Source organism: Rahnella sp. ATs2 (assembly GCF_051851855.1).
GTDB lineage: Bacteria > Pseudomonadota > Gammaproteobacteria > Enterobacterales > Enterobacteriaceae > Rahnella > Rahnella variigena.
Genome location: NZ_JBLYPL010000015.1, coordinates 1 through 56,489, shown reverse-complemented (window position 1 = coordinate 56,489; position 56,489 = coordinate 1). Strand labels below are relative to the sequence as shown.

55 protein-coding genes, 1 tRNA gene, 1 other RNA gene and 1 pseudogene (1 of these 58 running past the window's edge) are annotated in these 56,489 nt (G+C 54.4%); 28 read left to right on the top strand and 30 right to left on the bottom strand.

Translation table 11 applies throughout. From position 1 onward, the window contains the following. Both ACJY2G_RS16770 and ACJY2G_RS16765 read left to right on the top strand, forming a co-directional pair. Positions 1-278, top strand: partial view of a PLP-dependent aminotransferase family protein gene (locus tag ACJY2G_RS16770; protein ID WP_113876852.1) — the 3' portion only. Its footprint begins 1,222 nt before the window's first position; 278 of the gene's 1,500 nt are visible here — the last part of the coding sequence; its start codon lies off the left edge, out of view; its stop codon occupies positions 276-278. 65 nt (positions 279-343) lie between these two features. Continuing rightward, positions 344-703, top strand: coding sequence for a YibL family ribosome-associated protein (locus tag ACJY2G_RS16765; RefSeq protein ID WP_120163138.1), 360 nt, complete (start codon positions 344-346; stop codon positions 701-703). Positions 704-773: 70 nt separating this feature from the next. On the opposite strand, the gene yiiM is transcribed toward ACJY2G_RS16765, so the two are convergent. The 4 genes from yiiM to fdhD form a co-directional block, all read right to left on the bottom strand. After that, complete coding sequence (gene yiiM, locus ACJY2G_RS16760) at positions 774-1,445, bottom strand: 6-hydroxyaminopurine reductase (RefSeq protein WP_113876856.1); 672 nt, start codon at positions 1,443-1,445, stop codon at positions 774-776. Positions 1,446-1,554: 109 nt separating this feature from the next. Continuing rightward, entirely contained in the window at positions 1,555-3,501 is a 1,947-nt protein-coding gene (locus tag ACJY2G_RS16755) for a methyl-accepting chemotaxis protein (RefSeq protein ID WP_439291955.1), read from the bottom strand. Positions 3,502-3,791: 290 nt separating this feature from the next. After that, on the bottom strand, positions 3,792-4,412 hold the full coding sequence (gene sodA, locus ACJY2G_RS16750; protein ID WP_113876859.1) for a superoxide dismutase [Mn]: 621 nt from the start codon (positions 4,410-4,412) through the stop codon (positions 3,792-3,794). A gap of 208 nt (positions 4,413-4,620) precedes the next feature. After that, a complete protein-coding gene (fdhD, locus tag ACJY2G_RS16745; protein WP_120163141.1) occupies positions 4,621-5,463 on the bottom strand; it encodes a formate dehydrogenase accessory sulfurtransferase FdhD in 843 nt (280 codons plus the stop codon). A gap of 144 nt (positions 5,464-5,607) precedes the next feature. Here fdhD and fdnG point away from each other — a divergent pair, with 144 nt between their 5' ends. The 6 genes from fdnG (at position 5,608) to exaC (ending at position 13,499) form a co-directional block, all read left to right on the top strand. Continuing rightward, positions 5,608-8,655: a formate dehydrogenase-N subunit alpha gene (gene fdnG, locus ACJY2G_RS16740; protein ID WP_430320627.1), complete on the top strand. Its 3,048-nt coding sequence runs from the start codon at positions 5,608-5,610 to the stop codon at positions 8,653-8,655. Between the two features lie 12 nt (positions 8,656-8,667). Then, positions 8,668-9,579: a formate dehydrogenase subunit beta gene (gene fdxH, locus ACJY2G_RS16735; RefSeq protein WP_120163143.1), complete on the top strand. Its 912-nt coding sequence runs from the start codon at positions 8,668-8,670 to the stop codon at positions 9,577-9,579. Then, a complete protein-coding gene (gene fdoI / locus ACJY2G_RS16730) occupies positions 9,576-10,229 on the top strand; it encodes a formate dehydrogenase cytochrome b556 subunit (RefSeq protein ID WP_159281827.1) in 654 nt (217 codons plus the stop codon). The genes fdxH and fdoI overlap by 4 nt, the downstream gene beginning before the upstream one ends. Then, entirely contained in the window at positions 10,226-11,131 is a 906-nt protein-coding gene (gene fdhE / locus ACJY2G_RS16725) for a formate dehydrogenase accessory protein FdhE (RefSeq protein WP_430320626.1), read from the top strand. The genes fdoI and fdhE overlap by 4 nt, the downstream gene beginning before the upstream one ends. Positions 11,132-11,216: 85 nt before the next feature. Beyond that, positions 11,217-11,858, top strand: a complete 642-nt coding sequence (locus tag ACJY2G_RS16720) for a glutathione S-transferase (RefSeq protein WP_112291566.1) — start codon at positions 11,217-11,219, stop codon at positions 11,856-11,858. A 102-nt stretch (positions 11,859-11,960) separates the two neighbouring features. Then, positions 11,961-13,499, top strand: coding sequence for an acetaldehyde dehydrogenase ExaC (exaC, locus tag ACJY2G_RS16715; RefSeq protein WP_112291565.1), 1,539 nt, complete (start codon positions 11,961-11,963; stop codon positions 13,497-13,499). Between the two features lie 170 nt (positions 13,500-13,669). Here the strand turns inward: exaC and ACJY2G_RS16710 are convergent, their stop codons facing one another. Next, a complete protein-coding gene (locus ACJY2G_RS16710) occupies positions 13,670-14,908 on the bottom strand; it encodes an MFS transporter (protein WP_113876873.1) in 1,239 nt (412 codons plus the stop codon). 237 nt (positions 14,909-15,145) lie between these two features. Between ACJY2G_RS16710 and ACJY2G_RS16705 the strand changes: the two genes are divergently transcribed. Both ACJY2G_RS16705 and ACJY2G_RS16700 read left to right on the top strand, forming a co-directional pair. Then, on the top strand, positions 15,146-16,141 hold the full coding sequence (locus tag ACJY2G_RS16705) for an acyltransferase (protein ID WP_430320625.1): 996 nt from the start codon (positions 15,146-15,148) through the stop codon (positions 16,139-16,141). Between the two features lie 165 nt (positions 16,142-16,306). Continuing rightward, complete coding sequence (locus ACJY2G_RS16700) at positions 16,307-16,849, top strand: hypothetical protein (protein WP_430320624.1); 543 nt, start codon at positions 16,307-16,309, stop codon at positions 16,847-16,849. Between the two features lie 187 nt (positions 16,850-17,036). Here the strand turns inward: ACJY2G_RS16700 and ACJY2G_RS16695 are convergent, their stop codons facing one another. The 5 genes and pseudogenes from ACJY2G_RS16695 to ACJY2G_RS16675 all read right to left on the bottom strand — a co-directional run bounded on the left by ACJY2G_RS16695 (position 17,037) and on the right by ACJY2G_RS16675 (position 21,736). Then, positions 17,037-17,963: a GlxA family transcriptional regulator gene (locus tag ACJY2G_RS16695; RefSeq protein ID WP_439291954.1), complete on the bottom strand. Its 927-nt coding sequence runs from the start codon at positions 17,961-17,963 to the stop codon at positions 17,037-17,039. Between the two features lie 48 nt (positions 17,964-18,011). After that, positions 18,012-18,554: pseudogene (locus ACJY2G_RS16690) on the bottom strand (isochorismatase family protein); the annotation flags it as partial. A gap of 141 nt (positions 18,555-18,695) precedes the next feature. Then, positions 18,696-19,292 carry a DJ-1/PfpI family protein gene (locus ACJY2G_RS16685; RefSeq protein ID WP_112291557.1) on the bottom strand — a complete coding sequence of 199 codons (597 nt, stop codon included), beginning with the start codon at positions 19,290-19,292 and terminating at the stop codon, positions 18,696-18,698. Between the two features lie 87 nt (positions 19,293-19,379). Beyond that, positions 19,380-20,411, bottom strand: a complete 1,032-nt coding sequence (gene idnD, locus ACJY2G_RS16680) for an L-idonate 5-dehydrogenase (RefSeq protein WP_430320622.1) — start codon at positions 20,409-20,411, stop codon at positions 19,380-19,382. A gap of 122 nt (positions 20,412-20,533) precedes the next feature. Beyond that, on the bottom strand, positions 20,534-21,736 hold the full coding sequence (locus ACJY2G_RS16675) for a benzoate/H(+) symporter BenE family transporter (RefSeq protein WP_430320621.1): 1,203 nt from the start codon (positions 21,734-21,736) through the stop codon (positions 20,534-20,536). A gap of 137 nt (positions 21,737-21,873) precedes the next feature. Here ACJY2G_RS16675 and ACJY2G_RS16670 point away from each other — a divergent pair, with 137 nt between their 5' ends. Continuing rightward, a complete protein-coding gene (locus ACJY2G_RS16670) occupies positions 21,874-22,440 on the top strand; it encodes a helix-turn-helix domain-containing protein (protein WP_112291554.1) in 567 nt (188 codons plus the stop codon). Between the two features lie 29 nt (positions 22,441-22,469). Further along, positions 22,470-22,922, top strand: a complete 453-nt coding sequence (locus ACJY2G_RS16665; protein ID WP_113876879.1) for a GNAT family N-acetyltransferase — start codon at positions 22,470-22,472, stop codon at positions 22,920-22,922. Here the strand turns inward: ACJY2G_RS16665 and ACJY2G_RS16660 are convergent. Continuing rightward, positions 22,906-23,391, bottom strand: coding sequence for a GNAT family N-acetyltransferase (locus tag ACJY2G_RS16660; RefSeq protein WP_430320620.1), 486 nt, complete (start codon positions 23,389-23,391; stop codon positions 22,906-22,908). The genes ACJY2G_RS16665 and ACJY2G_RS16660 overlap by 17 nt on opposite strands. A gap of 11 nt (positions 23,392-23,402) precedes the next feature. Next, positions 23,403-23,942 carry a hypothetical protein gene (locus ACJY2G_RS16655; RefSeq protein ID WP_112291548.1) on the bottom strand — a complete coding sequence of 180 codons (540 nt, stop codon included), beginning with the start codon at positions 23,940-23,942 and terminating at the stop codon, positions 23,403-23,405. 255 nt (positions 23,943-24,197) lie between these two features. Between ACJY2G_RS16655 and ACJY2G_RS16650 the strand changes: the two genes are divergently transcribed. Beyond that, entirely contained in the window at positions 24,198-26,192 is a 1,995-nt protein-coding gene (locus ACJY2G_RS16650; protein ID WP_425272799.1) for a methyl-accepting chemotaxis protein, read from the top strand. 214 nt (positions 26,193-26,406) lie between these two features. Further along, the gene (gene yfcF, locus ACJY2G_RS16645; RefSeq protein WP_439291953.1) at positions 26,407-27,039 is read left to right on the top strand and encodes a glutathione transferase; all 633 of its coding nucleotides are present in this window, start codon (positions 26,407-26,409) and stop codon (positions 27,037-27,039) included. A 40-nt stretch (positions 27,040-27,079) separates the two neighbouring features. Here the strand turns inward: yfcF and ACJY2G_RS16640 are convergent, their stop codons facing one another. The 3 genes from ACJY2G_RS16640 to bhsA all read right to left on the bottom strand — a co-directional run bounded on the left by ACJY2G_RS16640 (position 27,080) and on the right by bhsA (position 28,593). Beyond that, positions 27,080-27,526 carry a GNAT family N-acetyltransferase gene (locus ACJY2G_RS16640; protein ID WP_120163158.1) on the bottom strand — a complete coding sequence of 149 codons (447 nt, stop codon included), beginning with the start codon at positions 27,524-27,526 and terminating at the stop codon, positions 27,080-27,082. A 17-nt stretch (positions 27,527-27,543) separates the two neighbouring features. After that, positions 27,544-28,179, bottom strand: a complete 636-nt coding sequence (locus tag ACJY2G_RS16635; RefSeq protein WP_112291540.1) for a LysE family translocator — start codon at positions 28,177-28,179, stop codon at positions 27,544-27,546. A gap of 156 nt (positions 28,180-28,335) precedes the next feature. Next, entirely contained in the window at positions 28,336-28,593 is a 258-nt protein-coding gene (gene bhsA / locus ACJY2G_RS16630) for a multiple stress resistance protein BhsA (protein WP_112291538.1), read from the bottom strand. A gap of 406 nt (positions 28,594-28,999) precedes the next feature. On the opposite strand from bhsA, the gene ACJY2G_RS16625 reads away from it, so the two are divergent. Beyond that, the gene (locus ACJY2G_RS16625) at positions 29,000-29,248 is read left to right on the top strand and encodes a GlsB/YeaQ/YmgE family stress response membrane protein (protein WP_013573417.1); all 249 of its coding nucleotides are present in this window, start codon (positions 29,000-29,002) and stop codon (positions 29,246-29,248) included. A 59-nt stretch (positions 29,249-29,307) separates the two neighbouring features. Here ACJY2G_RS16625 and ACJY2G_RS16620 read toward each other — a convergent pair whose 3' ends face one another. From ACJY2G_RS16620 to atzF, 13 genes are all read right to left on the bottom strand, one after another. Continuing rightward, complete coding sequence (locus ACJY2G_RS16620) at positions 29,308-29,646, bottom strand: type II toxin-antitoxin system RelE/ParE family toxin (protein WP_120163160.1); 339 nt, start codon at positions 29,644-29,646, stop codon at positions 29,308-29,310. A 1-nt stretch (position 29,647) separates the two neighbouring features. Next, complete coding sequence (locus ACJY2G_RS16615; RefSeq protein ID WP_120163161.1) at positions 29,648-29,908, bottom strand: type II toxin-antitoxin system Phd/YefM family antitoxin; 261 nt, start codon at positions 29,906-29,908, stop codon at positions 29,648-29,650. An 88-nt stretch (positions 29,909-29,996) separates the two neighbouring features. Beyond that, entirely contained in the window at positions 29,997-30,380 is a 384-nt protein-coding gene (locus tag ACJY2G_RS16610) for a hypothetical protein (protein ID WP_430320619.1), read from the bottom strand. Next, positions 30,380-30,796 (bottom strand): DUF2442 domain-containing protein, encoded by a 417-nt coding sequence (locus tag ACJY2G_RS16605; protein ID WP_112291532.1) that lies wholly within the window; start codon positions 30,794-30,796, stop codon positions 30,380-30,382. The genes ACJY2G_RS16610 and ACJY2G_RS16605 overlap by 1 nt, the downstream gene beginning before the upstream one ends. Beyond that, complete coding sequence (locus ACJY2G_RS16600; RefSeq protein ID WP_157961031.1) at positions 30,774-31,034, bottom strand: DUF4160 domain-containing protein; 261 nt, start codon at positions 31,032-31,034, stop codon at positions 30,774-30,776. Before ACJY2G_RS16600 ends, ACJY2G_RS16605 begins: the two co-directional genes overlap by 23 nt. A gap of 78 nt (positions 31,035-31,112) precedes the next feature. Next, complete coding sequence (gene urtE / locus ACJY2G_RS16595) at positions 31,113-31,811, bottom strand: urea ABC transporter ATP-binding subunit UrtE (RefSeq protein ID WP_430320618.1); 699 nt, start codon at positions 31,809-31,811, stop codon at positions 31,113-31,115. An 11-nt stretch (positions 31,812-31,822) separates the two neighbouring features. Then, on the bottom strand, positions 31,823-32,620 hold the full coding sequence (urtD, locus tag ACJY2G_RS16590) for an urea ABC transporter ATP-binding protein UrtD (RefSeq protein WP_425272798.1): 798 nt from the start codon (positions 32,618-32,620) through the stop codon (positions 31,823-31,825). 8 nt (positions 32,621-32,628) lie between these two features. Next, the gene (urtC, locus tag ACJY2G_RS16585) at positions 32,629-33,702 is read right to left on the bottom strand and encodes an urea ABC transporter permease subunit UrtC (protein ID WP_439291952.1); all 1,074 of its coding nucleotides are present in this window, start codon (positions 33,700-33,702) and stop codon (positions 32,629-32,631) included. Next, the gene (urtB, locus tag ACJY2G_RS16580) at positions 33,702-35,270 is read right to left on the bottom strand and encodes an urea ABC transporter permease subunit UrtB (RefSeq protein ID WP_439291951.1); all 1,569 of its coding nucleotides are present in this window, start codon (positions 35,268-35,270) and stop codon (positions 33,702-33,704) included. Before urtB ends, urtC begins: the two co-directional genes overlap by 1 nt. A 180-nt stretch (positions 35,271-35,450) precedes the next feature. After that, the gene (gene urtA, locus ACJY2G_RS16575) at positions 35,451-36,719 is read right to left on the bottom strand and encodes an urea ABC transporter substrate-binding protein (RefSeq protein ID WP_439291950.1); all 1,269 of its coding nucleotides are present in this window, start codon (positions 36,717-36,719) and stop codon (positions 35,451-35,453) included. Positions 36,720-36,804: 85 nt separating this feature from the next. After that, positions 36,805-37,527: a GntR family transcriptional regulator gene (locus ACJY2G_RS16570; RefSeq protein WP_120163167.1), complete on the bottom strand. Its 723-nt coding sequence runs from the start codon at positions 37,525-37,527 to the stop codon at positions 36,805-36,807. Between the two features lie 26 nt (positions 37,528-37,553). Continuing rightward, positions 37,554-41,186, bottom strand: coding sequence for an urea carboxylase (uca, locus tag ACJY2G_RS16565; protein WP_439291949.1), 3,633 nt, complete (start codon positions 41,184-41,186; stop codon positions 37,554-37,556). Between the two features lie 10 nt (positions 41,187-41,196). Further along, positions 41,197-43,044 carry an allophanate hydrolase gene (atzF, locus tag ACJY2G_RS16560; protein WP_439291948.1) on the bottom strand — a complete coding sequence of 616 codons (1,848 nt, stop codon included), beginning with the start codon at positions 43,042-43,044 and terminating at the stop codon, positions 41,197-41,199. Between the two features lie 270 nt (positions 43,045-43,314). On the opposite strand from atzF, the gene relB reads away from it, so the two are divergent. The 8 genes from relB to ACJY2G_RS16520 all read left to right on the top strand — a co-directional run bounded on the left by relB (position 43,315) and on the right by ACJY2G_RS16520 (position 48,868). Beyond that, the gene (relB, locus tag ACJY2G_RS16555) at positions 43,315-43,776 is read left to right on the top strand and encodes a type II toxin-antitoxin system RelB family antitoxin (RefSeq protein ID WP_113876950.1); all 462 of its coding nucleotides are present in this window, start codon (positions 43,315-43,317) and stop codon (positions 43,774-43,776) included. Between the two features lie 3 nt (positions 43,777-43,779). After that, positions 43,780-44,073: a type II toxin-antitoxin system RelE/ParE family toxin gene (locus ACJY2G_RS16550; protein WP_113876892.1), complete on the top strand. Its 294-nt coding sequence runs from the start codon at positions 43,780-43,782 to the stop codon at positions 44,071-44,073. Further along, positions 44,073-45,518, top strand: coding sequence for an alpha/beta hydrolase (locus ACJY2G_RS16545; RefSeq protein WP_439291946.1), 1,446 nt, complete (start codon positions 44,073-44,075; stop codon positions 45,516-45,518). The genes ACJY2G_RS16550 and ACJY2G_RS16545 overlap by 1 nt, the downstream gene beginning before the upstream one ends. A 67-nt stretch (positions 45,519-45,585) precedes the next feature. Further along, positions 45,586-46,050: a MarR family winged helix-turn-helix transcriptional regulator gene (locus tag ACJY2G_RS16540; protein ID WP_369920440.1), complete on the top strand. Its 465-nt coding sequence runs from the start codon at positions 45,586-45,588 to the stop codon at positions 46,048-46,050. 132 nt (positions 46,051-46,182) lie between these two features. Next, a complete protein-coding gene (locus ACJY2G_RS16535; RefSeq protein WP_112291684.1) occupies positions 46,183-46,605 on the top strand; it encodes an organic hydroperoxide resistance protein in 423 nt (140 codons plus the stop codon). Between the two features lie 242 nt (positions 46,606-46,847). Beyond that, positions 46,848-48,527, top strand: coding sequence for a kdo(2)-lipid A phosphoethanolamine 7''-transferase (gene eptB / locus ACJY2G_RS16530; RefSeq protein ID WP_439291944.1), 1,680 nt, complete (start codon positions 46,848-46,850; stop codon positions 48,525-48,527). A gap of 100 nt (positions 48,528-48,627) precedes the next feature. Continuing rightward, positions 48,628-48,704: transfer RNA gene (locus tag ACJY2G_RS16525), tRNA-Pro, on the top strand. 34 nt (positions 48,705-48,738) lie between these two features. After that, a non-coding RNA gene (locus ACJY2G_RS16520) (RtT sRNA) lies at positions 48,739-48,868 on the top strand. 62 nt (positions 48,869-48,930) lie between these two features. On the opposite strand, the gene ACJY2G_RS16515 is transcribed toward ACJY2G_RS16520, so the two are convergent. Both ACJY2G_RS16515 and ACJY2G_RS16510 read right to left on the bottom strand, forming a co-directional pair. Beyond that, the gene (locus ACJY2G_RS16515) at positions 48,931-49,410 is read right to left on the bottom strand and encodes a type II toxin-antitoxin system YhaV family toxin (protein ID WP_439291943.1); all 480 of its coding nucleotides are present in this window, start codon (positions 49,408-49,410) and stop codon (positions 48,931-48,933) included. Between the two features lie 6 nt (positions 49,411-49,416). Further along, positions 49,417-49,761 (bottom strand): type II toxin-antitoxin system PrlF family antitoxin, encoded by a 345-nt coding sequence (locus ACJY2G_RS16510; RefSeq protein WP_439291941.1) that lies wholly within the window; start codon positions 49,759-49,761, stop codon positions 49,417-49,419. Between the two features lie 899 nt (positions 49,762-50,660). Between ACJY2G_RS16510 and dppA the strand changes: the two genes are divergently transcribed. The 5 genes from dppA (at position 50,661) to dppF (ending at position 56,452) form a co-directional block, all read left to right on the top strand. Then, complete coding sequence (dppA, locus tag ACJY2G_RS16505; protein WP_112291692.1) at positions 50,661-52,268, top strand: dipeptide ABC transporter periplasmic-binding protein DppA; 1,608 nt, start codon at positions 50,661-50,663, stop codon at positions 52,266-52,268. A gap of 200 nt (positions 52,269-52,468) precedes the next feature. Beyond that, positions 52,469-53,488: a dipeptide ABC transporter permease DppB gene (dppB, locus tag ACJY2G_RS16500; protein ID WP_013573445.1), complete on the top strand. Its 1,020-nt coding sequence runs from the start codon at positions 52,469-52,471 to the stop codon at positions 53,486-53,488. Between the two features lie 10 nt (positions 53,489-53,498). Next, on the top strand, positions 53,499-54,413 hold the full coding sequence (dppC, locus tag ACJY2G_RS16495; protein WP_013573446.1) for a dipeptide ABC transporter permease DppC: 915 nt from the start codon (positions 53,499-53,501) through the stop codon (positions 54,411-54,413). A gap of 25 nt (positions 54,414-54,438) precedes the next feature. Next, entirely contained in the window at positions 54,439-55,449 is a 1,011-nt protein-coding gene (gene dppD / locus ACJY2G_RS16490) for a dipeptide ABC transporter ATP-binding protein (protein WP_439291957.1), read from the top strand. Beyond that, positions 55,439-56,452 carry a dipeptide ABC transporter ATP-binding subunit DppF gene (gene dppF, locus ACJY2G_RS16485; protein WP_439291940.1) on the top strand — a complete coding sequence of 338 codons (1,014 nt, stop codon included), beginning with the start codon at positions 55,439-55,441 and terminating at the stop codon, positions 56,450-56,452. The genes dppD and dppF overlap by 11 nt, the downstream gene beginning before the upstream one ends. Positions 56,453-56,489: the final 37 nt, after the last annotated feature.

Sequence of the window (56,489 nt, the reverse complement as noted above, 5' to 3'; positions counted from 1 at the left end):
CGGGTGGCTTTGTTATTTGGGTCGATTTCCCTCCGGGCGTTGATTGCGTCACGCTGTTTCGCCAGTTGCTGAAAGATAAAATCTGCATGACGCCGGGACAACTGTATTCGCCGAGCGGTCGCTACAGTAACGGCCTGCGGTTGTCGTGCTGTTATGTTTTTGATACCCGTTATATTTCGGCGATGATCCGCATTGGCGAGCGTGCCTGTGAGATGTGTGGTTTACCGCCCGGGCTGGCAGAAACGCAGGAGCAAGCTGAAGAATCGCGCACTTCCTGATACACTGACGGTTATTATTCCCAATTTACAATCGTGCCCGCTGCGGCATGAACGGATCTGAAATCATGAAAGAAGTCGAAAAAGCCGAGATCAAGCGTCTCAGCGACATGCTGGATGCACTGAATCACAAAGATGCGACCGTTATTCAGGCAGGTAATGCTGAACTGATCGACAAGCACGAAGAAGAGAAAGAAAAGCTGGCTGCCGAGATCGCGCGTCTGAAAGAAGTGCGTGTGAAAAAACTCAGCACCGAAGCACAGAAACTGGAAAAGCTGTTCAGCCGTGAAATCACCAAGAAAGAACAGGCTGATATGGGCACGCTGAAGAAAACTGTACGCGGTATCGTGGTGGTTCACCCGATGACTGCACTGGGCCGTGAAATGGGCCTGAAAGCGGTGACCGGTTTCGCGAAAAAAGAATTCTAATGTAACTTTTCCTCCCCCTTCGCAGGGGGAGGAGCAAAGAAAAACCCCGCCAGCTACACCCGATGTGTTTTTACTTCCCAAACAATCTCCGCCCAAAATCCTCAATCTTGCGATTCACCAGACGCATTTGCATGGTTTTACTCCAGCTTGCTGAAATCCCTGCCGCAGACATCAGACGCCGGTACTGTTCTTCATCGAACGGCATATGAAACGCGATAGAAATTGCTTCGGCGACGGAGACTTCACTGTTGCGCGTCAGCAGTTCCAGCGGACGATCGCCACTGGTTTTTCCTGTGCCCACGACGCGATATAACCAACCGCAGCGGCCGCTTTGCTGCAACAGTGGCGACAGATTCTGGCAGTCGAGAAAATGGTTCAGCTTGTAGCAGGGTGCGCGAGGCTGCGTGACCTGAATCAGCGTGTCGCCCCAGCGGAAAATATCGCCGATAAACACGTTATCTTCGGTCATGCCGAGCGTCGAAAGGTTTTCGCCAAAAGCGGGCGGATGGAAACGATCTTCTTCTTCGGGAAACTGCTGGCGCAGCCAGGCGTAATGCTCGCGGGGGAAATGGCACAGCGCGCGGTCAGCACCACCGTGATATGACTTTTCGGCCTGCTGATCGCCTTCCAGCCCGAAAGGCGTTAAGGCGATGCCGCCATCGACCTGACGTTTGGCAATCGCACTGGGTGAGAAATCGGGATATTGCTCGATGGTACCGATGTACACGTCGGGATAATGCATAAGCTCTCCGCTGCTGAAATGTCACTCACACCAGCATAACCTGCATTGGGCAGCGGGAATAGAAGGAATACCTGCGCGCAATCAGGGAACTGCGCGCAGTAAAGAGGGGTCAGAACGTTTCCCAGTTTTCCTGGCTGGTTTTGCCTTGTACCGGCGGCGCGAGAGTCGGGCGACGAAGCGGGGCGGACGCCGGTGCGTTCAGCATATTGCCGTTCCCGGCGAGACGGAATACCGAAACCGCCTGCGTCAGCGTTGCGGCCTGATCTTCAAGAGAATCAGCGGCAGCAGACGACTGCTCAACCAGCGCGGCGTTCTGCTGAGTGGTGCTGTCCATCTCCACAATCGCCTGTGATATCTGCGCGATACCCCGGCTTTGCTCGTCAGACGCGGAGGCAATTTCACCCATAATATCGCGAACATGCGAGACGGATTTCACGATGTCCTGCATCGTGCGCCCGGTATTTTCCACCAGTCTGGCACCGGTACTGACGCGTTCAACCGACTCGGCAATCAGCCCTTCAATCTCTTTTGCCGCCTGCGCGCTGCGTTGCGCCAGTGTGCGGACTTCAGAGGCCACCACGGAGAATCCGCGTCCCTGTTCACCGGCACGCGCAGCTTCAACCGCGGCGTTCAGTGCCAGAATGTTGGTCTGGAAAGCGATGCCGTTAATGACCGAGGTAATTTCGGCAATGCGTTTTGAGCTGCCGGAAATCTGCTGCATGGTATCCACCACTTCGCCAACTTGCTTGCCGCCAAGCGTTGCCGTGCCTGAGGCTTCACTGGCCAGTTTGCTGGCGTGATGGGCGTTATCGGCATTCTGTTTCACCGTCGCGCTCAACTCTTCCATGCTGGCAGCGGTTTCTTCAACGGCCGCCGCCTGCTGCTCGGTGCGTGAGGAGAGATCGGTATTCCCCGCAGCGATTTCAGCTGCGGCGTGGGACACCTGCGAAACGCCGGAGCGGATTTCATAAATCATGGTGCTGAGATTCTGGCTCATCGCGGCGACTGCGTTCATCAGCATCCCCAGCTCGTCACGACGTGTTGTCGGATGTGCGGCGGTCAGATCACCCTGCGCAATAGCTTCGGCAGTTTTCAGGGTATCGCGCAGCGGCTGGGCAATCTGGCGGGTAATGCGCCACGCAATGATGATGCCGGCCAGCATCACAATCAGTGTAATCACCATCATGATCATCTGCGCATGGCTGATATCCAGATGCGTATTTTCCAGTTCATTTTTGAAGATTTTCGCCACCAGAGCATTCATTTCTGTGGCTTTTACCGACAACAGCTGGGAGTTTTTCTGCTCTTCTTCATAGGCGGGCATATACGCCACAACGTGGCTTTTATACGTCGCCAGCGCGCTCATCAGCGGGGCGAGAGTGGCCTGCTGATTCGGTAACAGCAGCGCATTCAGCTTTTTGGCATTCGCTTGTGTGTCATCAATCGACTGCAACAGCTTGGCTTCGGATTCTTTGTTAATGCTCAGCAACAGGCCGCGCACGTTATAACGCACGCTGATCAGTTTCTGAATCACCTCAGCCAGAGAAAGACGGATGGAAGGATCGGCATCTTCCACGCGCAACTGATCCTGTAAACGCGTCACCACGGCTTCAGTTTCGGAAAGGTTCCAGCTCGCGCGAACGGCATCCTTCTTATCGACAGCCAGCTTAAAGGCGTTTTGAGCCTGCTGATATTCGTGGATTTTAACCGGCACCTGATTGAGTTCTGCCAGACTCGCTGCATCCCACTCCAGTTTGTCTTTCGACTGGGCAATCAGCTGCGAAAGTGCGCTGATTTTGTCCTGGTTTTGTTTGAGATAAGCGGGATCGTAATTGAGCTGATACAGCGTGCGGCTGAGACGGGCTTCGTTTAACAGCGCATTCATCTGGTTGCTGAAATCGACTTTTTCAGCGCGCTGGCTGATGTCGTTAAATTTGATCATCCCTGCCACGGTGATGGCCGCGGCGATCAGAAGTACCAGCCCGAAGCCCAGACCCAGTTTGGTGCCGACCTTGAGATTATTCATCCACTGCGAAAGACCTGTTCCGTTGCTCATGTTCATTCTCCGTCGAACATCCCTTTAAAATTAATAAGTGATTTTGTGACGCCTTTGTGAACAACCTATCGGTGGACTTAAGAGAAACTTTATAGGGAACGGCGCGTATTTTTGATTAATGCGAGCGGGATCGGATAAGGGCAGAGGGGAAATGAATAATTGGCAATAAAACAGTGATCAGGCTTAGGTCTTTACTCAATAAAGAGTACATGAAAATGGACATAAAAAAGGCGGGTCAGTGACCCGCCATTGGCGAAAACATCGTGCCCGTTATGGGCGGTAAAGCGAAATTACTTCGCTTCAGCCAGACGTTTTGCTGCTTCGTCCCAGTTTACAACATCCCAGAAGGCTTTGATGTAATCAGGGCGTTTGTTCTGATATTTCAGGTAGTAAGCGTGTTCCCAAACGTCCAGACCCAGCAGCGGGTAACCGGATGCGCCTGAAACAGCTTCGCCCATCAGCGGGCTGTCCTGGTTAGCGGTAGAAACAACGGCCAGTTTGCCGTCTTTCAGAACCAGCCATGCCCAGCCTGAACCGAAACGAGTGGTTGCTGCTTTCTCGAAAGTTTCTTTGAAAGCGTCAACGCTGCCGAAATCGCGTTCGATAGCAGATTTCAGTTCGCCCTGCAGGGTGGTGCCGGTTTTCAGGCCTTTCCAGAACAGGCTGTGGTTAGCGTGGCCACCTGCGTTGTTACGCAGTGCAACTTTCTTGTCCGCAGGCACTTTGTCCAGGTTTGCGATCAGCTCTTCAACAGGAAGTTTTGCCAGCTCTGGCAGGCTTTCCAGTGCAGCGTTCGCGTTGTTCACGTAAGCCTGGTGGTGTTTAGAGTGATGGATTTCCATCGTTTCTTTGTCGAAATGCGGTTCGAGTGCGTCGTATGCGTAAGGCAGTGATGGCAGTGAATAACTCATGTTCATCGTCTCCATAGTGTAGGGCGGCACCGTCATTGTGAGCACCGCGTAATCAGTCGGATCATTATAGTTAATTAAATGATATTGAAAATGATTATCTATGCTCCACCCTTTGTACGGGTACTCGTAAGCGCCTGTTATACGGGGCTTAGAACCAGATAACCGCAAACAATCCTAAATTGTCTAAAGGCACGTGAAGCTTAGAGGGTCAGCGTAACCGCTGCGGATGCGTATACACCGTTGCCCGTCCCGGTTTGCTGAAACCGACCAGCGTCAGGTTACATTTTTCGGCGACGTCTACCGCGAGCGTGGTGGCGGCGGAGACGGCAAACAAAATTTCGACACCGCACATCGCGGCTTTCTGCACCATTTCATAGCTGGCGCGGCTCGACACCAGCGCGGCACCGGATTGCCATTCACTTTGTTTTTCACGCAGGCCAAGCATTTTATCCAGCGCCACGTGACGTCCCACGTCCTCGCAGCCACCCAGTAAGTCGCCCTGCGAGGTTATCCACGCGGCGGCATGCGTACAGCCGGTCAGCTGACCGATTTCCTGCACGGATTTCAGCTGATTCAGCGCGTTATCCAGATTTGCCAGCTCAAACGTTTGGGTAAACGGCAACGGCGCGAGCGGGCGGAATAAATCGCCTAACTGTTCGATGCCGCACACGCCGCAGCCGGTTCGGCCTGCCATGGCGCGACGGCGCTCTTTCAGCCCGGCAAAACGGCGGCTCGATAATTCGATGTTAACTTCAATACCGTTACAGTTTGGTGTTACGTCCAGCCCGTAAATATCCGCAGCCGATTCGATAATTCCTTCCGACAGCGAAAACCCCAGCGCAAAGGCTTCGAGATCTTTCGGCGACGCCATCATCACCACATGTGAAATCCCGTTATAGACCAGCGCAACGGGCACTTCTTCTGCAATCCAGTCGTCTTCCAGTTCGCCAGGATGTGTGCGCTGCATCACCGGTTTTTGACTGGCTCCGATGATCTGAGTCACTTTTTTATCATCTTTTTCGCTCAGTTCTTTTACTTGATGGACATCCATTGGCAATAACCTTATAAACATTCCGGCTACATAAGCCGTACAAACTGTCAGGACTTTAGGTCTTAATTTTACCGCTTCCGCATCTGCAACGGAAAGCGGCAATTTGAAAGCAATGTGTTAACAAATGATGGGAAGGAGTCTTTCATGCAAGTCAGCAGAAGACAATTATTCAAAATATGTGCGGGCGGTATGGCCGGCACTACCGCAGCATTATTGGGGTTTGCCCCGACAATCGCGCTGGCGGAAACCCGCCAATATAAACTGCTTCGCTCGCGTGAAACCCGCAACAACTGCACGTACTGCTCAGTCGGTTGCGGCATGTTGATTTACAGCCAGGGCGACGGCGCGAAAAACGTCACTGAAAATATCTTCCACGTAGAGGGTGACGCCGATCATCCGGTCAGTCGAGGCTCGTTGTGCCCGAAAGGCGCAGGGGTACTGGATTACATCCACAGCGAAGGCCGTCTGAGATATCCGGAATATCGCGCGCCCGGCTCCGATAAATGGCAGCGTATAAGCTGGGATGAGGCGATTTCCCGTATCGCCCGCCTGATGAAAGATGACCGCGACGCCAACTTTGTCGAGAAAAATGAAAACAACGTCACGGTTAACCGCTGGCTGACCACCGGCATGTTATGTTCGTCCGCGGCCAGTAACGAAACCGGTCTGCTGGATCAGAAATTCACCCGCGCGCTGGGCATGGTCGCCATCGACTGTCAGGCACGTCTGTGTCACGGTCCGACCGTCGCGGCATTAGCGCCAAGCTTTGGTCGCGGTGCGATGACCAACAACTGGGTCGATATCAAAAACGCCAACGTCATTTTGATTATGGGCGGAAACGCGGCAGAAGCGCATCCGGTCGGATTCAAATGGGTGATTGAGGCGAAAACCAAAAATAACGCCAAAGTTATCGTCGTCGATCCGCGTTTCAACCGCAGCGCCGCCGTGGCCGATATCTATGCGCCAATCCGCGCCGGTTCGGACACCGCTTTCCTGCTCGGCATGATCAACTACCTGATTACGCATAATAAAATTCAGACCGAATATGTCAGGGAGTACACCAACGCCAGCCTGCTGGTGCGCGAAGATTATGCCTTCAACGATGGCCTGTTCAGCGGCTTCGACGCGACGAAAAAATCCTACAACAAAGAAAGCTGGCACTATCAGCTGGATGAAAACGGTCTGGCGAAACAGGACAAAACCTTGCAGGATCCGCGCTGTGTCTGGAATCTGCTGAAAGAGCATGTTTCCCGGTACACGCCGGAACTGGTGGAGCGTCTGTGCGGCACCTCGAAAGAAGATTTCCTGCTGATCAGCTCTATTCTGGCGGAAACCTGCGCGCGCGATAAAACCTCGACCATTCTTTACGCACTGGGCTGGACGCACCACACCGGCGGCGCGCAAATCATCCGTTGTGCGGCGATGATCCAGCTATTGCTGGGCAATATCGGCATGCCTGGCGGCGGCGTGAATGCGCTGCGCGGTCACTCCAATATTCAGGGTTACACCGATCTCGGTTTGCTCTCGCTGAATCTGCCGGGCTATATGCCTTTGCCTTCGGAAAAACAGACGAATTTCAGCGATTATCTGCAACAGATCACGCCGACACCGCTGGTGGACGGGCAGGTCAATTTCTGGAAAAACACGCCGAATTTCTTCGTCAGTATGATGAAAAGTTTCTGGGGCGATCATGCTACGGCGGAAAACGACTGGGGCTTCGACTGGCTGCCGAAATGGGACAAAAGCTACGATGTGATGCAGCAAGCCGAGCTGATGACTGAAGGCAAACTGAACGGTTATATCGTGCAGGGCTTCAACCCGCTGGCGGCATTCCCGGACAAAAACAAATCCTCGCGCGCGCTCTCAAAACTGAAATACATGGTGGTGATCGACCCGCTGGTGACCGAGTCCTCGAACTTCTGGCAAAACCACGGTGCGATGAACGACGTGCAGACCGCCGATATTCAGACCGAAGTGTTCCGCCTGCCGTCTTCCTGTTTTGCGGAGGAAAACGGTTCGATTGTGAACTCCGGCCGCTGGCTGCAATGGCACTTCCAGGCGTCTGAGCCACCGGGTGAAGCGCTGCACGACGGCAAAATTATCGCGCGCCTGTTTATGAAACTGCGCGAGCTGTATCAGAAAGAAGGCGGGGCCAATCCGCTGCCGGTGATGAATATGGCGTGGGATTATCAGGATCCCCTCGACCCGCTGCCGGAAGAAATCGCCCGCGAAGCTAACGGCAAAGCGCTGGCAGATATCCATGACGATCAGGGCAATCTGCTGGCGAAAAAAGGTCAGCAGATTTCGACCTTTGCTCATCTGAAAAACGACGGCAGCACCGCCAGTTTCTGCTGGATTTACGCCGGTAGCTGGACAGAAGCCGGTAACCAGATGGCGCGCCGCGATAACGCCGATCCTTCCGGTCTTGGCTGTACATCCGGCTGGGCGTGGTGCTGGCCGCTGAACCGCCGCATTCTGTATAACCGTGCCTCCGTTGACCCGCAGGGTAAACCGTGGGATCCAAAACGCGAAATCATCCGCTGGGATGGCGCGAAATGGACCGGCTTTGATGTCCCGGATTACAGCGCTGCGGCGCCGGGCACCGGCGTGGGGCCGTTCATCATGCAGCAGGAAGGCGTCGGGCGTTTATTTGCTACCGACAAAATGGCCGACGGTCCGTTCCCTGAGCATTACGAACCGATTGAATCGCCGATTGGCACCAACCCGCTGCATCCGGCGGTGATCTCCAATCCGGTCGCACGTATTTTTGCCAGCGATTTGCCGAATATGGGCACTGCCAAAGACTTCCCGTATGTGGCGACCACTTATTCAATCACCGAATTGTTCCGCCACTGGACCAAACACGCGTTGCTGAATGCCATCGCGCAGCCTGAACAGTTTATCGAGATCGGCGAAGGTCTGGCCGCCTCGAAAGGCATTGCGCAGGGCGATGAGGTGAAAGTCTCCTCGAAGCGCGGATTCATCGTGGCGAAAGCCGTGGTGACCAAACGCATCAGGCCGCTGACCATCGACGGTAAGCACGTCGACACCATTGGCATCCCGTGCCACTGGGGCTTTGAAGGCGCGACGCGTAAGGGCTATTTAGCCAACACGCTGACGCCGTCAGTCGGCGACGCTAACTCGCAAACGCCGGAGTTCAAGGCGTTCCTGGTTAACGTGGAAAAGGTCTAACGGAGGCGAATTATGGCAATGCAATCACAGGACATACTTCGTAAGTCCGCAACCAACGGGTTCACGCCTGCACCGCGTGCCCGTGACCATCAGCAGGAAGTGGCGAAACTCATCGACGTCACCACCTGCATCGGCTGTAAAGGCTGTCAGGTCGCCTGTTCCGAATGGAACGACCTGCGCGATGAAGTGGGTATCAATACCGGCGTGTACGACAACCCGATGGATCTCAGTGCGAAATCCTGGACGGTGATGCGTTTCTCGGAAGTGGAACAAAACGGCAAGCTGGAATGGCTGATCCGCAAAGACGGCTGTATGCACTGCGCCGATCCGGGCTGTCTGAAAGCCTGTCCGGCGGAAGGCGCTATTTTGCAGTACGCCAACGGCATCGTCGATTTTCAGTCAGAACATTGTATCGGCTGCGGTTACTGCATCGCCGGTTGCCCGTTCAACGTTCCGCGTATCAACAAACAGGATAACCGTGCCTACAAATGCACGCTGTGCGTTGACCGCGTGAGTGTAGGCCAGGAACCGGCTTGCGTGAAAACCTGCCCGACCGGCGCAATTCATTTCGGCACCAAAACGGCGATGCAGGATTTGGCCGCAGAACGCGTCAGCGAACTGAAAGGCCGCGGTTTTGAGCACGCCGGTTTGTACGATCCGCAGGGCGTCGGCGGCACACACGTGATGTACGTGCTGCATCACGCTGACAACCCGCAGCTGTATCACGGCCTGCCGAAAGATCCGGCCATCAGCGCAGCAGTCACTTTATGGAAAGGCGTCTGGAAACCGCTGGCTGCAGTCGGCTTCGCGGTAACCTTCGCAGCAGCAGCCTTCCACTTCCTTGGCGTGGGTCCGAACTACGTGAAAGAGGAAGAGCAAGCAGAAGAAGGCGAAAAACATGACGATGAGGAGAAACGTCCATGAAAAAAGAGAAGTTAATCCAGCGCTATAACCTGGTGGAACGCCTCAATCACTGGATTGTTGCCTTTTGTTTTGTGACGCTGGCGCTCAGTGGGATCGGCTTTTTCTTCCCGTCGTTTAACTGGCTGATGAACGTTTACGGCACGCCGCAACTGGCGCGTATCCTGCACCCGTTCTTCGGCGTGGTGATGTTCGTCTCTTTCCTCGGCATGTTCTTCCGTTACTGGAAGCACAACCTGCCGGAAAAAGACGACCTCGTGTGGGCGAAAAATATCGACAAGGTGCTGACCAATCATGAAGTCGGCGACACAGGTCGCTATAACTTCGGTCAGAAATGCGTGTTCTGGGCGGCGATCAGCTGTCTGGTGCTGCTGATGGCAAGCGGCGTGATTATCTGGCGTCCGTGGTTTGCGGATTTCTTCCCGATCCCGCTGATCCGTCTGGCGCTGCTGGTGCATTCGCTGGCCGGTATCGGGCTGATTCTGGTGATCATCATGCACGTCTACGCGGCGACCTGGGCGAAAGGCTCGATCGCAGCGATGACCGGCGGCAAAGTGCCGGTGTCATGGGCGAAGTATCATCATCCGCGCTGGTATCGTCAGGTGCGTGATGAAGAGCTGAAAAAAGAACAAGACCAGAGGAAAGCCGGATGAGCATCCAGATTGTTCCACAGGACGAACTGGCAGACGGTAAAAACGCGGCGGGAAACATCCCGCCTGTGCTGTTCGCCAATCTGAAAACGCTCTATCAGCGCCGCGCCGATCGTCTGCGCGCGCTGGCAGAAAACAGCCCGCTCGACGGGTATCTCAATTTTGCTGCGGCGATATGCGATGCCCAGCAGCGCGTGCTGAAGGAATTTCCACTCAGTATCGATCTGAGCGGAGAATTAGAAAAAGCCGCCGGTAAACCGCCGCTCGATTGCGCTCTGTTTCCTCGTACGCCGCACTGGCTGACGTTGCTGGATGCGCTGATTGCTGTCCTGAAACCGGGCGCTTCTGAGCCGGTGCGTGCGGTGCTGGAATGTCTCGAACAGTCCCCGAACCTTCAGCGTGAAATGATGGCGACAGAACTGCTTTGCCAGGATTTCAAACACGTTCCGGCTGACAAAGCGCCGTTTATCTGGGCGGCGCTGTCCCTTTACTGGGCGCAGATGGCGGCGCAACTTCGCGGCGTCGGACGTGCGGATTACGGTGAAAATCGCCAGTTCTGCCCGGTCTGCGGCAGTATTCCTGTGTCTGCGGTGATCAATGCCGGTGGCCTGCGCTATCTGCATTGCAATCTGTGTGAAAGCGAATGGCATGTGGTACGCGCGAAATGCAGCAACTGCGACGAGATGGAGCATCTGAATCTGTGGTCGATTGATGATGAGCAGGCAACGGTGAAAGCCGAAGCCTGTGATGATTGCGGTGCTTACCTGAAAGTGATTTATCAGGATAAAGACCCGCAGGCTGACGCTGTGGCGGACGACCTTGCCACGCTGCTGCTCGATGACCGTATGGAAGACAAAGGTTTTTCCGGCAGCGGCATCAACCCGTTCCTGTTTCCCGCAGAGTAACCTGTAAATCTGGCAGCCATGACTGGTAAACCCCGGCATGGCTGCTAGCTTTAAAAGAGGTTCCGGCGAAAACGAGGAGGGTGTGATGAAGTTGATCGGCAGCTATACCAGCCCGTATGTGCGCAAGATTTCGGTGATGCTGCTGGAAAAGGGCATCCCGTTTGATTTCATTAACGACACGCCCCATGAACCGGGCTGCAAAATCACCCAGTTCAATCCCCTCGGAAAAGTCCCCGCGCTGGTCGCCGACGATGGCGAAATTTTCTATGATTCCCCGATCATTGTGCAGTTCATCGAGCTGATGAATGTCGCGCCCACGCTGTTGCCGTGGCAGCCGCTGGAAGCATTACGTGTTAAGCAAATCGAAGCGCTGGCCGATGGCGTGACGGACGCGGCCGTGGCGTTAGTGCTGGAAGGGCGTCGCGATGCCGATAAGCGTAACGAGGCCTGGATTTTGCGTCAGCGTGAAAAGCTGCTGCGCGGACTGGATGCGCTGGAAAAACATGCCGCCAGCCGCACGCTGCTCAATTCTGAAAGCCTGAATGTGGCTGATATCGCCGTCGCCTGTTGTCTGGGATATCTCAACTTTCGTCGTATCGCGCCGGGCTGGTGCGTCGAACATCCTGAACTGATAAAACTGGTCGAACGCCTGTTCCAGCGTGAGAGTTTTGCGCGCACGACGCCCCCCGGAAGCGGTAACACCAGCGTTGCAGCAAAAAAGGTGTGAGGCCGCTCGAAGAGTTCTCTTTACATCCCGCCGGTTCGATTTTCACTGCCTAAACTTTATGCAGCGCTCTGCTAAAAACCTGCTGCATAAAGGAGTTCCATCATGGCTTATGATAAAAATCCTCATGCCGTCAAACCGGAAGAATACGGTTTTCCGCTCAAACTCAAAAAACAATACGACAACTTCATTGGCGGCGAATGGGTCGCGCCGGTAAAAAAAGAGTATTACGACAATCTGACGCCGGTGACCGGCGAAGTGCTGTGTAAAGTCGCCAGTTCCAGTACCGATGACGTCGAGCTGGCGCTGGACGCCGCCCATAAAGCCAAAGACGAATGGGGCAAAATGCCGGTGCAGCAGCGCGCAAACCTGTTGCTGAAAGTCGCCGATCGCATGGAACAAAACATCGAACTGCTGGCAAACGCCGAAACCTGGGATAACGGTAAACCTATCCGCGAAACCAGCGGCGCGGATGTGCCCTTAGCCATCGACCACTTCCGCTATTTCGCCTCCTGCGTACGTGCGCAGGAAGGCGGGATCAGCGAAATCGACAGCGAAACCGTCGCCTATCACTTCCACGAACCGCTGGGCGTTGTGGCGCAAATCATCCCTTGGAACTTCCCGCTGCTGATGGCTTGCTGGAAAATGGCCCCGGCGCTGGCGGCAGGTAACTGCATCGTGCTCAAACCGGCCAAACTGACCCCGCTTTCTGTGTTGCTGCTGATGGAACTGGTGCAGGACATTCTGCCTGCGGGCGTCATCAACGTAGTCAACGGTGCGGGTGGCGAAATCGGCGAATATCTGGCGACGTCCAAACGCATCGCCAAAGTGGCCTTTACCGGTTCGACCGAGGTCGGCCAGCAAATCGCCGGCTATGCCGCACAAAACCTGATCCCGGCGACGCTGGAACTGGGCGGTAAATCCCCGAATATCTTCTTCGCGGATGTGATGGATAAAGAAGACGAATTCTTCGACAAGGCGCTGGAAGGTTTTGCGCTGTTTGCTTTCAATCAGGGCGAAGTCTGTACCTGCCCGAGCCGTGCGCTGGTGCAGGAATCCATCTACGAACGCTTTATGGAGCGCGCCATCAAACGCGTTGAAGCGATCAAAACCGGTAATCCGTTAGATATGGAAACGCAGATGGGTGCGCAGGTGTCTGCCGGTCAGATGAAAACCATTCTGGATTACATCGAAATCGGTAAGAAAGAGGGCGCGGAAGTGCTGACCGGTGGCGCGAAGAAAAAACTCGAAGGCTCGCTGAATGAAGGTTATTACCTGCAACCGACGATTTTGCTGGGTAAAAACAACATGCGCGTTTTCCAGGAAGAGATCTTCGGACCGGTGCTGGCTGTAACCACCTTCAAAGACATGGATGAGGCGTTGCAAATCGCCAATGATACGGCGTACGGGCTGGGAGCGGGTGTCTGGAGCCGTGACGGCAACGTGGCGTATCACATGGGGCGTAACATTCAGGCCGGTCGTGTCTGGACCAACTGCTATCACGCCTATCCGGCGCATGCGGCGTTCGGCGGCTACAAACAATCCGGTATCGGGCGCGAAACTCACAAGATGATGCTGGATCACTATCAGCAAACGAAATGTCTGCTCGTTTCTTATTCGAGTAAACCGATGGGGTTATTCTGATTCTGAGTTGCCATTAATACCCCACCCCAGCCCTCCCCTTCGCAGGGGAGGGAGCAGGTCGGCGTTTTTACTCCTCCCCCTTCGCAGGGGAGGGAGCAGGTCGGCGTTTTACTCCTCCCCCTGCGAAGGGGGAGGCGGGGAGGGGGTTTTGCAGGCGACTCAGATCGAAATCACACTACGCTGTTCGGCGGCAACACGACCTGGCGGCTGCGCAGAAACACCACCACCAGCGCCAGCCAGGCGAGGCCGCTTAACAGGTTGAACATGTTAAACATCCCCGCACCGCCTTCGACGTATGCCACTTTTGCCAGCTCGATCCCGACCGTGAAAATCATCATGCTGATGACGCCCATCGCGGCAGAAACCGTGCCTTTGCTCATGTCGCTGGAGAACAGCGTCAGGCGGTACAAACCGGCATTCGCCACACCAATACCGAACGCGTACAGGCTCAGACCGGCGGTCATCCACAGGTAAGCATGCGCGGAAAACATCGTTGCCGCTGCGGCGATCAGCAGACCGACCACCATCGGGCCCGCGCCCAGTTTAATCAGGTATTCGACGGTGCGTTTGCCGGTCAGACGCGCCAGCGTCACGTTACCGATAATCAGCGCGCCGAAAATCGGCACCTGCAACAGGCCGTAATCGTAAGCGGCTAAACCTTCGCCACTGATTAAAATCACCGGCGACTGTGCAATCCACGTCAGCAGCGGCAGGCTGGCAAAACCGATCGCCAGCGCACCACACACGAACTGACGGTTTTTCAGCACATGTTTGTAATCACGAAGCAGGCTGGGCATGGAGAACGGTTCGCCAAGACGCGAGGCTGTTTCCGGCATAGATTTCCACAATCCCCACAGCGCGATGGCGGCGAGCACGGCAAAAATCACAAACATCGACTGCCACGGCGCAACGTGGATCAGCGCCGCACCGGCCAGCGGACCGAGCAGCGGCGCAATCAGGGCGACGTTCGCCATCATGGCAGTGATTTTGATACACACCGATTCTTCAAACGATTCCTGTATCGCGGCATACCCGACGGCGCCGATAAAGCACAGGCTGATGCCTTGCAGGAAACGCATCACCATAAACTGTTCGATGTTTTGCACGAACAGAATCGCCAGGCAGGTGATGATGAAAAAGGTCACGCCGGTCAGCATCACCGGACGACGGCCGCGGCGATCTGACAGTGGCCCGAGCAGCCATTGCAGGAACATGCCGCCAGCGAGATAAGCGGTCATGGATGTCGGCACCCATTCTTCCCCGGCATTAAAATTAGCCACGACGGCCAGCATGCCAGGTTGGATCATATCGTTGCCGATATAGGTCGCGAACTCGAAAAGCACCAGACACAGAGGGAACAAAAGCGCCTGCCGACCCAGAAGGGACGCAGTATTTGGAGAATTATGCATTTTAGTTATTTCACAGACGTAAGGCTAATCGGTTGAAAATTAGCAGAAAAAAAGAGACTGTCCGGGCGGGTTTCGCAAGCGAGGCAGTAATGCTGGCTATTTTGCCGATTATTTGAGCGCAACGCAATCATCTGATTCATCTTCAGCACAATCTGAGATCGGTGCTTTTGCCTTGTTAGCCGCGCAAAAGCTCGCTAGGCTGCAAAGCGAACATCGAAAAGAAGGAAATTGCAGTTAATGAGCCAAAAAATTAGCTGGATAGATAATTTGCGCGCGCTCGCCTGCATGATGGTGGTGATGATCCACGCCAGCACGTCACTGGTGGTCAATTTCGCTGCAGTGCATTCCGCTGAATGGAACGTCGCCAATCTGCTTAATTCCGCCTCGCGTGTTTGTGTGCCGCTGTTCTTTATGATTTCCGGTGCGCTGTTTTTTGGTGAGAAGAGTGCGCAAAAAAGGCATTTCCTGCGCGTCACTTTATGCCTGCTTTTTTACAGCGCCGTCTCGCTGATCTATATCCTCACGATGACAAAAATCGGATTTTGGCCGTCTTTGCGTCTCATTCTGGAAAAGCCGGTGTTTTATCACCTTTGGTTTTTCTATGCGATTATCGTGATCTACCTGCTTTCCCCGCTGATTAACGTTAAGGCCGTGTCCGGAAAATATTTGCTGATCGCCGGAATGTTGCTCGGTGTGCTGGCAAATCCCCAGCTGCCGGTCGTGACGTGGCAGAAAATCCATCTTCTGCCGCTGGATTTGTATATCAGCGGCGACACCTTCTATTACGTATTGTATGCCCTGATGGGGCGCGCCATCAGCCAGCTTAATACCGGAAAAACGCCGGTCACACTGGCGGCCAGTGTCATGTTTATTCTCAGCACACTGGCGATTGCCACGGGCACTTACCGGCAGATGCAGATTAACCAGAATTTCGCCGACACCTTTTACGTCTACAGCGGTCCGCTGGTGTTTATCTCCGCGATGTCGCTGTTTGTGGTTTTCAAAAACGCGCTGGCGCAACGCATCCTGCCTGGATTTGCGCTGATCTCCCGCCATTCGCTGGCCATTTACGGCTTTCATGCGCTGATCATCATTGCCATGCGCAGCCAGCATCTCGATTTCCCGCAATATCCGCTGCTGAATATCGCGTATCTGTTCGCCTGCGGGCTTGGTGGTGGTTTATTACTGGCGATGGGACTGGGGAAAATTGACCGGCGGAATTGGGTGAGTTAAAAACAGAGTTGTCTATTTATATTTTTTATGAATAGTAGTGCATTATATTATTAATTCACTCCTAATATATTTCTATTAAACCGTTGTAGTACGATAAGTATTTTTCATTATCTTTGTCATTTTATTCTGGATACTCTTTCTTTTCATTTATTCAGGCAAAACATTATGACATGCTGGCTGCCATTTGAAATAAACGGTGAAATTTATACGCTGGAGCATCTGCGTGCATCGACAATTATCGCCGTGAGGCCCGCCAGTCATGATTTCCCTGCCCGTCAGTTGCGGATTTTTATTGTTTACACTGATCATTGTTTTACGGCGCATCAGGCCACGTCGGAATTATGGTTTTATCCGCACAGTCCTGGTAATCACCGGCGATATTTCTGCCGGGAGCGTTATACTTATTCATGTCGCTTACCCGACCTTGTTAATAAGTTGATTAACGAAAATGCGATATTGGCAAGAGCGCCCCATAAGCATCAGGAAACTTTTTATTATCTCGAAGAACATTATATGGGTGTAGATTATTGTTTGTTTTTCGAAATAACAAAAAACAACCATCCGGCGAGCGATATACGATTAAAAGTGATGACGGGTTACCCAAGAGAAAAATGGGCTGGTCCGGTTGGCGTAAACGGGCGATTCAGTTTTTGGTATATTTTTGATGCGAGAATGAAAGGACTGAAACTGCCGACAAAGCGCAGATAGCAAAAAAGCGACCCAGGGTCGCTTTTTTGTTTTTTACAGTTTCAGGCGGAGGTCTTTGGATTCTCATCTTATCGCGGCACGGCCAGCGGCCTTTACAGGCAGACACCGACGTACTGTTTAGGCCAGCTATTCAGTCCCACAAACCGTCAGTGAGTAAAATTTTACTCACTTATTGCTCAACTTGCAATCAGCCTTGTACAGACTCCCATCTTTCCTGCGCCCGTCTGAACTGTCTTGCGGACGAGAATCCGGCGGCGAGGGCGGCTTTTTCAATGCCTGCGCCTTGTTGCAGGCGTTGTTGGGCGATGGCGATGCGCAGTTGCTCGTGGTAGTCGCGCACGCTGATCCCCAGATGCTGGCGGAACAAACGGGTGAGGTGACGGCTGCTGATGTGTGCCTTTGCGGCGACGTCCTCAACCTGCCAGGCAGATTCGGGTTCGGCGGCCATCAGGTTTTGCGCGCGGTGTACGGCGGGATGCAGGTGATTGCGATAACGCAGCCATGGAGAAAGTTGCGGGTCATCGCCGCCACGGCGGAAATACACCACCATTTCGCGGGCGACATCCAGCGCGGCCTGCGGCCCCAGATGGGTGGCGATCAGATGCAGCGCCAGATCGATACCGGCGCTGATACCCGCGCTGGTCAGCACTGAGCGGTCTTCGACAAATATCCGGTTATCCTTCACCTGTGCGGCGGGTACCTGCTGGCGTAAACGCCCGATCACGTCGTGATGCGTGGTGCACTGATAGCCGTCAAGCAGCCCGGCTTTCCCGGCCAGCAGGCTGCCGGAACAGATACACACCAGCGTTAAATCCCCCGCCTCAATGGCGCCTTTCTGCTGATGCAGCCAGTCGCAGGCTATTTGCGCGACCGGCGAGGCGAAGTTTTCGGTGGATTCCGCCACGCCCGGCATGATCAAAATACTGCCCGCGGGCAGACTTTCTGGCAGCGGTTGCAAATGGCTGACCGTCAGGCCGGTAGACATCACAACTTCCGCCTGCGGTCCGATGTATTGCAGGTGGAATTGCCCGGCAAGGCGCAGCGCTTCTGCCGGACCGGTCAGATCCAAAGACATCACGCCGGGGAGCGTCACAAAGTAGACATTTCGCTGCATAGTGCTTTATCCGTCCGCAGGGGGAAAACGCTATCTTCACACAGCGCGGTCGAGTTCCGCCAGCGCACCGGTCACGTCGGAAATGGCGGCAAAGCGGTCGGCGAGAACCAGCTCGGTACGCAATTTGATGTCCTGCGCGCTCAGCGTGATGCCGCTGGCGTGGGTCATCGGGAAGGTCAGTGTCGCTTCGGTGACAAAAGTCACTGTGTAGCCCAGATCGGAGGCCACGCGTGCCGTCGTTTCGCAGCACTGTTCGGTACGCATTCCGGCGATGATCAGATGCGTGATGCCGTTTTCGCGCAGCCAGCCGTCGAGGCCGGACTCGGTCAGGGAATTGTGGACGTGCTTATGCACCACATGTTGCGGCTGATGACTCAGAAAAGACATCGGTGCCACCAGGCCGGAATCCAGCGAGAACACGCCGTCGGGATTAACATGAAACACGTCGATGACCGGTACATTACGGGTCTGACAGCCGTCGATCAGGCGGGTTAATGCTGCGCTGAAAGCCGGTAAATCATTCTGCTGCCAGAAATCTTTGTGTTCGAATGAACGCTGGACGTCGATGTTTAGCAGGGCGCTGTGTGTCATTTTCGGACTCCATCTGATGAGTGTGAAGTCAGTGTGCGCCTGAAAGAGAGAAGGGAGAATGCCAAAAACGGACATAATACTGACAGCGGCGGACGATCTTCGTTATCCGCCACTGTCAGCGTTTTAATCACAGCATGTTGATCAAAGCTTCTGGTCGGCGCGCCAGTGGTGATAATCGATATGATCGGCCTGGAAATTGGTGGTTTCAGCGTCGCCGGTCAGGCGGTACGCCAGCTGGAAAGCAAAATCGAACGCCAGCCCTAATCCTTTACCGCTCAGCAGGTTGCCGTCTTCCACAAAGGACTGATTGACGTAAACGCCGTCTTTCACGTCTTTGTATAAATCGCCGGAACACACGTAACGGCGGCCTTTCAGCAGGCCGTTTCCGCCCAGCACGCGGGCGGCAGCGGAGCACAGCGGGCAAATCAGTTTACCGGCCTCATCGTGACGGCGGACAAATTCCACGACCTCTTTGCTGGCTGCCAGCGCCACTGAGCCTTCCGGCCCGCCGGGCATGACGACGGCGTCGAATAAACGGTCGCCCTGCGCAGACAGCAATTCGTTGGCCTGCATCTGAATGCCGTGATAGGTGCGCAGTGTCAGGCTTTTCTGGCACGCCAGCGTGGTGACCTGAATCTCCAGCCGCTCGAGAATATCGAGCACAATCACAGCTTCGCCTTCTTCGAATCCGTCGGCCAGCAGCAGTGCGACCTGCTTTTTCGCGTTGTCCTTTACCATAATGCAAATGTCCTCTGAGGATAAAAATCAGAGGACATCATAAAATGAAACGATGTTTTAATATTGTGAGTGTCGTTGCAGACTGAACTAGAAAACCAGCTGCACTTTCGACGCTTTGGATTTATCCATCGCGTAGTCCAGCGCTTCCACCAGGCTTTCATGCGGGAATTCCGCCGACAGCAACGGCATCGGATCAACGGTTTTATTCGCCAGCCATTCCACTGCCGTGTTGAATTCTTCAGTGAAGCGGAAGCTGCCGACCCAGTTAATTTCTTTGGCAATCAGCATCATCAGCGGGAATTCATTCACTACCGGTCCCATGCCGACCTGCACCAGCGTGCCACGTGCGCGGGTCACTTCCAGACAGCGGCGGATGGATGAAGGATGGCCTGAGGCGTCAAAGGTCACATCGAAGAAACCTTTCTCTGCCTGATATTCGCTGAAATCGCCCTGTACGGCATCCAGCGCTTTGCTTGCGCCCACAGCCAGTGCCAGCGTCCGGCAGCGTTCACTCGGGTCAGTCACCACGATTTGCGCTGCGCCTTTGGCTTTCGCTGCCAGCACGATTAAGCAGCCAATCGGGCCGACGCCGGACACAAACACGGTTTTGCCATGAATATCACCCGCCTGATTCACGGCGTGAATGGCGACAGCCAGCGGTTCGGCGAACACCATCAGGCGGTCGCTGACCTGATTGTCGTAAGGAATGCACTGGGCGCTGTCGACGATTTTGTACTGCGTGAACGCGCCGTTGATGTGCGGGAAATACATCGCGCTGCCGAAGAATTTCATGGTGGTACACTGGTTTTCATCGCCGGACAGGCAATATTTACAGGCCTTGCACGGCTTACTCGGATTGAGCGCCACTTTCTGGCCGGGCTGCAAATCTGGGTTATCCGATTTTTCCACCACACCAACCACTTCGTGACCGAGCACCATTGCCTCGCGCACTTTGAAATCGCCCACCGCGCCGTGTTCGTAGTAATGCAGATCGGAACCGCAGATCCCGCCGCGGGTAATTTTTACCAGCGTGCCCTGGCCGGTATAGTCGATAGTCTGGTCGATGACCGAAACGTCTTTTTTCCCGGTCACGACGCAGGATTGTGTGGCTATAGTCATGGAATTCTCGCTCTTTAAAGGGCCTGATTGCGCCCAGTAAAAAGGGTTTGCCGGTCAGAAAATGTGATCGTCGTCACTTTGCGCCGTGTTACGAAAACCTGTTACCCAGAACTTGAACGGACTCAACCTTTCCCGGCTGATTTATCACGGTTTCGCGCCGGAATACTCAGGATCAGATGCGTAATTACGCCGCCCGCCAGCCCCCAGAATGCCGAACCGACACCCAGCAGCGTGACGCCGGACGCGGTGATCAGAAAGGTGATGATGGCCGCATCGCGCTGCTTTTCGTTTTCCAGTGCGCGGTACAGGCTGCCCGCAATGGTGCCGAGCAACGCCAGCCCGGCGATGGTGTGGATCAGCGCTTCCGGCAGCGCGGTAAAGACCATACCGATGGACCCGCCAAACACGCCCGCGATCAGATAGAAAATGCCTGCCGCCACCGCCGCCATATAACGTTTTTTCGGATCAGGATGAATATCCTCGCCCATACAAATTGCGGCGGTAATGGCGGCGATACAGACGGTAAAACCGCCGAACGGTGCTAAAACCAATGCCGTCAGCGCCGTCCAGGTAATCAATGGAGAAACGGGCAGGTGATAGCCGTGCGCTTTCAGGGTGGCGATCCCCGGTGCGTTTTGTGAAGCCATCGTCACGACAAAGAACGGAATACCGATGCCGATAATCGAGGAAAGCGTGAAATGCGGCATGACAAACTCCGGCGTCGCGAAGGTCAGCGTCTGGCCGTGCAGCGAAATATCCCCCTGCAATCCGGCGACGATCAGCCCGGCAGTCAGCGCGAGCACCACCGCATAGCGCGGCAGGGCACGTTTTGCCAGCAGATACACCAGACACATGCTGCCCGCGAGGGCGAAATTACTTTGCAGCGAGGTAAACGCGTTCAGCCCAAAGCGCAGCAGAATGCCGCCGAGCATGGCGGCAGAAAGTGCCTGCGGAATGTAATGCATCAGCCGGGCAAACAGGCCGGTCACGCCGCACAGCAGGATAAGTCCGGTGGCAAAAATAAATACGCCAATCGCCTCATTCAGCGAGGTGCCGGGCAGGCTGGTGACCAGCAGCGCTGCGCCGGGCGTAGACCAGGCGGTGACGACCGGCGTGCGGTAATACAGCGACAGACCAATACTGGTGACGCCCATTCCCAGGCCGAGCATACTCAGCCAGCCACCGATTTGCGCCACGCTGGCGCCCGCCGCTTCCGCTGCCTGAAAGATAATCGCCGCCGAGCTGGTATAACCGACTAAAACCGCGACAAATCCGGCAATTACCGCCGAAAAAGTTAAATCCTGCAAACTAAAACGCGAGGCCATGGGTGAAAATCCTTCTGGTTAGCGGACGCTGGCGGTATGCTGTTGTGCGTTATAGCGCACATCGGATGCGCTCAAGATATCACTGTGCGTTATAACGCACAATGGCGATGAACGATCATCGTCGCAGAGGAGATACCATGCAGGAAATCACCCGCCATATTGGCCGCCAGCTTAAGGCCGTTCGCAGCGAACGCGGCTGGAGTCTCACTCAGGCGGCAGAAAAAACCGGTGTCAGTAAGGCGATGCTCGGGCAAATTGAGCGTGGCGAATCCAGCCCGACGGTGGCGACATTGTGGAAAATCGCCAGCGGCCTGAATGTATCGTTTTCGGAATTTCTTGAAACGCCGCCTGAGCAGTCAGCCGCGTTGCATCGCCACGGCTTGCTGACCACCTTCAACAGTCAAACCTCAGGAATGCGCGTCGTGCCGTTATTTCCCTACGACACCACGTTGCGCATGGACATGTTTGTTATCGATCTCGAACCGGGCGGGTGCAGTGAATCCACGCCTCATGAAGCTGGCGTAATCGAGCATGTGATTGTGACTGAAGGTGAACTGACGCTGACCGTTGATGGCGTAACGCGCGTATTGAGTGCCGGAGAGGCGCTGCGTTTTGCCGCCGATTGCCCGCATGCTTACCGCAACGAAAGCGGCCATTCCGTGCGTTTCCACGACCTGATACATTATCCGCATTCGCGCCCGTAACGTTTTCATTTCCTGAGGAGAATGACCCCATGAGCCAGCCGCAAGATGTTGTGATCCGTCCGTTAACGCCCGCTGACCGTGAAGGTTGGGAAACCCTGTGGCGTGCATATCTGGATTTTTACCAGTCAGGTCTGGATCCGGCGCAGTTTGATTACACTTTCACGCGTTTATCTCAGCCTGACTACGCCAGCATGTTTGGCTATGTGGCGGAATACGAGGGAAAACTGGTCGGGCTGGTGAATTGTATCAATCACGATCATGGCTGGCACATGCAGCAGGTGGTCTATTTGCAGGATTTATACGTCGATGACAGCGCACGCAAACTGGGGATCGGGCAGAAACTGATTGAAGCGGTTTACGCTTACGCCGACCAGCACGACAAAGCTAACGTCTACTGGACGACGAAAACCAGTAACCATACGGCCCGCAAATTGTATGACCGTATTGGTACGCTGACCGAATTTATTAAATATCAGCGCTAAGCGGTTTACGCATATTCATTTTCGTCGTGACGTAACCCAGGCTGGCGTACAGCGCCTGCGCACCGGGATTGCTGGCAAAGACATTCAGTTCGATTGCCGCACAGCCCTGTTCCTGCAGGCGTTCTTCCATCAATCTGAACGCTGCCGCCGCATGACCCTGACGGCGGAATTGCGGAAACACCGTCAGCTCGTACACGAACGCGCTGCGTACGCCATAACGTTCGACGTTAGAAAACCATAAATAGCCTGCGGTTTCGCCGTTCTCTTCGGTTTTAATCTCGAAAAGATACTGATCCGGCGTATCAATACCTTGCGGCAGTGCGCTTTGCGTAGAACTGCGCGCCCGTTCCAGCGCGGTATCCGCCTGCCACAGACCGGCGGTTACGTTCTCTTCGGCATAATCTATTGCCAGCTGTTCGGCGAAATCCGGGTAAAACGCGGCACTCATCGGCGCTAAAATAGTCATCATTTCCCTCTGATTTATTTGTTATTTTCCGGCTTCTTATAAGGCGTTACGTAGCATTCGCTGATGGTCGTTGAGTGGCTTTCGGCCTGCGTGATGATGTAGCCCTTGTCGGTCAGCGCCACGGAGCTGTAAGGCGTTTCATTATGCTTGTCCGAAATCACATCCTGGAATGACTGAATGATTTTCGCTTTCTCATTGGCTCGCGCCGGATCGTCCAGCCCCTCAACCTGAATCATGGCCTGTTTGAACTGGTTGTTGAAGGCGTTTTTCCCTGCGCGGCTTTCAATAATCGCCTTGATGTTCACCGTGATGTCATTTCCCAGCAAAAACAGCGTATTGCTCTGATAAATAAGCACATTTTTCCGCTTAGACACGACAAAGCCGTTTTCAATGACTTTCATTTTGCTGTTGTTGGCATACGTCACGTCATCGAGGCAAATGGTTTTATCCCCGACCTTAAACTGGCTGAATCGCGCTTTGATTTCTTTCGGCGTGGAAGCCGCCTGCGAACACAGTGGCGCAAGCAACAAAAGAGGTAAGAGCCATGACTTCATAGGAGTTTCCTGGAAAGGTGCTGAATCAGCCGACATAACAGCAGTATAGGGAGACGTGAGCAGGATGCGAACGTTTATCTTTGCCGGCCGGTTTTTTACCGTTTTGGCTAAAGCATCTCCGCCTGTTGCCGATAATTCAGACGATAACGGAATTCCCGCTTCTGCCGGGCCAGCATCAGGGACAGATCATCCGCGTTATTTCATCGTGAGTTTTCACAGTACGTTTTTCTGTTCCGGGGTAATTTTATGAGTCAGATGCAGGCGCTTTCACCGGCGGCCAGAGTTGAGGCTGCAACAAAGAAAAATGCCCCTAAGAAGGCGATGCGTACCCGTACGCTGATGCTGATTGTCGGGCTGATCACTATCAGTCTGGGTTACATCATTACGGTCGGATTGCTCAGCTGGCAGTCGGCTAATCAGCAGCGTGAGATTGCCCGCCGTTATCTGCAACAAACCGCCAGCACCGACGGCTATCTGGCCCGTCAGAAACTCGATACCGCATTACAAGCCGCCCGCGACCTGGGTCAGAGCATGATAAGCCTGCGTGAAGCCGGACATGCTGACCGCAAACTGGCCGATACCCTTTTGCAAAATGCCCTGAAAAGTCACCCGGATTTTCTCTCTATGTCGCTGGCCTGGGAGCCGGATGCTTTTGATGGCAAAGATGAAGACCTCGCCGCCAAGGAAGGGCAGGATCCGGATGGCCGCTACGTCCGTTATGTGGACCGGGATACCAGCGGCAACGTCGTTTTGCATAACCTCACGGATTACGAAACGCCGGGCAGCGGTGATTATTATCTGCTGCCGCGCAAGCTGCAAAAAGAGGTGATCCTCGAGCCTTACAGTTATCCGTATAACGGCGTGGATACCTTGCTGACGTCAATTGCCGTGCCGATTATGGTGGATGGCAAATTCCTCGGTTCTGTCACGGCGGACTTCTCCCTGCAAACCCTGCAGACGCTGGTCAATAGCATCAAACCTTATCAGGGCACCGGCTATGCGATGCTGTTTTCGCAGTCAGGTAATTACATTTCTTCGCCGAAAAAAGACCAGATCACGCATAAGCTGGAAAATGACCCGTCATTGCTGAAAAGCATTCAGACCGGACAGATGACCAGTCGCGAACAGCAGGATCCGGTGCTGGGAGAAAAGGCGTTTTCCGAATTTGTGCCGATTCAGATTGGTAATACGGGCACGCCGTGGATGCTGGGTATCGTGGCGCCTGTAAACGCGGTGATGAAAGAAAGCACCCGTCAGCTTTATTACGCGCTGGCGCTGATGGTACTCAGCATCATCGTGGTCTTCGCGGTGCTGAGCGTTATCTTTACCCGCAAAGTGTTACGCCCTGTGGGCGGCGAACCTTCCGATGCGGCAAAGATTGCACTGACGGTAGCGGATGGTGATCTGACACATCCGATTGTGACGCAGAAAAACGATCAATCGAGCATCTTCTTTGCGCTGCAAACCATGCAATCGCAGTTACGCCATGTGGTGAATGACATCATTTCCACCAGTCATGCCGTCGGCAGCGGCGCGTCGCAGATTGCGGCGGGCAATATCGATCTGGCCTCGCGAACGGAACAACAGGCGGCAGCGCTGGAAGAAACGGCGGCCAGCATGGAACAGCTGACGGCGACCGTAAAACAAAATGCTGATAACGCCCACGTGGCGACAGAACTGACCGCCAATGCCACGAAAATCGCCGGTAAAGGTGACAGCATCATGACGGATGTTGTCGGCATTATGGGGGAAATTGACGACAGTTCGCGGCGTATTTCTGAAATCACGTCAGTGATTAATGGCATTGCGTTCCAGACTAACATTCTGGCGCTCAACGCCGCGGTAGAAGCCGCGCGTGCAGGTGAACAGGGGCGCGGATTTGCGGTAGTGGCCTCGGAAGTGCGCAGTCTGGCGCAGCGCAGCGCCGATGCGGTGAAAGAGATTTCCGCCCTGATTGAGGAATCGACAAGTCGTGTGGATCACGGTGTCGGGCTGGTGAAAAATGCCGGCGAAACGATGAAAGAAATCATGAAAGCCGTTACGGATGTGCGCGATATCATGAGCGACATCGTCTCGGCGTCTGACGAGCAATCACGTGGCATCAGTCAGGTAACACAGGCAGTTCATGAAATGGATGGCGTCACGCAACAGAACTCCGCGCTGGTTCAGGAAGCCTCAGCCGCTTCGGCTTCTCTGGAAGATCAGGCGCGTCGCCTGAATGAAATTGTTCAGGTGTTCCGGCTGAAATAATAGCGACGCAGATGCCATTAATACCCCACCCCAACCCTCCCCTTCGCAGGGGAGGGAGCAGATCGCGTTTTTGCTCCTCCCCCTGCGAAGGGGGAGGCTGGGAGGGGGTTTTACACCGGACAGGAGAACTGAAATATCGGTTTTTTTAACGACATACCCCACTTTCTGCGCTATGTTTTTCTTCCTTTTGCTTTATTTTTTTCAGGAGATTTCCATGAGCCAGTCTTCGCTGATTTTGTATTCCGATGCTAATTTTTTCAGTCCTTACGTAATGTCTGCTTTTGTGGCGCTGACTGAAAAGGGCATTCCGTTTGAACTGGAAACGGTCAGCCTGGATGATGCGGAGAACCTGAAAGAAACGTATTCGGCGCTGTCCTTGACCCGTCGCGTTCCGACGCTGACCAACGGCACGTTTGTGTTATCCGAATCTTCGGCGATTGATGAGTACGTTGAAGAGCTTTTCCCTGCGCCGACGTTTACGGCTATCTATCCGGCCGATCCGGAAAACCGTGCCAAAGCGCGTGAAGTGCAGGCGTGGCTGCGCAGTGACCTGATGCCCATCCGTGAGGAGCGCTCAACGGAAGTGGTGTTTGCCGGGGCAAAATGTCCGCCGCTTTCTGCTAAAGCGCAGCAGGCTGCGGAAAAGTTGTTTGCCGCCGCTGAACGTTTGCTGGGCGACAAAGAACATCTGTTTGGTGAATGGAGTATTGCGGATGTGGATCTGGCGCTGATGCTGAACCGTCTGCGTTTAAATGGCGATGCGATGCCGGAGAAACTGGCGGCGTACGCACAAGCGCAGTGGCAACGTCCTGCGGTTCTGGAATGGCTGGCGCTGTCGGCTAAATAACCGAAAAATTGCGCGGCCCTATCAGCCGCGCTTCCCCGATTCAGCCTAATGTCTTGGTCAGGAAATACCGGGTATGGGTAGACGGCGCATCCTCAGGCGTGCGGGTATCGCGGATATAATCTTCCAGCGCCATCTGCATCTCGTAACCCATTCGCTCATAGAATGGCCGGGCCTGAAAACTAAAGGTATCCACCAGCGAATAGCGACATCCCCGCGTTTTAGCTTCTGCTTCCGCCTCGGCAATCAGTTGCGTTCCGACATCTTTTCCGCGTAACGACTCATCGACCCACAACATTTGGATATACATCCATTTACCGACCGTTTCCGCCACAATCCCGGCCTGTTTGCTGCCGTTCTCGTCTTCCACAAAAATACCTAACTCGCGAAATTTCGACTGAGGAACAAAATTCCGGTTGAAAGTGCGCAGAGCTGTTTTGATCTCCTCAATATCATGTTCTGTCGGAGCATGGGTAAGACGGGTCTTCATGACAGGATTCCTTTTAGTTAGCGTTTAGTCATAGCGAGTCGTACTGCAAAGGCGAGAAAAACGGTGCCGGTTAAGCGATCAAGCGTTCTGACCACTGCGGGGCGGCGCAACCAGCGCGATAACGGGCGCGTGGCGGAAATCATGGTGATGGACCATAGTGTGCCGATCACGGCGTGCATAGCGGCGAGTCCAAAAATATACGGCCCGACCGGATAGCCTGTGGCGACAAACTGCGGCAGGAAAGAAACATAAAACACGCCGACTTTCGGGTTCAGCACATTGCCAAATAATCCCCTTATGAACGGAGAATTGCCGATGCGTAACACTTTCCCGCTGCCCTCCGGCGCGGCCATGTTCATTTCGCTTCGCGGTTTGAGCAGCATCTGCAAACCGAGCCAGGCCAGATAAGCTGCGCCGGTCCACTTAAGCAGTGTAAATGCCATTTCCGACGCCGCAAGAACCGCGCCTAAGCCGAGCGCCACCATTGCGCCCCAGATAAGACAGCCGGTACTGATGCCAAATGCTGACAATAAGGCTTTTTTGCTGCCCTGACTGGCCGCCGTGCGCAGAACCAATGCGGTATCAAGGCCCGGTGTCAGCGTTAAAATTCCGGCAGCAAGTGCATAAGAAAGGAGAGATTCGGTAACGGTCATGGCTTTTCCTGATGAGCGAAAAAACCAGAATAGTGAACAGGATGGGAGCGTTGCAATCGCGAATTTAAATGAAATTCGGCATAAAAATACTGGCAAATAAAAAAGCCTGTGGAAGTCGGGCTTCCACAGGCTTTTCAGAGAGTTTTACGCGGGAGATTATTTATAAATTTCAGCGTCAGCGTGCAGTTTGTTGTTACCGGTCACAGAGATGATGCGGTAAGAAGATGCGCCAGCGTCTTTAGCCTGCTGAGATAATTTCGCTTCCAGACCGCTAAGGGTCGTTGAGTTAGCGGCAGAAATTACGCCGATTTTCTGCATGTCGCCGGATGGCTGGGTAATCTGTTGAGCTGCGAAGCTGCCGAAAGAAATCAGAGAAAGGGTAGCAGCTACAGCAAAAATTTTGACGTTTTTCATGATGTTTAATCCATTCAGGTTTATGAGAGTGAAAGGTGGTTGCCTTTCGATGGATGCATAATAGGCCGGATGGCTGACGATGAAAAACGGATTGATTTGAGTATCTCATTCAAAATATTTGGTCTACTTTTTACGCAGTTTTACGTGCGAATGCGGGTAGCTGACGAAACCACATTCGTGCTGACACAGCCTGAAATTGCCTTAGATTTCTCTGCGTTTCTCTCCCTTCCTGCTGATTTTGGGCGGTTTTGTAGAATCGGTGCTAGACTTTGATTGCAGTTCAAGAAGAGGGGCGTTCGTGTAAAACACATGTTCTGCTCGCAGAGCGCGAAACGTTCTGCTTTTGTTTGGCTAACTTGGTTGAACAATATTCACGGTAACGGAAATTTATTCGGAGGAGTCGAAAATGGGAATTTTATCCTGGATTATCTTTGGTCTGATTGCAGGTATTCTGGCGAAATGGATCATGCCTGGCAAAGATGGCGGCGGATTTATTCTGACCGTAGTCCTGGGTGTTGTCGGTGCCGTTGTGGGTGGTTATATCAGTACTTTCTTCGGTTTTGGTCGCGTAGACGGATTCAACTTCGGCAGCTTCGTTGTCGCCGTGATTGGTGCGATCGTCGTACTGTTTATCTACCGTAAAGTCAGAAGCTAAGCTTTCGACCTTAGGTTGAGATGTGAAAAGCCGCGCATGTCGCGGCTTTTTTGTGTCTGTTAATCCTGAAAGATAGCCAGATAGCTGGCTTCAGGCTCATGCAATCTCATGGAAAGAACATCAGCAGGAGAACGGCTTTGATGCATGATAGCGATAAAGATTATCGCCTCAGGTGTCGTTAAAAAGTACGCCATGTGGTGTTGATGTGGAAAACGGAAAAGATCTTCGCGAAACGACACCGGCCTTCCCATCTCAGGATGAGTTGCCAGCATAGAAAAAAGGACAAATAATTCAGAGAGATATTTATCGGACTGGGCTTTTCCCCAATGTTTTTGGGAATAGCGCTGAATATCAAATAAATCCTCCTGTGCCTCCCTGGCAATCTGATAGCGACTCATTTTAGTCTCGTTTTCCACTCATCAGCTGAGCGAAAAAGGTTTCGCCATCCATGACGTCTCCGCGGGCAATATCCGCTTCAGCACGCGACACTTTTTCTTTAAGAAGCCGCATCTTCACTTCTTCAAGCATCTGATAATCTTCGATAGAGAGCATTACTGCGACGGGTTTGCCGTTACGATTGATCTGAACGGGTTCCCGCTGAACTCTCAAAAGAACATCGCCAAATTGAGTTTTTACTTCATTAGCGCTTAATGATTTCATGCTACTTCCTTCGAATGGTTCGTGCGATTCGTTCGAAGAATTGTACGCCTGATAGTCTCAGATTGCCTAAGGTTTACTCAAAAGGATTTTACTCCACCGGCGACGTCGGCAACCGTACGATGTCCTGATTATCATTTCCCATCCAGTAAACGCCTTCCTTCGCCCAGAACGGCCCTTCGATAAAGTCGAGCAGGTCGGAATACTCTTCGTAAAACTGTTTGCCGTCGCGGCTGTAGACACGCATATAGCCGGAATAATGCCCGCCGTCGCCCGGCAGGGTCATGCGCGGAATAAATTCGAAAGTTTTATACTCTCGCACCACATATTGTTTGTTGGGGCTCCACTGCTCGGAGACGAGTTTCCCTTGTTTCCACCACTGATGGCCTGCGGCGATCACCGCCAACAGTACCGCCAGCATTATCCAGCGCTTGCGCTGACGCACCAGAGCTTCCTGACTTTTGATTTTTGTCATTAACTTAACTCTGTACTTTTACGCGGACGTCCGCCTTTTTTACCATTTTCCCGGCTGGCACTGGCTTTAACCGCGCTGCGCATGGCACCGTTAATTGAGGCAACAATTTTCTGTAAGTCACTGGCATCAAAGAGAATTTTTGCAAGTAATCCCGGCAGGTAAATATCCACATCACAGGCCGGAATACGCAGTGCTTTGCTGAAACCATCGACTTCTGCGGTGTTCAGTTGTTCCTGTGTTGCGTGCTGAAGTTCTTCAATCAAATCAATGTTAATAAGATACCCGACGCCGTTGCCGTGCATGATCATAAAGGCATGTTGTTCAGGACGGTATTCGACCGAAACAGGGCGGGAAGGGTCATTAGCCGTTTGCTCCCCGCGTTTTAACGCCGCATCAAATCGTGTCATTGGTGCCATGGATCTTCTCCCATTCAGCATTGAGCGTGACGATATTTGCTTCTAAGTAACGAAACAAAGCTTTGATCTCCGCGAACGTGGCGACACCATAAATTTCCATTGTGTCGTAGTTAAGTGAAACCCTGTCAAAAGCCATTTTGATTCTTTGGTCGCCGCGCCGTAAATGAACGTGGCGCGGCAGGTGATCATGGCTGTAAACCATAATCAACCATCCTGAAAAGCGGAGAATTGTGGGCATGAGTTTATCCATAAACCTAGCAGTTAGGTTTATGGTAGACCTGAAGGGATGAATTAGCGAGCGTTACTTTATCAGGGACTAAATCGCCACCAGCCCCCGTACGCCTTCCGCTTCCATTTCTTCTCCGCGCCCGCGTTTTATAATGCTGCCGCGGGACATCACCAGATAGCTGTCGGCCAGTTCGGCGGCGAAATCGTAGAATTGTTCGACCAGCAAGATCGCCATGTCCCCCCGGGCGGCGAGTTGTTTGATCACGGCGCCGATTTCCTTAATCACCGAGGGCTGAATGCCTTCGGTCGGTTCATCGAGGATCAGGAGATTCGGTTTGCAGGCCAGTGCGCGGCCGATCGCCAGCTGTTGCTGCTGGCCGCCGGACAAATCCCCGCCGCGGCGATGCTTCATTTCCAGCAGGATCGGGAACAGATGGTAGATTTCATCCGGCACCTGTTTTGCATCGCTTCCGGAAAAACGCGATAAGCCCATCAGCAGATTTTCTTCGACAGTCAGACGCGGAAAAATTTCACGTCCCTGCGGGACATAGGCAATGCCCGCCTGCACGCGCTGGTGCGGTTTGCGGGAATTGATCATCTGACTCTGCCAGCTGATGGTGCCGGACTTCGCCGGGATCAGCCCCATCAGGCATTTCAGCAACGTGGTTTTGCCGACGCCATTTCGACCGAGCAGGCAGGTCACTTCACCGATTTTTGCCTCAAAAGACAAGCCGCGCAAAATGTGGCTGCCGCCGTAAAACTGATTTAGTTCATTTACCTGCAACATAATGCGATTCCTCAGCGCCCTAAATACACGTCGATAACCTGCTCGTTGGCCTGCACATCGCGCAGCGAACCTTCGGCCAGAACCTGCCCCTGATGCAGCACCGTCACGTGGTCGGCGATGGTTTCCACAAAGCCCATGTCGTGCTCGACCACCATCAGCGAATGCTTGCCCGCCAGTTGTTTGAACAGCTCGGCGGTATACTCGGTTTCGGCATCGGTCATGCCTGCTGCCGGTTCATCGAGCAGTAATAAATGCGGCTCCTGTACCAGTAACATGCCGATTTCCAGAAACTGTTTCTGACCGTGTGAAAGCAAGCCCGCCGGGCGATGACGTTCCGCCGCCAGACGCAGCGTGCCGAGCATGTCATCGATGCGGTCGCGCTGTTCGCTGTTCATTTTGGCGCGCAGACAGGCCCATACCGACTTATTGGTTTTCTGCGCGATCTCCAGATTTTCGAACACCGTCAGCGCTTCAAACACCGTCGGCTTCTGGAATTTACGGCCAATGCCGGACTGCGCAATGCGCACCGGATCCAGTTTGGTCAGATCGGTGCGCTGATCGTAAAAAACGCGGCCGCTTTGCGGTTTGGTTTTGCCAGTGATCACGTCCATCAGCGTGGTTTTCCCCGCGCCGTTCGGGCCGATCACGCAACGTAATTCGCCTACGCCGATGTTCAGCGACAAATTGGTCAGCGCCTTAAATCCGTCAAAGCTGACGTTAATGTTTTCCAGCTGCAAAATCGGGTCGGTCTGCCGGCGATGCCGGTCGGCCAGTTGCGGCTGGGTAAACAGATCTTCTGTCATGGTCATCGGGCTCATCAGGATTTCCTTTTACGCAGCAGGCCAATCACGCCTTGCGGCAGGAACAGCGTCACCAGAATAAACATGCCGCCGAGCACAAATTGCCAGTATTCGGGAATGGCGACCGTGAACCAGCTTTTCGCGCCGTTGACGATGCCTGCGCCGATAATCGGGCCGATCAGCGTGCCGCGCCCGCCGAGTGCCACCCAGATGGCGGCTTCGATGGAGTTGGTCGGCGACATTTCGCTCGGGTTGATGATGCCGACCTGCGGAACGTACAACGCACCCGCCAGGCCGCACAGCATGGCGGAAATCGTCCAGACGAAAAGCTTGAAACCTTTCGGGTCGTAGCCGCAGAAAATCAGCCGGTTTTCAGCGTCGCGTACCGCCGTCAGCACGCGGCCATATTTACTGCGTGCCAGCGCAAAGCCGAGTGCCAGACTTGCGACCAGCACCAGAACCGTGGCTAAAAATAATCCCACACGGGTGCCGGTGGCGGTGACCGGAAAGCCGAGCAGGGTGGTGAAACCGGTGAAACCGTTATTGCCGCCGAAGCCGGTTTCATTGCGGAAAAACAGCAACATCCCGGCGTAGGTCAGCGCCTGCGTCATGATCGAGAAATAGACGCCTTTGATTTTTGAGCGGAAGGCGAAATAGCCGAACACAAATGCCAGCGCGCCCGGCACCAGCACGATCAGGCACAGCGCCCAGGCAAAATGCTGCGTGCCCGCCCAGAACCACGGCAGTTCGGTCCATGAGAGGAACGACATAAAATCCGGCAGCCCGCTGCCTGCGGCCTGTCGCATCAGATACATGCCCATCGCGTAACCGCCGAGGGCGAAAAACAGCCCGTGACCCAGGGACAATAATCCGGCGTAGCCCCACACCAGATCGAGCGCGATCGCGACGATCGCATAACACAGGATCTTGCCGATCAGCGTCAGCGTATAGGTGGAGATCGCCACCGGATTCGTGGCAGGCAGCAGCGCCAGAAACGGCATCACAATCAGGATGATGAGCACCAGCGTGCCCACCGAAATCGCAACCTTTGGCGCTTTTTGTACGCCGGTAATCGTCAGCGGCTGGCTCATCAGTCAATCACCCTGCCTTTGAAGGCGAAGAGTCCCTGCGGACGTTTCTGAATAAACAGGATAATCAGCGCGAGGATCAGGATTTTGCCCAGTACCGCGCCGATTTCCGGCTCAAGAATTTTGTTCACAATGCCCAGACCAAAGGCTGCCACCACGGTACCTGCCAGTTGCCCGACACCGCCGAGCACCACGACTAAGAAGGAATCGATGATGTAACCCTGACCGAGTTCCGGGCCGACGTTACTCAGCTGCGACAGTGCGACGCCGCCCAGACCTGCAATACCTGAACCGAGACCGAACGCCAGCATATCAACGCGTCCGGTCGGCACGCCGCAGCAGGCCGCCATGGCGCGGTTTTGCGTCACGGCACGCACGTTCATGCCAAGGCGCGTTTTATTGAGCAGCAGCCAGGTCAGCCCAAGTACCAGCATGACGAAGATGATTACCGCGATGCGGTTGTACGGCAGCACCAGATTCGGCAACAGCTGAATGCCGCCGGAGAGCCAGCCTGGATTGGCCACTTCAACGTTCTGCGCCCCAAACAGTACGCGCACGCCCTGGATCAGGATCAGGCTGATGCCCCACGTCGCCAGCAGGGTTTCCAGCGGACGACCGTATAAATGGCGGATGACGGTGCGCTCCAGCGCCATGCCGATCCCGGCGGTAATGAAAAAGGCCACCGGCAGCGCGACCAGCGGATACAGCGCCAGCAGCCCCGGCGCGTAGTGCTGAAACAGCGACTGCACCATGTAGGTTGAATAGGAACCGAGCATGAGCATTTCGCCGTGCGCCATGTTAATCACGCCCAGCAAACCGTAAGTGATTGCCAGCCCCAGCGCGGCCAGCAGCAAAATCGAGCCGAGCGATAAACCGGTAAAGGCCTGACCGAGCAGATCGCCGATCATCAGGCGATGTTGTACCGCTTTCAGGCTGGCAAGCGCGGCGTCACGCACTGTCGCATCGGCCTCAGTTTTCGGATCCGTCAGACTTTGCAGACGACCTTGTGTATCCGGATCACCCGACGTGCCGAGCAGTTCAACGGCTTTCAGGCGCACCTGCGGACTGGCGTCGGCCAGCTGTAAATTCGCCAGCGCAATGGAAAGGGCATCGTGAACCGTGCTGTCTTTTTCCAGTTCAAGACGATGCGTCAGCAGCGGCAGCTGATCGGCCTGCGCTTCACGCTGTAAGGCTTTTGCTGCCTGCAAACGGATGGCGCTGTCGGTGCTCACCAGACGGTGTGCGGAAAGCGCATTAGCAATCAAAATCCGCAGGCGGTTGTTCAGCCAGACTTTTTTACTGTCACCCTGCGGTTTGACGTCGCCTTCCAGCGGCGTCAGCCGATCGCCATTCTGGATGAATGCGTGTTTCGCTTCGTCGATGACGACGTTTTCCTGCTTCAGCGCCTCGAGCAGCGGCAGCCTTTCCGGTTGCGGATCCGCCGCCCATTGCTGTAATAACGTGGCCTGCTGGCTGCGGCTGGCGGCAGCAAAGTCATTCGCCGCACCTGCCTCTGCCAGCAACGGAAGGCAACAAAGCAGGAAAAGCAGTGATCGGATGAGGATTCTCATAATGTTCTCGCCGCATAAAGTTGATGCTGGTTTGCTCCTCCCCATGCGAAGGGGGAGGCGGGGAGGGGGTTTTGCAAGCAACACAGTCGCCATTAATACCCCACCCCAGCCCTCCCCTTCGCAGGGGAGGGAGCTGACCGGTTTTCTCTTCAACCCCTTCGCAAGAAGGAGCTAAAACAATCAGTTAACCGTTTTCACCGGGGTATCTGGCTTTTTATCGTTACCCGCGATGTACGGGCTCCACGGCTGGGCGCGGATCGGTTTATCGGTCTGCCAGACCACGTTGAACTGACCGTTGGATTCGATTTCACCGATCATCACCGGTTTGTGCAGGTGATGGTTGGTTTTATCCATGGTCAGCGTGAAGCCGGACGGCGCGGCGAAGGTCTGTCCGGCCATCGCGGCACGGACTTTATCCACGTCTGTCGTCCCGGCTTTTTCCACCGCCTGCGCCCACATATGGATGCCGACATAGGTCGCCTCCATCGGGTCGTTGGTCACGGCGTTATCGGCGTTCGGCAGTTTGTGCGCCTTCGCGTAAGCCTTCCATTCAGCCACGAATTTTTTGTTGGTCGGGTTATCCACCGACTGGAAGTAGTTCCACGCTGCGAGATCGCCGACCAGCGGTTTGGTGTCGATGCCGCGCAGCTCTTCTTCGCCGACGGAGAAGGCCACCACCGGCACATCGGTGGCTTTCACCCCCTGGTTCGCCAGCTCTTTATAGAACGGCACGTTGGAATCGCCGTTGATGGTGGAGATCACCGCGGTTTTGCCGCCTGCGGAGAATTTCTTAATATTGGAAACGATGGTCTGATAATCGCTGTAACCGAACGGCGTATAGACTTCTTCGATGTCGCTGTCTTTCACGCCTTTGGAATGCAGGAAGGCACGCAGGATTTTGTTGGTGGTGCGCGGATACACGTAGTCGGTGCCGAGCAGGAAGAAGCGTTTGGCACCGCCGCCGTCTTCACTCATCAGATATTCCACCGCCGGAATGGCCTGCTGGTTAGGCGCGGCGCCGGTGTAGAACACATTTGGCGACATCTCTTCACCTTCGTACTGCACCGGATAGAACAGCAGACCGTTCAGTTCTTCAAACACCGGCAGCACGGATTTACGCGACACCGACGTCCAGCAGCCGAACACTACCGCGACTTTATCCTGCGTCAGCAACTGGCGGGCTTTTTCAGCGAACAGCGGCCAGTTAGAGGCCGGATCGACCACTACCGGCTCCAGCTTTTTACCCAGCACGCCGCCTTTAGCGTTGATGTCATCAATGGTCATCAGCGCGATGTCTTTCAGCGGGGTTTCTGAAATGGCCATGGTGCCGGAAAGCGAATGCATGATACCGACTTTGATGGTGTCGGCAGCCTGTGCGCTCCAGGCTAGACCCATGCTGACTACGGTGGCGAAAAGAGCAAAGGCTTTAATAAAACGTCGACGTTGCATAGATGAATCCTCTGTAAAAATGCTGTGATGTAATTACGTTAAGAGAACGCTGTTATGGTGAAAGTCGAAAAAACATTTAAAAAAGTCATGACGGGTTGCCCGCGTCACTCTCCGCCCGCGCCCGGTGCAACATATGCAGGGTAATTTTGCGCACCTCGGCTTTACTGACGGCAATGTGGTCGTGTAACTGGCGCTGCGCCTCCTCTGTTTGTTGTTGAATGATGGCGAGCAGAATGCCCGTGTGCTCTTTATAGGTGGCGTTCACACGCTCACCTTTGGTGAAATCCAGACGCCGGATGATGCGGATTTTTTCGGTCAGTTCGCGGTGAATGCGCGCCATTTCGGCGTTACCCGCCGCGGCCACTAGCGTCATGTGAAACTCTTCGTCATAGCGCGACACCAGCTGACCGTCTTCGAGCGGCGGCTGATCAATCCAGAAGGCTTTCAGTTCGGCCAGTTGCAACGGCTGAACGGCAGGCGGCAGCGCGCACAAACGTTTCACCGCTTCCAGTTCCAGCACGATGCGCAGGTCATACAGTTGCTCGAAAAAATCGAAATCGAACGGACGAACCTGCCAGCCGCTGCGGAAAAACACTTCGACGTAGCCTTCGTGTTCCAGCCAGAACAGCGCCTGACGCACAGGTGTGCGGCTGACCTCCATCCGGTCGGCAATGTCGTTTTCGCTGAACCGGTCACCGGGCAGCAGGCGGAAGCTGAAAATGTCATCTTTCAGCTGCTGATAGATGCGTTCCGCCAGTCCTTCCGGACGGTTTTTACTGCGTGAAGATTTAGAGCCCGTCAGTTGCATGTAATATTCCCTGTATGTCGGTAGCGTTAAACGGCTGCGTCCAGCCACAGCAAAGCATCGCCCGGTCCGACCGGACGCCCCTGCTGGCAACTGATTTTCAGTACGGTTCCGGCGCACGGCGCATTCACCGACAGCTCCATTTTCATGGCTTCGACGACGATCAGCGGCTGGCCTTCTTCCACCTGCTGGCCCGGCTCGACCAGGATTTTCCAGACGTTGCCGTTCAGGTCGGCGCTGACTAAATGCCCGTCCTGATCCGCATCGTCTTCCACTAACTGCACGGCGTTGGCCGCGGCTTCCACCGCGGTGCTTTCGGCTTCATGCCAGTGCGCTACTTCGCGGGTAAAGGCTTCGGTTTGTTTCGAGCGGAAATCAGCAATATCGGCGGCGTTGTTGGCAAGAAATTGCGTGTACTGCGCAAAATCGAACTCAGTTTCTTCGATGCGGATTTGTGCGCGGCCTTCGCGGAACGCCTCGCGCTGGATTTCCAGTTCGGCTTCGGTAACTTCATAGAACCGCACCTGATCGAAGAAGTGCAGCAGCCACGGCTCGCCGTTTTTAAACTGCTCATTCTTGAGAAACTTATTCCAGATCGGCAGCGTGCGGCCGACCAGCTGATAGCCGCCCGGCGAATCCATGCCATAAATGCACATGTACATGCCGCCGATACCGACTGTGCCTTCGGCGGTAAAGGTGCGCGCCGGGTTGTATTTGGAACTCAGCAGGCGATGGCGCGGATCGACCGGCACCGCGCACGGCGCGCCGAGATACACATCGCCCAGCCCGAGGATCAGATAGCTGGCGTCGAAAATGATGTTTTTCACATCTTCGCGGCTCGCCAGCCCGTTGGTGCGCTGGATGAAATCGACGTTATTTGGCAGCCACGGCGCGTCTGCGCGCACGGTTTGCTGATAGCGTTCGACCGCGCCGAGCGTGGCGGAATCTTCAAATGCCATCGGCATATGCACGATGCGGGTCGGGATCTTGAGCTGGCTGACATCCGCCAGGTTGTGTTCGAGCGTCAGTAAATGCTGAAGCAGCGCCGTCTGATGCAGCACGCGGCTGTCGTAGCGGATTTGCAGCGAACGCACGCCCGGCGACAGTTCTTCAATACCCTGCTGACCGGCGGCTTTGATGGCGTTCATCAGCAGGTAGATGCGCATACGTACCGCCAGATCCAGCACGTTATCGCCGTACTCAATCAGCACGTAGCCGTCGCCTGCCTGACGGTATTCCACCGAAGGACGTTCAGCCGTCGCCGGAAGCGCCGCGAGAATGGTGGCGGAAGCCGTGGTGTCCGGCAGCAGAGACGGCACCGGCAGCGCCATCGCGTTGACTGGCATCAGCGAGTCCAGCGTGCCTTGCTGCGCCAGTTCCAGCGCCTGTGCCTGTTCAAAACTGATCGGATGAAAACGGATTTTATCGCCCGGTTTTACCTGACCGACTTTCCACAATTCGGCTTTGGCAATGGTCACCGGACAGACGAAACCGCCGAGGCTTGGCCCGTCGCGGGTCAGAATGACAGGGAAGTCACCGGTGAAATTAATCGCGCCGATGGCGTACTCGCAGTCATGCACGTTTGACGGATGCAGACCGGCTTCGCCGCCATCCTGCCGCGCCCAGTGTGGTTTCGGGCCAACCAGCCGCACGCCGAGGCGGTTGGAGTTGTAATGCACCTGCCATTCAGACTGGAAGAAAGTGTCGATGGATCCTGTGGTGAAGAAATCCGGTGCGCCGTGCGGCCCGTAAAGCACGCCGATATTCCAGATGTCTCCGTAAGGCGGCACGATATTTTCCGCTGCGGCCTGCGGCAAACCGACCGGCGCGGGCGTGGTGCAGGCCGCAAGTTCCGGCTGCGAAACGGTCAGCATATCGGCGACACGCAGCGTGCGACCGGCGTGACCGCCAAATTGCCCGAGCGCAAACGTCGAACGGCTGCCGAGATACACCGGTACGTCGAAACCGTTACGCACGGCAAGATAGGTGCGGCAACCCTGCATAGCGCGGCCAAGGGTCAGCGTCTGACCGGCCTTAACGTTCACCGGCTGCCAGTAAGAAACAGCTTCGCCATCGAGATGTGCCGGACAGCGTGCGCCGGTCAGCGCGATCACCGCGTCGCAATGAAAGCGCAGGGTGGGTCCCTGTAACGTGAATTCCAGACCGGCGGCATCCAGATGATTGCCGACAATGCGGTTGGCGAGACGGAAGGCAAAATCGTCCATCGGACCGGACGGCGGCACGCCGATATCCCAGTAACCGAGCCGCCCCGGATAATCCTGCACGCTGCTGTACGTACCGGGCGCGATCACCTCGATGGCGTTTGGCGAGTAAACAAAACTGTCGAGCATGCGCGTCCACATTTCGCCGTCGCGGAATACCGGCGTGGCAACCACCTGACGCAGATAATCAATGTTGGTGGCGATACCGTGCAGACGTGTGGCGGCCAGCGCAGCCGACATTTTCGCCAGTGCGTCCTGACGGTCGGTGCCGTGAACAATCAGTTTGGCGATCATCGGGTCGTAAAAGGCCGACACTTCACTGCCGGTTGAAACCCAGCCATCGACGCGGACGTCTTCGGGGAAAAAGACCTCGGTCAGCACGCCCGGACTCGGCTGGAAATTCTTCAGCGGATCTTCGGCGTAAATACGCACTTCCACCGACGCGCCCTGCGGGGCTTTTTCCATTGCAGGCCAGTCGGGCGGTTCACCGGCGGCGACGTTCAGCATGCATTCGATCAAGTCCAGACCGGTGACCATTTCGGTGACCGGATGCTCCACCTGCAAACGGGTATTCACTTCGAGAAAATAAAATTCGTCGCGCGTGGCGTCATAGATAAATTCAACGGTACCGGCGCTGCGGTAGTTCACCGATTCGCCGAGATGCACGGCGGCGCGATGTAACGCTTCGCGGCTGGCCTGCGGCAAATTCGGCGCAGGGGTTTCTTCCACCACTTTCTGATTGCGGCGCTGCAATGAACAGTCGCGTTCGCCGAGTGCCATCACCCGGCCTTTGCCGTCGCCAAAAATCTGCACTTCGACGTGACGGGCGCGATCGACAAAGCGTTCGAGAAACACACCGGCGTCGCGGAAAAACTGTTCGCCGAGACGCTTCACGCTGTCCCACGCGGCGCGCAATGCCTCTTCATCGTCACAGCGCGTCAGGCCAATGCCTCCGCCGCCTGCGGTGCTTTTCAGCATCACCGGATAACCGATGTCTGCGGCGGCTTTCACGGCGTCATCAAGGCTGGCGAGCAACCCGGTGCCCGGCGTCATCGGTACATTTGCGGCACCGGCCAATTCGCGGGCACGATGCTTGAGGCCAAACTCGCGGATTTGTCCGGCGGTCGGGCCGATAAACGCAATGCCTGCCGCTTCGCAGGCATCGGCGAATTCTGCGCTTTCGGATAAAAAGCCATATCCCGGATAAATCGCCTGCGCGCCGGTTTCTTTCGCGGCGGCCAGAATTTTGTCGATCATCAGGTAGCTTTCGCTGGCCTTTTCGCCGCCCAGCGCGATGGCGATATCCGCCTGCGTGACGTGCGGTGCATTGCGGTCAGCGTCGGAATAAACGGCCACGCTGGTCACGCCCAGACGTTTCAGCGTACGGATCGCGCGGCAGGCAATTTCGCCACGGTTAGCAATTAAAACGGTGTTAAACATGTGCGCGTCCTCAGCTTTTTACCGGTGAATTCAGGCTCTGGATGTAACTTCTCCAGCCGCCAAATGCGGTGATATCGGTGGCCTCGCCAAGCGCCCACGGCTCGCAGATAAAGCCTTTCACCCTGCGTCCGTCAGCCAGTTCGAGCGAACCCATGCCGAGTGGTGCCGGGATTTCAGCGACGAATTCACCAAAGCGCGCCAGCGGGATATCCCACAGTTCGACGATAATCGCGCTGCCGCCTTCTGCCCGCACCAGCCCCGGTTTTGGCGGTGTGGTATTGGCGAGGGCGTAAAGTTTGTAGGTTGCAGCGGTCGTGGTTTGTTCGACGCGTACCGCGTTGCGGCTGGTGAGCTGGAAGTTCAGCGGCATGCCGGTCAGGTGTGCGCCAACCACGGCAACGCGCACGCTGGCAGCGCTGACCGGCGCAGATGCCATGAATTCTTCGGATTTCATCGCCAGCCCGGTTGCGCCGAGCGGCAGATTCAGGCTGCGCTGCCACTGACGGCCAAAACTGGCCAGTGCATCGTCGTGCCAGGCTGGAGCAATCAGCGTGATACCGGCGGGCAGACCGTCGGCGCGCAGGCTGGAAGGCAGCGCCAGCGCGGACAAATCCGCCAGATTGGTGAAGTTGGTGTAAATGCCGAACTGCGAGTTGTAGAGCACCGGTTCCTGCACCAGCTCTTGCTGCGTGCGGATGGTCGGTGATGTCGGCACCACCAGTGCATCAAATCCTTCCAGCGTCAGACTGATTTTGCGTGACAGCTCAGCGCGTAAATATTCAGCGCGCCAGGCATCGCTCGCGGTGTAGTTCAGGCCATTGGCGACAATCCCGCGAACGATCGGATCCATCGCTTCCGGGCTTTCTTCGAAAATTTCGCCGACCGCTACGGTGCGTTCTGCCACCCATGCGCCGTAATACAGTTGCTCTGCCAGTTCGCGGAACGGCGTGAAATCGACGGGAACGAGGGTGATGCCGCTGCTGTTCAGACGTTCCAGCGCCTGATCGAACTCAAATTCCGCCAGCGCGTCGCCGAAAAATTCCAGACTGTCCGGCACGGCAAAGCGCGGATGCGGTGACATGGCGACCGGCGCGGTAAACGGATTTCTACGGGAGTAGGCATCGGCAGCATCAAAACCGCCAGCGGCCTGGGCGACGGTCTGGGCATCGGCGACTGTCAGGGCGAAAATCGAGATGGAATCATTCAGGCGGCAGGCCGGAACCACGCCGGTATTCGACAGCCAGCCTTTGGTCGGTTTCAGCCCGACGACATTATTAAAGCCTGCCGGAACACGGCCGGAACCGGCGGTGTCGGTGCCCAGCGAAAAGGCCACCAGACCGCGTGCCAGAACGGAAGCCGAACCAGAACTGGATCCGCCGCTGACGTAATCAGGATTGAAGGTATTAGGGACTGCGCCGTAAGGAGAACGGGTGCCGACCAGGCCGGTGGCGAACTGATCGAGATTGGTTTTGCCAATCACTATTGCGCCTTTGGCTTTCAGATTGGCAATCACGGTAGCGTCTGCTTCTGCGGTGTAAGCAAACGCCGGACACGCCGCCGTGGTCGGCCAGCCCGCGATATCCATATTGTCTTTAACGGCGAAGGGCACACCAAACAACGGCAGGGCACTCAGCGAGCCTTCATGCTGATGGCGAAGGGCTTCAAGGTGGAGGATTTGCGCCTCAAGCTGCTCTGCGTTGGCGAGATAAATCCAGGCATTGTCGTTTTGACTCAGGCTTCCCATAACCAGAGAAAGCGTGGTGCGCAGGCTGTCTGGCGCACCGCGGTAATGTTGCTGCCATTCCCGCAAGGTAAAACCGCGAAAGGGTGATGTGACTGTGTCTGAAACTGAAGCCATGTTTTGAATCCCATCTGGTATACAAGATTGAATTCATCTAAGCAAAGCCTGTGCCATATCATTATTCATTGATTTTATTGGGTTTAGTCATTGTTGTATGACCGGACTGTATATTTGTTGCACCACGGACGGAATGCAATTGGGCAAAATTGGGGCGAAAATTTGCGCGATGCCTCGCATCAAAAAGATAAATCTGGCTCAGTAGAGGTATCGGTATATAGTTGTATGAACCGATGATTTATTATTATTTGCAGAAAGGCTGGTATGGCTATGTCTAAAGAAACTATCGACCATTCCACATTAATTTGTCTGGCAGAAGCTGGCGCGGTCAGCCAGTTCAGCGTGGTCGCACAACAGGGAGGGTGGATAATAGTGATCAGATACGGCGAACATCAGCGGACCCTTATCGCACAACGCAGCGGTAAAGTGCGGGTTTTCAAGCGTTTCGACACGCTGGCGGCTTATTTAAAAGACCTGGGCATAAACCAGTTCGAAGTGGATATTACCGACTATGATCCTGTAGGGAGCGGTAAAGGAACTCGCCCCGACCGATCGGCAGCGCTAAAAAGGGCGCATGAAGCTGCCGCGATGGATGAAGCTACCTATGATTTGTGGTTCCGGAAACGGGTTCAGGAATCACTGGATGATCCGCGCCCCGTCATTCCTCACGAACAGGTGAAGGCTGAGTTTGCAGCCCGGAAAGCCGCGTTACTTAAGGAACAGGAAAAGTAACGAATGATCAAAATGCTGGTATGGAAACCACATGCGCAGGATGATCGCGAGCATATATTCAGTTATGTCGCGGGTGAGAATCCTCATGCCGCTATTGAACTGGATGATGATTTTGATGACGCAGCAGAGCGCATTCTACTCAGTCCCGACATGTATGTAGCAGGACGCGTTACCGGAACCAGAGAATGTATTATTCGTAAGCATTTCAGGATGGTATATCGCGTGACTGACACCGAAATTCAAATCATCAGGCTGGTGCATAGCGCTCAGCATTGGCCAGAGGAAACCCCTATTTAATGCAACTTCGTCATCTCTCTGAACGCCTGAAAAAGCTGTTACTGGCGCTGATTCTGGTGATTATTACGCTGCTGGCTGTGCGTACTTATGACGCCTTACAGGGGCCGCCGCTTGAGCCGTGGCACAAACTGGTGCCGGACGAACTGAGTGCGGAGCAACTGGATAAGAGCGACTGGCCGGCGTATTTACGCGCCGAGCAGCAGGCGTTTGCTGAAGTGAAGCAGCAGGTGACGGACAAACTCGACAGAGAAGATCGTATTCCGCTTAACCGCTATTACGATCGCAGCCCGATTTATCCCGAGCATTTTGCGCAGGACTGGAACCGCTCTTATGAGCTGATGCCCGACGGTAAACCGGTCGGCGCGGTGGTGCTGTTGCACGGTCTGACCGATTCCCCATACAGTCTGCGGCATATTGCGCAGGATTATCGTCGCCGTGGATTCGTTGCCGTCGGTATCCGTCTGCCCGGACACGGCACCGTACCGGGGGGACTGACCAACGTCGACTGGGAACAGTGGCTGGCGGCAACGCGGCTGGCAATTCGCGAGGCACGACGTGCAGCGGGGGCGGATGTGCCGCTGCAACTGGTGGGTTTCTCCAACGGTGGTGCGCTGGCGATGAAATACACCCTGGATTCGCTCGATGATCCGGCTCTGGCGCGGCCTTCGCGCGTGGTGCTGATTTCCCCGATGATCGGCGTAACCAGTTTTGCGCGCTTTGCCGGATATGCGGGCTGGCCGGCAATTTTCCCTGCCTTTGCCAAAACTGCCTGGCTGAATCTGATGCCTGAATTTAATCCGTTTAAATACAATTCATTCCCGGTGAAAGCGGCGCGTCAGTCTTATCTGCTGACCCATGTTTTGCAACAGCAAATCAGTAAAGACGCGGAGTCCGGCAAGCTTTCACAGTTACCGCCTGTGCTGGCGTTCCAGTCGGTGGTTGATTCAACCGTCAGCGCCCGTGCGGTGGTGATGGCGTTGTTTAATCAGCTCCCGGCAAACGGCAGCCAGCTGGTACTGTTTGATATTAACCGCAGTGCGTATGTCGGGCCGCTGCTGCGTCCGTCATCGGAAACCGCCGTTGAGCGCCTGCTGCCTGCGCCGCCGCGCGCCTATCAGACGACGGTGATTACCAATGCTTCGCCGGATGATGCGGCCACGGTAGCGAAAATCACAGTAGCAGGGCAAAACAGCGCTTCAGTTACGCCACTCGGTCTGAACTATCCTTCAGAATTCTATTCGCTGTCGCATGTCGCGCTGCCTTTTCCGACAAATGATTCGCTGTACGGGCGCAATCCGCAAGGCCCTGCGCAATTTGGTATCAGGCTCGGTACGCTGGCGGCGCGGGGTGAAAGCGGTGCGCTGGTGGTAAGTATGGATCAGCTGATGCGTGTTTCATCTAACCCGTTTTATCCGTATATGCTGCAGCGTATTGAAGGTTTCTGAACCGGCGGGTTGAGATAACATAAAAAAAGCGCTTGCGATAATATCGCGTGCTATATATATTGGCGACATGAACATGACAACAGATACCGACTCAACACAAAACGGCATGCTGCATCTGGATCAACAGATGTGTTTCGCGCTGTACTCCGCGAATCTGGCACTGCATAAGGTTTACCGTAAATTGCTCGGGCAACTCGAACTGACTTACCCGCAATATCTGGTGATGCTGGTGCTCTGGCAGCGTGATGAAGTCACAGTATCTGAAATCGGCGAAAAACTGTTCCTCGATTCTGCCACTTTAACGCCACTGTTAAAGCGTCTGGAAACCGCCGGTTTGCTGATGCGTCAGCGGGCGAAAGCCGATGAGCGTCAGGTGATTATCTCCCTGACCGCAGAAGGCCGGGCGTTACGCGAAAAAGCGCAGGGTATTCCCGAAGCCATTTTGTGTGCGACCGAATGTGAAGTTGGCGAAATTGTGGCGCTGAAGCAGCAACTGGAAGTCTTACGGGCGAAGCTTCAGGACAAAGCGTAAAACTTCGCTTTGAAGAGTGTTAAACAGACGAGTCTGAAGGAGCATCTTAGACTCGTTTGATAGAATCAAATAAATAGTGTGCGATTAAATCGTTTAATATTTTTATGGCTCTCACTGATTAAGGAACGAAATATGTCTATTGAAAAAGTTGTGTATCGTGCTCATGCCTCAGCCACCGGTGGTCGTGATGGTCGTGCGACTTCTGACGACGGCGTTCTTGACGTCAAACTGGGTGTACCAAAAGAAATGGGTGGCATGGGCGGCGGCACCAACCCTGAGCAGTTGTTTGCAGCGGGTTATTCCGCCTGCTTCCTCGGCGCACTGAAAGCCGTTGCCGCACAAGAAAAAATTAAGATCCCTGCGGACGCCAAAATTGAAGGCGCAGTCGGCATCGGCGCAATTCCGGGCGGTTACGGTATCGAAGTTCAGCTGGATATTACCCTGCCAGGCTTCGAGCGCAGCGAAGCAGAAGCACTGGTGGCGAAAGCCCATCAGGTTTGCCCGTACTCTAATGCGACCCGCGGCAACATCGACGTCACTTTGAATATTAAGTAATTTTTAGTCATACCGCCTTCACCAGGGGCGTTTTAATGAAATACCAGGGAGGCTTCGGCCTCCTTTTTCATGTCTGAAAAACCCGCCATGATCTCTCTGTCACCTCTGCAGGGCGCTTCTTTCCTGCTGTTCAGGCCAGTATGTATATAAACGTAATCTCAGCATAATCCGTGAACTCGACGGGCATAAACATGTCACAATGATTCAGAATCTTTCAAAAAACTTCCGGAAAACCACATTACATGAATAGAGTGAAGACTCTATCGCAGCAAAATATCTCTTTATTGTTAGCGATTTACATTGGCATTTTCCTGAATGTCTCCGTGTTTCAACGCCGCTTTGCCGCTCTGGTCAATCATTTCACTTCAACTGAACTGATTCAGGCGGTCACCGAAGTTTGTGCCATCGTCCTGTTTACCTTCTTCGTGCTGCGTTTAATTTCGCTGGGTGGGAAGTTGTTTTTCCGCATCATCGCCACATTACTGGTGCTGATTTCGGTCGCCGCCAGTTACTACATGGTGATGTTCAACGTGGTGATTGGGTACGGCATTGTCGTTTCGGTGATGACCACGGATATCGACCTCAGCAAAGAAATCATCGGGTGGCATCTGTTTATCTGGATGGCGCTGGTCAGTGCTGTTCCGTTATTCCTTATCTGGAAAAACAACCTGCGTCTGACGCTGATGGAGCAGATAAAAACGCCGGGGCAACGTGCGTTGCCATTGATCGTTTTGCTGGCGACAGCGTTACTGGTCTGGCTGCCGCTGCGATATCTCGACCACGAACAAAGTGTGAATGAGAAGAAAACCAACGTCGATTTGCCCAGTTATGGTGGCGTCGTCGCGCACTCCTATCTGCCGTCTAACTGGCTGGCCGCGCTGGGTTTGTATGCTTATACGCAGGTTGATGAAAGCCGGGATGCCGGTAATTACTTTGATCCGGCGAAGGAATTCACCTACGTTCCGCCCGCAGATATCGACGATACCTACGTCGTATTTATCATCGGTGAAACTACCCGCTGGGATCACTTAGGCATTCTGGGTTATGAGCGCGATACCACGCCGCGCTTGTCGAAAGAAAAGAATCTGGTGGCGTTCCGCGGTACCTCGTGCGATACGGCAACCAAGCTGTCGCTGCGCTGTATGTTTGTGCGCGAAGGCGGTACGGCGGATAACCCGCAGCGTACGTTGAAAGAGCAGAATATTTTCGCGGTGATGAAGTCGCTGGGCTTCACCTCTGAGCTGTTCGCGATGCAAAGCGAGCTGTGGTTCTACAACAACGCAGACACCAATAACTTCTCTTTCCGCGAAATCATAGCCTCTGAAAAGCGCAACGACGGCAAGCCGGTCGATGACATGTTGCTGGTCAATGAGTTACAGGAATCCCTGAGAACGCACCCGAAAGGTAAGCATCTGGTGATCCTGCATACAAAGGGCTCGCATTACCTCTATTCCCAGCGTTATCCGCGCAGTTACGCACGTTATACGCCGGAGTGTAAGAGCAATACCTGTACCAAAGATGAACTGATCAACGCCTTTGATAACAGCGTGTTGTATACCGATACCTTTATTGACAACGTGATTGATCAGTTGCGTGATAAGAAAGCGCTGGTGTTTTATGCCTCCGATCACGGTGAATCAATTGATGAGAATTCACATCTGCACGGCACGCCGCGCGAGATGGCCCCGCCGGAGCAGTTCCGCGTGCCGATGATGGTGTGGGCTTCTGACAGCTTCCTGGAGCAGCCAGACCACAAGCAGGCGTTTGAGCAGCTACAGGCACAGCAGCGGGTCGGTGCGAAGAAACGTCACGTTGAGCTATTCGATTCGATTTTAGGCTGTCTGGGTTATACATCGCCAGACGGTGGTATTAATCCGGCGAATAACTGGTGTGCTAAACCTCAGGCAGAACAGAAGCTATAGGTTATTTTGGCGTCGTATGGGACAAAATTTGGGCAGTCAGTACGGATGTTATAAAAAGCCGTTGACGCTCTAAGGGGGTCGCAGTAAGATGCGCCCCATTCGGCGAGTAGCGCAGCTTGGTAGCGCAACTGGTTTGGGACCAGTGGGTCGGAGGTTCGAATCCTCTCTCGCCGACCACATTTGAAAAACCTGCTTTTTAAAGCAGGTTTTTTTTCGCCTGTAGTAAAAGAGGATGAGAACCTCCGAAGGAGGTTTGAGCCGAGCGAAGCGAGACAACGTTGCTTTAGCAACGACCCGCAGGGCAAGCATCGAAGATGCGCGTCATCCTCTCTCGCCGACCACATTTGAAAAACCTGCTTTTAAAGCAGGTTTTTTTTCGTCTGTAGTAAATTCTATTTCCTGTCTACGGCTGTTCTTCCTGAGCCACCACATTGCCCGACTCTTCCCATAGTGCCTGCCAGTTGTCGGGTGGATTGCCACTTTTGAGCATCTTGCTAAACATCCGGTAGGCGTCCGTTTTACTGTCGTATGCCCGCAATTCTTTATCATCATTAACCCAGGCGTAAATGATGATCCGGCTTCTCAGGTTATAACGAAAGAATAACCGGTACTGCTGGAAGAATTTCGCCCTGAACCAGTGTGAGAACTCCCCTCCTAACGTATCGCCCTGACGGAATTCGACACGTGCCGGATCTTGCGGGATAACATCAAACATCAGCTTATTAATCGCGGCCAGCCGTTTGGTGGCATTTTTGCTTTTATAACCCACCGGGTCTTTGCGGCGCATCAGGACAACCTGATCAGTGAGTTTCTGTATCTGTTGCAGGATCAGAGGATGAGCGAGAAGGGTCCATCCGTTAATCTCCATGGCCTGATTGTGCATAATCCTTTACTCATCATCGTCAGAAAGCGGGCTCTCAAGATCGATAGCCATCCCTGCTGTCAGTACATTGATTTTTTCATGCAGAGATAACGTGACCGGCTGCATATTTTCCGGATTATTAAGCATATCCGTCGCAACGAAATCGAGGAAGGTATTGATAACAGGATCTTCCGTTTCTTCGAGCTGTCTCGAAATAACGACCTGTCCGTCCGGCAAAATCTTGTACTGAATACGATCATTTTCGGTGAGATTTAACGCTTTGCGGATAGTCGCCGGAATGGTGGTCTGAAAGCGACGGGTGACTTTGGATTCTGCTTCGAATTTGATTCCCCATACTGCCGAGGCTGACATAATGAGACTCCATAATGATGATTATTTGAGCGATCATGTCAGCGTAATGCATCTGCATTGCCAATGCAAATGCATTGCTTTTTCACGCTCAAGATTGCGTGCTTCTACGCAAGATTTATAAATAATCGCTCTGCACATCCTTAAATCTCCTGTTCTCTCGTTCTGCATAAATTGAATCTGAGGGACTGGAGGTAAGCGCGCGATCACAAGCAATAAGCGCGCCACAATTTAAAAACTCCTTAACATATTCGTTTCAATCAATGTCCGTCCTCCCCCTCTCTGATGCCGGAAAAACAGGCTAAACCGGTACGAATATTGACCTGCACCACCAGTGTGCGTTTGCGCCATTTTGGGGTGTTTTGACGGTGCCGGGGAAAACACGTTCTCTGAACCTGCACGGTCATTTGCTGCACTTCCCAGCATTTTCCGCTGGTTTCCACCCCTATCTCAAAAATAACCGTTCATATATTCATCGTTTAGCCAGAAATTTTTAGGGATTTAAAATGGGTGAAACCCCCAGGAATATTCTTTTACAAAGGGGATTGTGTGGTTATTTGCTGTGCAGACTGAACATTCGTCCTGATTTGGTTAACGAAATGTTTTTTTATGTTTGTTTGTTGTAACTCACAGTCTGTGTAAATGCCTGATGGTTATATTGACGTCAAGGATAGGAGTTGCCAAATTGATAGCCCCAAGGAAGACCAGTGATTATTTCCGGTAAGCTTTTGTAAAGGCAACTTTACAGATCGCAGGAAAAAAATGGCAGTTCACCATGCTCTGGTTGGACTTATTGCAGCGCACGAGCAAACACAGTCACCCGCAAATAAAAATAAAGGGTGACGTGAGCTGTATACACAACACACACATCCACATCACCATTAATCGATGGAGCAGAAGCGATGACAATCTCTTTAGGTAAGTCGGGGCTACTGAAATTCAGTATGGGCCTGATTGCGCTGACCGTTGCGGCCAGTGTCCAGGCAAAAACGTTAGTGTATTGTTCTGAAGGTTCACCTGAAGGCTTTAACCCTCAGTTGTTCACCTCAGGCACCACGTATGACGCAAGCTCCGTGCCTATCTACAACCGTCTGGTTGAGTTCAAGATCGGCACCACCGAAATCCAGCCGGGCCTGGCTGAAAAGTGGGACATCTCTGCCGATGGCAAAACCTACACCTTCCATCTGCGCAAAGGCGTGAAATGGCAGGACAACAAGGAATTCAAACCGACCCGTGATTTCAACGCGGATGACGTTGTGTTCTCCTTCGAGCGTCAGCTGGACAAAAATAACGCATACCACGGTGTTTCTGGCGGCAGCTACGAATACTTCGAAGGTATGGGTATGGGCGATCTGATCAACAAGATCGTGAAAGTCGACGACAACACCGTGCAGTTCGTCCTCAACCGCCCTGAGTCTCCGTTCCTGGCTGACCTGGCGATGGACTTCGCTTCAATTCTGTCTGCGGAATACGCTGACAACATGCTGAAAGCGAAAACCCCTGAGAAGGTTGACCTGGATCCCATCGGTACCGGTCCGTTCCAGCTTCTGCAATACCAGAAAGATTCACGCATCCTCTACAAAGCATTCCCGGGCTACTGGGGCACCAAGCCGCAGATCGACCGTTTAGTCTTCTCCATCACGCCTGACGCTTCCGTGCGTTACGCGAAACTGCAGAAAAACGAATGCCAGGTCATGCCGTATCCAAACCCGGCTGACATCGCGGCAATGAAGAAAGATAAATCCATCAACCTGATGCAACAGCCTGGCCTGAACGTGGGTTATCTGTCCTTCAACGTTGAGAAAAAACCGCTGGATGAAGTGAAAGTGCGTCAGGCACTGACCATGGCTGTGAACAAAAAAGCCATCATCGATGCGGTTTATCAGGGTGCTGGCCAGCCGGCTAAAAACCTGATCCCACCAACAATGTGGGGCTACAACAAAGACGTCGTGGATTATGAATACAATCCTGAGAAAGCCAAAGAGCTGCTGAAAGAAGCAGGTCATGCAGACGGTTTCACTATCGATCTGTGGGCGATGCCGGTACAGCGTCCGTACAACCCGAACGCACGCCGTATGGCTGAAATGATCCAGGCTGACTGGGCGAAAATTGGCGTGAAAGCCAACATCGTGACTTACGAGTGGGGCGAATACCTCAAGCGTGCGAAAAACGGCGAGCACCAGTCTGTGATGATGGGCTGGACCGGCGACAATGGGGATCCGGATAACTTCTTCGCCACCCTGTTCAGCTGTGCGGCAGCCAAAGACGGTTCCAACTACTCCCGCTGGTGCTACAAGCCGTTTGAAGATTTGATCCAGCCAGCCCGTGCTGAATCTGATCACGCCAAACGTGCTGCGCTGTACCAGCAGGCTCAGGTGGTGATGCATGACCAGGCTCCGGCGCTGATCATCGCTCACTCCACCGTGTACGAACCTGTTCGCAAAGAAGTTAAAGGGTATGTCGTAGACCCGCTCGGCAAACACCACTTCGAAAACGTCTCAATGGAGTGATCGCTTACTGAATAACCCGGGAGCTGCGTTGTGCGGTGCTCGCAATCTTCGCCTACCTGAAGGTATGTCTTGATTGCTGTGCTCCTCCGCCTTGCTCGCGGGCCATTCAGTACAGCCTTGATTCTCAAGAAAGAAATGTGAGCCACAATAAGCCCGGCGAGCTACGGTTCTCCGGGCATTTTATACAGAGAGTACGGGATATGTTGCAGTTCATACTCCGACGTCTGGGGTTAGTTATCCCAACGTTTATCGGCATTACTTTGCTGACTTTTGCCTTCGTACACATGATACCAGGCGACCCGGTCACCATCATGGCAGGCGAGCGCGGGGTTTCCCCCGAACGTCACGCCCAGCTGATGGCAGATATGGGGCTCGACAAGCCTCTTTACCAGCAATATTTCCACTACGTGAACGGTGTGCTGCATGGCGACCTGGGCACGTCCTTAAAAAGCCGCACCCCTGTCTGGCAGGAATTTGTACCGCGCTTTAAAGCCACTCTGGAACTGGGCATCTGCGCGATGATTTTCGCGATCATTGTCGGCATTCCGGTGGGTGTGCTGGCGGCGGTAAAACGGGGATCGATATTCGACCACACGGCCGTGGGGATATCACTGACCGGTTATTCGATGCCTATATTCTGGTGGGGGATCATGCTGGTGATGCTGGTCTCGGTGCAGCTTAATCTGACGCCCGTATCGGGGCGAATAAGCGATACCGTGTTCCTGGATGACAGCCTGCCGCTGACCGGTTTTATGCTGATCGACACGCTTTTCTGGGGCGAACCGGGTGATTTCGTGGATGCTGTGATGCACATGATTTTACCGGCTATCGTGCTGGGCACCATTCCGCTGGCGGTGATTGTGCGTATGACCCGTTCTTCCATGCTGGAAGTGCTGGGCGAAGACTACATCCGTACCGCGCGCGCCAAAGGCGTCAGCCGTATGCGGGTGATCGTCATTCACGCACTGCGCAATGCGCTGCTGCCGGTGGTGACCATCATTGGTTTGCAGGTCGGTACGCTACTCGGCGGTGCCATCCTGACCGAAACCATCTTCTCCTGGCCGGGACTCGGCCGGTGGCTGATCGACGCACTCCAGCGCCGCGACTATCCGGTCGTGCAGGGCGGGGTGTTGCTGGTCGCTACTCTGATCATCGTGGTTAACCTGCTGGTAGATGTGCTCTACGGCGTGGTCAACCCGCGTATTCGCCACAAGAAATAAGGGGCGCACAATGTCTCAAACCACTGAGCCGGTCGCTAACGAGTTAGTGACGGCTGCGCCAGTGCCGATGCCGCCTTTGCGCGAATTCTGGCATTACTTCAAGCGTAACAAAGGGGCCGTTGTCGGCCTGGCTTACATCATTATCATGCTGGTCATTGCGATTGGCGCGAACGTGATTGCACCGCATTTGCCTGCTGAACAGTTCCGTGACGCGCTGCTGCGCCCGCCGGTGTGGATGGAAGGCGGTAGCTGGAAATTCCTGCTGGGCACCGACGACGTCGGCCGCGATATTCTGTCGCGTCTGATGTACGGCGCGCGTTTATCGCTGCTGGTCGGTTGTCTGGTGGTCGTACTGTCGCTGATCCTCGGCGTGGTGTTCGGTCTGTTTGCCGGTTACTACGGCGGTGTGGTTGACGCCATTATCATGCGTGTGGTCGATATCATGCTGGCCCTGCCAAGCCTGTTGCTGGCGCTGGTGCTGGTCGCCATTTTCGGCCCGTCGATTGTTAACGCCTCGCTGGCGCTGACCTTCGTAGCGTTACCGCACTATGTCCGTTTAACCCGTGCGGCGGTGCTGGTGGAAGTGAACCGCGACTATGTGACCGCGTCGCGCGTTGCCGGTGCCGGTTCTGCCCGTCAGATGTTCATCAATATTTTACCTAACTGCTTAGCGCCGCTGATTGTTCAGGCATCGCTCGGCTTCTCCAACGCCATCCTCGATATGGCAGCGTTGGGCTTCCTCGGTATGGGCGCACAGCCGCCAACGCCGGAGTGGGGCACCATGCTGTCGGACGTCTTACAGTTTGCTCAAAGTGCCTGGTGGGTCGTGACCTTCCCTGGCGTGATCATTCTGCTGACGGTGCTGGCATTTAACCTGATGGGTGATGGCCTGCGTGATGCCCTCGACCCTAAACTTAAGCAGTAAGGGGTTGGAGATGGAAACAACATTAATGAATGATGTTCAGGTCGGCAAAACGTTGCTGACTGTGGATAAGCTCTCCGTTCACTTTGGTGACGAAGGGACGCCGTTCCGCGCCGTAGACCGTATCAGTTACAGCGTGAAACAGGGCGAAGTGGTTGGGATTGTCGGCGAGTCCGGCTCCGGTAAATCGGTCAGTTCACTGGCACTGATGGGACTGATCGACTTCCCCGGCAAAGTGATGGCGGAAAAACTGGAGTTTGGTGGCCGTAACCTGCAGGGCATCAGCGAAAAAGAGCGCCGCCAGATTGTCGGTGCCGAAGTCGCGATGATTTTCCAGGATCCGATGACCAGCCTGAACCCGTGTTACACCGTGGGTTTCCAGATTATGGAAGCTATCAAGGTGCATCAGGGCGGCAACAAAAAGACCCGTCGTCAGCGCACCATCGATTTGCTCAATCTGGTCGGTATTCCTGATCCGGCTTCGCGTCTCGACGTGTATCCGCACCAGCTTTCCGGCGGGATGAGCCAGCGCGTGATGATCGCCATGGCGATTGCCTGTCGCCCGAAATTGCTGATTGCCGATGAGCCGACCACCGCGCTCGACGTGACCATCCAGGCGCAGATCATCGAACTGTTGCTTGAGCTGCAACAGAAAGAAAACATGGCGCTGATGCTGATCACCCATGACCTGGCGCTGGTGGCGGAAGCCGCGCATCACATCATCGTGATGTACGCCGGTCAGGTGGTGGAATCGGCGAAAGCCACGGAAATCTTTCGTGCGCCGCGTCATCCGTATACTCAGGCGCTGCTGCGCTCACTGCCGGAATTCGCCGCTGACAAAGCGCGTTTACAGTCATTGCCGGGCGTAGTGCCGGGCAAATATGACCGTCCGAACGGCTGTCTGCTTAATCCGCGCTGCCCGTATGCAACTGACCGTTGCCGTAAAGAAGAACCTGCGCTGCGTGACCTCGCGAACGGGCGTCAGTCGAAGTGCCATTATCCGCTGGATGATGCCGGGAGACCTACTTATGAGTCCTGATAACACCTCATCGCAGCCGCTGTTGCACGCGATTGATCTGAAAAAACATTACCCGGTGAAGAAGGGCATCTTCGGCCAGGAACGCACGGTGAAAGCGCTCGACGGCGTGTCGTTTACGCTCGAACGCGGTAAAACGCTGGCGGTGGTGGGCGAATCCGGTTGTGGTAAATCCACGCTGGGCCGCCTGCTGACCATGATTGAAGTGCCGACCGGCGGTGAACTGTATTACCGCGGTCAGGATTTGCTGAAACCTGATGCGACCGCTGAAAAGCTGCGTCGTCAGAAGATCCAAATCGTGTTCCAGAATCCTTACGGATCGCTGAACCCGCGCAAGAAAGTCGGCCAGATCCTCGAAGAACCGCTGCTGATCAACACCAAACTGAGCCGCGAAGAACGTCGCGAGAAAGCGCTGGCGATGATGGCGAAAGTCGGCCTGAAAACCGAGCACTACGACCGCTATCCGCACATGTTCTCCGGCGGCCAGCGTCAGCGTATTGCTATCGCCCGTGGTCTGATGCTGGATCCGGACGTGGTGATCGCCGATGAACCGGTGTCCGCGCTCGACGTTTCCGTGCGTGCGCAGGTACTGAATCTGATGATGGATTTGCAGCAGGATTTAGGGCTGTCATACGTCTTCATCTCGCATGATTTGTCAGTGGTGGAACATATCGCTGATGAAGTGATGGTGATGTATCTGGGGCGTTGCGTGGAGAAGGGGCCGAAAGAGGCTGTTTTCAGCAATCCGCGCCATCCGTACACGCAGGCATTGCTGTCCGCGACGCCGCGTCTGAATCCGGACGAACGCCGTGAACGTATCAAGCTGACCGGCGAACTGCCAAGCCCGCTGAATCCGCCTGCCGGTTGCGCCTTCAACGCCCGCTGCCGCCGTGCGTTCGGCACCTGCAAACAGTTCCAGCCTCAGCTGAAACAGTACGGCGATCAGCTCGTCGCCTGCTTTGCCGTCGATCAGGATGAAACCGGCACCACGCAGACCGTTGCGTAAAACAGTCTGAACAGCTGAAATGAAAAAGCCCGCGAAA

Bases quoted from the DNA above. Each gene is read 5' to 3' on its own strand.
- ACJY2G_RS16765 (WP_120163138.1), top strand. From the start codon at position 344: ATGAAAGAAGTCGAAAAAGCCGAGATCAAGCGTCTCAGCGACATGCTG.
- yiiM (WP_113876856.1), bottom strand. From the start codon at position 1,445: ATGCATTATCCCGACGTGTACATCGGTACCATCGAGCAATATCCCGAT.
- ACJY2G_RS16755 (WP_439291955.1), bottom strand. From the start codon at position 3,501: ATGAGCAACGGAACAGGTCTTTCGCAGTGGATGAATAATCTCAAGGTC.
- sodA (WP_113876859.1), bottom strand. From the start codon at position 4,412: ATGAGTTATTCACTGCCATCACTGCCTTACGCATACGACGCACTCGAA.
- fdhD (WP_120163141.1), bottom strand. From the start codon at position 5,463: ATGGATGTCCATCAAGTAAAAGAACTGAGCGAAAAAGATGATAAAAAA.
- fdnG (WP_430320627.1), top strand. From the start codon at position 5,608: ATGCAAGTCAGCAGAAGACAATTATTCAAAATATGTGCGGGCGGTATG.
- fdxH (WP_120163143.1), top strand. From the start codon at position 8,668: ATGGCAATGCAATCACAGGACATACTTCGTAAGTCCGCAACCAACGGG.
- fdoI (WP_159281827.1), top strand. From the start codon at position 9,576: ATGAAAAAAGAGAAGTTAATCCAGCGCTATAACCTGGTGGAACGCCTC.
- fdhE (WP_430320626.1), top strand. From the start codon at position 10,226: ATGAGCATCCAGATTGTTCCACAGGACGAACTGGCAGACGGTAAAAAC.
- ACJY2G_RS16720 (WP_112291566.1), top strand. From the start codon at position 11,217: ATGAAGTTGATCGGCAGCTATACCAGCCCGTATGTGCGCAAGATTTCG.
- exaC (WP_112291565.1), top strand. From the start codon at position 11,961: ATGGCTTATGATAAAAATCCTCATGCCGTCAAACCGGAAGAATACGGT.
- ACJY2G_RS16710 (WP_113876873.1), bottom strand. From the start codon at position 14,908: ATGCATAATTCTCCAAATACTGCGTCCCTTCTGGGTCGGCAGGCGCTT.
- ACJY2G_RS16705 (WP_430320625.1), top strand. From the start codon at position 15,146: ATGAGCCAAAAAATTAGCTGGATAGATAATTTGCGCGCGCTCGCCTGC.
- ACJY2G_RS16700 (WP_430320624.1), top strand. From the start codon at position 16,307: ATGACATGCTGGCTGCCATTTGAAATAAACGGTGAAATTTATACGCTG.
- ACJY2G_RS16695 (WP_439291954.1), bottom strand. From the start codon at position 17,963: ATGCAGCGAAATGTCTACTTTGTGACGCTCCCCGGCGTGATGTCTTTG.
- ACJY2G_RS16685 (WP_112291557.1), bottom strand. From the start codon at position 19,292: ATGGTAAAGGACAACGCGAAAAAGCAGGTCGCACTGCTGCTGGCCGAC.
- idnD (WP_430320622.1), bottom strand. From the start codon at position 20,411: ATGACTATAGCCACACAATCCTGCGTCGTGACCGGGAAAAAAGACGTT.
- ACJY2G_RS16675 (WP_430320621.1), bottom strand. From the start codon at position 21,736: ATGGCCTCGCGTTTTAGTTTGCAGGATTTAACTTTTTCGGCGGTAATT.
- ACJY2G_RS16670 (WP_112291554.1), top strand. From the start codon at position 21,874: ATGCAGGAAATCACCCGCCATATTGGCCGCCAGCTTAAGGCCGTTCGC.
- ACJY2G_RS16665 (WP_113876879.1), top strand. From the start codon at position 22,470: ATGAGCCAGCCGCAAGATGTTGTGATCCGTCCGTTAACGCCCGCTGAC.
- ACJY2G_RS16660 (WP_430320620.1), bottom strand. From the start codon at position 23,391: ATGATGACTATTTTAGCGCCGATGAGTGCCGCGTTTTACCCGGATTTC.
- ACJY2G_RS16655 (WP_112291548.1), bottom strand. From the start codon at position 23,942: ATGAAGTCATGGCTCTTACCTCTTTTGTTGCTTGCGCCACTGTGTTCG.
- ACJY2G_RS16650 (WP_425272799.1), top strand. From the start codon at position 24,198: ATGCAGGCGCTTTCACCGGCGGCCAGAGTTGAGGCTGCAACAAAGAAA.
- yfcF (WP_439291953.1), top strand. From the start codon at position 26,407: ATGAGCCAGTCTTCGCTGATTTTGTATTCCGATGCTAATTTTTTCAGT.
- ACJY2G_RS16640 (WP_120163158.1), bottom strand. From the start codon at position 27,526: ATGAAGACCCGTCTTACCCATGCTCCGACAGAACATGATATTGAGGAG.
- ACJY2G_RS16635 (WP_112291540.1), bottom strand. From the start codon at position 28,179: ATGACCGTTACCGAATCTCTCCTTTCTTATGCACTTGCTGCCGGAATT.
- bhsA (WP_112291538.1), bottom strand. From the start codon at position 28,593: ATGAAAAACGTCAAAATTTTTGCTGTAGCTGCTACCCTTTCTCTGATT.
- ACJY2G_RS16625 (WP_013573417.1), top strand. From the start codon at position 29,000: ATGGGAATTTTATCCTGGATTATCTTTGGTCTGATTGCAGGTATTCTG.
- ACJY2G_RS16620 (WP_120163160.1), bottom strand. From the start codon at position 29,646: ATGAGTCGCTATCAGATTGCCAGGGAGGCACAGGAGGATTTATTTGAT.
- ACJY2G_RS16615 (WP_120163161.1), bottom strand. From the start codon at position 29,908: ATGAAATCATTAAGCGCTAATGAAGTAAAAACTCAATTTGGCGATGTT.
- ACJY2G_RS16610 (WP_430320619.1), bottom strand. From the start codon at position 30,380: ATGACAAAAATCAAAAGTCAGGAAGCTCTGGTGCGTCAGCGCAAGCGC.
- ACJY2G_RS16605 (WP_112291532.1), bottom strand. From the start codon at position 30,796: ATGGCACCAATGACACGATTTGATGCGGCGTTAAAACGCGGGGAGCAA.
- ACJY2G_RS16600 (WP_157961031.1), bottom strand. From the start codon at position 31,034: ATGCCCACAATTCTCCGCTTTTCAGGATGGTTGATTATGGTTTACAGC.
- urtE (WP_430320618.1), bottom strand. From the start codon at position 31,811: ATGTTGCAGGTAAATGAACTAAATCAGTTTTACGGCGGCAGCCACATT.
- urtD (WP_425272798.1), bottom strand. From the start codon at position 32,620: ATGACCATGACAGAAGATCTGTTTACCCAGCCGCAACTGGCCGACCGG.
- urtC (WP_439291952.1), bottom strand. From the start codon at position 33,702: ATGAGCCAGCCGCTGACGATTACCGGCGTACAAAAAGCGCCAAAGGTT.
- urtB (WP_439291951.1), bottom strand. From the start codon at position 35,270: ATGAGAATCCTCATCCGATCACTGCTTTTCCTGCTTTGTTGCCTTCCG.
- urtA (WP_439291950.1), bottom strand. From the start codon at position 36,719: ATGCAACGTCGACGTTTTATTAAAGCCTTTGCTCTTTTCGCCACCGTA.
- ACJY2G_RS16570 (WP_120163167.1), bottom strand. From the start codon at position 37,527: ATGCAACTGACGGGCTCTAAATCTTCACGCAGTAAAAACCGTCCGGAA.
- uca (WP_439291949.1), bottom strand. From the start codon at position 41,186: ATGTTTAACACCGTTTTAATTGCTAACCGTGGCGAAATTGCCTGCCGC.
- atzF (WP_439291948.1), bottom strand. From the start codon at position 43,044: ATGGCTTCAGTTTCAGACACAGTCACATCACCCTTTCGCGGTTTTACC.
- relB (WP_113876950.1), top strand. From the start codon at position 43,315: ATGTCTAAAGAAACTATCGACCATTCCACATTAATTTGTCTGGCAGAA.
- ACJY2G_RS16550 (WP_113876892.1), top strand. From the start codon at position 43,780: ATGATCAAAATGCTGGTATGGAAACCACATGCGCAGGATGATCGCGAG.
- ACJY2G_RS16545 (WP_439291946.1), top strand. From the start codon at position 44,073: ATGCAACTTCGTCATCTCTCTGAACGCCTGAAAAAGCTGTTACTGGCG.
- ACJY2G_RS16540 (WP_369920440.1), top strand. From the start codon at position 45,586: ATGAACATGACAACAGATACCGACTCAACACAAAACGGCATGCTGCAT.
- ACJY2G_RS16535 (WP_112291684.1), top strand. From the start codon at position 46,183: ATGTCTATTGAAAAAGTTGTGTATCGTGCTCATGCCTCAGCCACCGGT.
- eptB (WP_439291944.1), top strand. From the start codon at position 46,848: ATGAATAGAGTGAAGACTCTATCGCAGCAAAATATCTCTTTATTGTTA.
- ACJY2G_RS16515 (WP_439291943.1), bottom strand. From the start codon at position 49,410: ATGCACAATCAGGCCATGGAGATTAACGGATGGACCCTTCTCGCTCAT.
- ACJY2G_RS16510 (WP_439291941.1), bottom strand. From the start codon at position 49,761: ATGTCAGCCTCGGCAGTATGGGGAATCAAATTCGAAGCAGAATCCAAA.
- dppA (WP_112291692.1), top strand. From the start codon at position 50,661: ATGACAATCTCTTTAGGTAAGTCGGGGCTACTGAAATTCAGTATGGGC.
- dppB (WP_013573445.1), top strand. From the start codon at position 52,469: ATGTTGCAGTTCATACTCCGACGTCTGGGGTTAGTTATCCCAACGTTT.
- dppC (WP_013573446.1), top strand. From the start codon at position 53,499: ATGTCTCAAACCACTGAGCCGGTCGCTAACGAGTTAGTGACGGCTGCG.
- dppD (WP_439291957.1), top strand. From the start codon at position 54,439: ATGAATGATGTTCAGGTCGGCAAAACGTTGCTGACTGTGGATAAGCTC.
- dppF (WP_439291940.1), top strand. From the start codon at position 55,439: ATGAGTCCTGATAACACCTCATCGCAGCCGCTGTTGCACGCGATTGAT.